Consider the following 55,976-nt stretch of genomic DNA (forward strand, 5'->3'; position numbering starts at 1 on the left):
GATTATGCGAAGGGCGGGTTGACCAACATCGACGACCTCGCTCCGGCGTGTCCGAAACACAATCGGATGGTCGGCGAGAAACTCGGCCAGTACACCACCGGCATCTACCGGGACGGCCCCTTGGCGGGACGTTGTTGGTGGCGGCGTAACGCCGCCCCCGGTGCCCCACCGCACCCGAAACGCGTCAACAAGCTGCCTGATGTCGGGCCCGACTTCACTGCCGGGCTCGCGAGGGTGCGTGCCGAAATCCACCGGCAACCACCAGACCCACCCGATACGGGTAAACCGTTGCCGGACAGCAGTACCGGTACCTTCACCGATCCGATCACCGCGGACCGGAGCTGCCTGGTGGGTTTGGCTCCCGGTGAGAAAATTGTGCGCACCACCGTCGGCACCGCGACCGGCAGCTACGACATCGTCGAGATCATCACCCACGATGATGACGCGCTCGACCCGGCAGATCGGTAGAGCATTGTCGCGCGTCGGTCGCGGGCGGCAGGCCATCATCGGTGCTGCCGACGCGCTGCCGTTCCGGGTGTCGCGAATACTTCCACCCGCCGACCTCGCGTACTGGGTCGACTACACGTGGATCGTGCGCTGGACGGTCACCGAGCCGCATGTGCAGCAGGTGATTCCACAGCCGGTCGTGCACATGGCGGCCGAGGCCGACCGGATGTGGGTACATGGGGTCGGGGAGAACAGCTTTGCGCGCACGCTCGCCGGTGATGGCCAGGTGGTCGGCGTTGCCTTCCGCGCGGGCGGTTTCCGCGGGTTCCTCGACGGACCGGTGAGTGCACTGACCCGCTCGGTGCGCACCGTCGGCGACGCGCTCGGCGTCGACGATCGCCCTCTCGCGTCCCGGCTGCTCGATCCCGATCGCGGTGACGACGATCTGGCCGCGATCGTCACCGGTTGGCTCCGCGACCTCGGTCCGGTTGTCGACCCGGCGATCGACGAAGTCGCGTCGCTGGTCGAGGCTGCTGAACACGACGCGGAGATCACCCGAGCCGAACAACTCGCCCACCGGGGTGGCGTGAGCCTGCGAACCCTGCAACGCCAGTTCGGCGAGTACGTGGGCATCGGACCCAAGTGGGTCATCCAGCGGTTCCGGATGCTCGATGTGGCCGCGGTGGCCAATGCCGGCGGTGACGTCGACTGGGCGGAAACCGCTGTGCGCCTGGGCTTCACCGATCAGTCACACCTGACGCGAGCGTTCACCAGGGTCGTCGGCACACCGCCGGCCGCCTATGTCCGCGGCGGCCGCACCACAGATCGTCGACGCTGAGTCGCCGGGCACGCTATCGTCGGAGCAAGGCAGCGGTGCGCGACACGGGTCGCCCCGCGGTGCACAAGGGAAGGCGTGATGGCGCAGACGATCAGTGAATTCACAAGGGACGGACTGACGTTCGATGTAACCGACTCCGGTGTGACCAGATCGGACGACGCCGCGGCGGCAGACGATGTGCCCATCGTCATGTTGCACGGATTCCCCGAACGCGCATCCTGCTGGGACGCGGTCACCCCGCTCCTGAATGCGCAGGGATATCGGACCGTCGCACCCGATCAGCGCGGGTACTCGCCCAGAGCCCGCCCCAGTGCCGTCCGCGACTATCGAACATCTGAACTGGCCCGCGATGTGATCGCACTCGCAGATGCGCTCGACGCACCGAAAATTCATCTCGTCGGCCATGATTGGGGTTCGGCTGTCGCGTGGTCGGTGGCCGGTGATCATCCGGACCGCGTGGCCACACTCACCGCACTCGCGGTCCCGCACCCCGGCGCATATCTGCGAGCGATGCCTCGCGGTCAACTACTGCGTTCGTGGTACCTGGGCCTGTTCCAGATCCCACGGTTACCGGAGTGGTTGCTGAGCAAGGGAGTCACCAGTCCGCGCGCGCCGCAGATCGGTCCGCCCGGCTTCACCGATCACCTGCGCACCGAGATCGTCGAGTATGGCGCGCTGACCGGCGGCCTCAACTGGTATCGCGCGCTCAAGTACGGTGACCGCGGCCTGATGAACCGCAAGGTGACCGTCCCCACCACCTATATCTGGAGCGACGGCGACATCTTCCTGTCCCGCGCCGGTGCGCGCGGATGCGCGCAGATGGTCGACGCGCCTTACGATTTCATCGTTCTCGAGGGCGTCGACCACTGGATTCCGCAGCGGCGTCCCCGTGAGGTGGCCGACGCCATCCTGGCGCGCATCGGCTGAGGCCGCCCCGGTCGGTTGCCTGGCTCAGGAGCGGCGTCGGCGCAGCACCTCGACGAGTACGAGCAGGGCCGCGAGCAGGCCGGCGCCGACAACGACAGGCACACGCACCGGAAAAGGAAGTTCGGTCGGTGCGCCGGCTCGCAACTGCGCGAAGGTGGCCTGCTGAGCATCGGACTCGGCGACCACGTCGACGATAGCCGGAGCGTCCGGCGTCAGCTGTGTGGAATCAACCGGTGTGGGGTCGACCGGTGTGGAATCAACCGGGGCCGCTGTTGCCGATTCGTCGAAGGGAAGTTCGGGCTCGACGTGCGGCGCGGCCGGCGGTGCGGATTTCGGAGGTGCCTTCTTGGCTGGTGCGGTACCCGCGGGTGGAGCCGGACGCTTGGCAGGCGGCGCCTTCTTCGCGGCGGTCTTCTTGGCCGGTGCCTTTTTCGCGGCTGCCTTTTTCGCGGGGGTCTTCTTGGCCGGCGTCTTCTTCGCAGGGGTCTTCTTGGCGGGCGCCTTCTTCGCGGGCGCCGCCTTCGGCTGCGCCTGTTCTGGCGGGTTCTGCTGTTCTGTCGACTGCTGCTGGTCGGCGGCCCCCGTGCCACCCGTCTCCGCCGCGTTGTCGTCTGCCGGCCGAGAAGCCGACGGTTCAGGCACTTCGCGCGGATTCGGGTCGGTCATATCGAGTCGCTCCCTTGCGTGTCGCTGGCGTGGCGAAGTCAATCCTAGACACGGGTGTCCGATGTGGTTTCACCACGACACCCGCCCGCGGCGAGGCTCAGGCGCGGACCCCGAGCCGGGCCAGCACGTCGGCGTCGATGGCGCCGAGTTCGTCCTCTATCGCCCGATGCGCCGTCCGGCGCTGACCGGCCGACATCGACTCCGCGGCGTCGACGGCGATGGCCAGATTGTCCAGCCGATCGGTCATCGCGTCGACGAACGCTTTCGCGTCGGCCGAGGTGTCCTTCGCGGAAACCTTCTCCACCGAGGTGCGGGCGGTGGCGATCCGCGCCGACAGCGTTGCACCGTGGCCGGAGAACTTCCGCAACACATCGGGCGTGACGCCGGCGCGTTCGGCCTGCATCGTGGTGAGCCGGCCACGCGCGGCGACCGCGGCCCGGTAGACGACCGGCGCGACGATCGGCGCCACGAGCCGGCCGACGGTGAGATAGCGGCGCACGCTGGCCGGGCTCAACGGCTTCGCGTCGGCGTCGGCCTTGGACTTCGCCGCCACCGTCTTGGCCTCGGCCTGCGCCACTTTGACCTGTGCCTTGCCGGTTTTGCGCGCGGCTCTGGCCGCCTTCTTCGCGGCCTTGCTCTGCCTCTTCAGTTCCTTGTCACGCAGCTTGTGCTCGGCCTTGTGGCGGTCCTTGACGGCCTTGCGGCGTTCCTTGGATGCGAACTTCGCCTCGAGCCTCGCCTTGGCCTTGATTGCTTTGGCCTCGACCCGCCGCTCGGCGCGGCTCCTACCGTCAGACGAGAACAAACCCATCGGTGCACCTTTCGCTGGGACTGCCGATCAACGCGCACCTACACGACCGCCACCTGGCGTGCGCGACCGCAAGGGTGCACCTGCTGCCACAAGCATTACATAGGCTCGTGGGCGGGCTGTGACGACGGATACGGCACATCGTCGTCCGATGATGCCCACGCGGGGAGACGAGGAGGTGAGGAGAGAATGGGATCGTCGCTGCTCCATGCACGTGACCTCGCCGGCTGCGAGCATCGTCTCGCACTGGATGCGACGCATCCCGGCGTGATGCGAGACCGTCCGCAGACCCCGGAGGCCGCACGGCGCACCGAGGCCGCCACGCGCCACCGCGACCGGGTCCGCGAGCTGTTGCGTGCGATACACAGCGACCAGCCGCCGAACACCTTCGTCATCGTCGCCCCCGGCCCGGGCGCCGAACGGTCGGCGAGCACTCTGCGTGCCTGCGCCGCCGGTGCCCGATGGATCTGGAATGCGACCCTGCCCGCCGACCGCGAGCGCGGCCGACGCGGACACTCCGAACTCCTGGTCCGTGTCGGTGACGGCTACCTCCCGATCATCGTTGTCAATCACCGTGCGTCCCACCCCGCCAAGCAGCGTCGACGCGCGTCCGTCGAGGGGTCGACGCAGGCGGTCACCAGGCCCGAAGTTCTCACGAGTCCCGAAGTTCTCACCAGGCCCGAAGTTCTCACCAGGCCCGAAGTTCTCACCAGGCCCGAAGTTCTCACAAGTCCCGAAGTTCTCACAAGTCCCGAAGTTCTCACAAGTCCACTGTGGGGCTGGATTCCGGCCCCGGACCCGTACCGGAGCGTGCGTGGTCACCGCCGCGACCAACTCCGGCTGGCCCACCTCACGCAGATGCTGCTCGACGAGGGGCTCGCCCCTTCGGTGCCCGAGAGCGAGCTGCGAGCCGGGGTGATCGGCCTCGACGCCGACTGCATCGTGGTGCACCACATCGGCGCGTCGTTGTCCGACTATCGGACGGTGTTCGAACGTCGGCAGGACATCGCTTCCGGGGCGGTGAGGACCACCCCGCGGCGTGTCTCGGAATGCCGTGGCTGCCCGTGGTGGGAGAAGTGCGGCCCTGAACTCGAGGCCCGCCGCGACGTCAGTCTCGTCGTCTCCGGTGCGCAGGCCGAGGTGTTGACGGAGGCGGGTCTGGGCACCATCGACCGACTCGCGCACCATGAGGGCCCGGCACCGGAGACGTGGGCGCCGAAGGGCACCTTCGACGACGCGGTGACCAATGCGATCGCCTGGCTCGCCGACATCCCGCTGATCCGCCGCCGGCCGCAACCCCGGGTGCAGCGCGCCGATGTGGAAGTCGACGTCGACATGGAGAGTTACGGCGAGGACGGCGCCTACATGTGGGGCACGCTGCTCACCGACCGGGTCGACCGCGACCGGCCCGTGCGCTACCGCCCGTTCGTCACCTGGCACCCGCTGCCGACCGCCGACGAGGCCCACTCCTTCGCGCAGTTCTGGGACTGGCTGGCCACCGAACGCGACGATGCGCACACGGCCGGGAAAACCTTTGCGGCGTACTGCTATTCACAGCAAGCGGAGAATCGGTGGTTATTGTCGTCGGCGGATCGATTCGTCGGCGCCGAGGGCGTCCCGACCCGCGGGGAGGTCCAGGCATTCATCGATTCGCCGGAGTGGGTCGACATCTTCGAGGCGGTTGGTGCAAACTTCGTGTGCCCGCAGGGCAAGGGCCTCAAGAAGGTGGCCCCGGTCGCCGGGTTCACCTGGCGCGACGACGAAGCCGGCGGCGCGGCGTCGATGGACTGGTACAAGGCCGCCGTCGGGCTGGCCGGCACCGAACTCGATCTCTCCCAACGTGATCGGCTGTTGGCATACAACGAGGACGATGTGCGTGCCACCAAGGTGCTGCGGGAATGGATGGACCGCGACTGGTCCGACGACGAGACCGCGCGGCGCATCCCCTATCAGCAGGACCTGCTGGCCTTCCGGCGGGCGGGCGTGGCCGCCCGGTCAGAGGCGGGTGGAGCGCAGCGCGTCGAGGAACGGCCCGGTTCCGACGAGGGCGACCGCACCGAGCAGCAGTAGGAGTCCGGGCGAGATGTCGCCGAGGAAGCCACCGACCGCGGCCAGCGTGAGCCGCGGCTGCGGGGCGGGCTCGGCGGTTCCGGGCGCCGGCACCGCCGGTCGCGGCGCGGCGGGGCCGGATCCCGGTCCGCTCGTTGCCGCACCGCTCGTTGCCGGACCGGGGCTCGCAGCGGGCGGCGCAGGAGCCGCCGGGACCGGCACCACCGGCGGCATGGGCGCGGCGGCCGATGGAGGCGGGTGAGGCGACCGGTCGGGGTCCGGGGTGCCGCGGCTGCTCGACGGTGCCGAGCTCGAGGTCCGTGGAGGTACGACGCCACCGCCGCGGTGCCGGCGGGTCGTGGTGGATTCATCTGTGCTGGATTCGGGCGTGGTCGCGGGTGTGGTCGTGGGCGTCGTCGTCGTGGGGGTGGTCGCGGGCTCGGTTGTGGTCGTCGGGGAGGAAGTCTCACAGTGGTGGTGGTGGTGACAGCAGCCCCCGTGCCAGTGGCATCCCCCCGGGCGTGTCGCCGTGCCGACCGATGAATCGCCCGACGGCGTGCCCGACTCGCCGGATTCGCCGGGCGCGGCGACGGCGACTCCGACCCCGGCACCGAGTGTCAGCATCAGCATGGCGAGGAGCCCGAAGACCAGGAGACCAGGGCGCCGGTTCACACGGCACCACCGAGCCCGCGGTGTCCGGTGGAATCCCATCGCCTGTCTCCTGCGTTCGTGGTTCGTGTTCGCCTCGAATTCACCGATCTGTGACTGTAGGGTCACAGATGGATCACGGCCAATGGACATCTGCAACATTGATTGTGATCAAGGCCACAAAACCTTCTGGTGTGCTGGCCATGCGGGTGAAGTAGAAGTTGTGGGGGGTTCAAGCAATGATTGATGATAGCTGGCCGTTGCGGAACTCTCGGTTTACGGTCTTTAATGTTTGCAGATGCAAGTTTCAGGTTTCGGAGAAGGTATGACGTCACGAGGCGATGAACGGCCCGCAGGAACGACGATGGGGGCTGCCGATAGGCCGGTCGACACCGACCCGGGACTTTTCGCGCGCCGACTAGAAGAACTGTTCCGCACAGTGCCCGGCCCCAACGGCCGGGCCTACAGCGCGAAGGCGATCGCTGCGCGATCGACCGAGCGAGGATTTCGGCTCGGCGAGTCCTACCTGAGCCAGCTGCGCTCGGGTAAGGCGAAGTCGCCGTCGTTCCGGACGGTCGAGGGGATCGCGGCTGCGTTCGGGGTCGATGTGCACTACTTCCTCGAGGACCGCGCAGCTCAGCGCACCCGCGATGAGATCGACTTGATGCGGCTACAGGCCGACACCAACGTGCAGCTCGCGGCCTTTCGGCTGGCCGGTCTGTCGAGCGATTCGGTGACCGTGGTCAACGAACTGATCAAGGTGCTGCGTGATCAGCAGGGGCTGCCCAAGGACCCACCGGATATCGTGGCTGCCGGGTTGACCGAAGAGCAGGCCGACGCGCGCCTGCGCGTGGTCGGCGGCAAGGAGATCGAGGACTGATCCCTGCGTCGCCGCGGCCTGTTCCGCCACGATGAGGAGATCTCCGCGATGCGCAGTTCGCGCGCCATGTGGTCGTTGTGCCGGTCGGTGCTCGGTCCGCTCGGACTCGATCTGCCGCTCGACGTCGACCAGCTCTGCGAGCGGTACGGCGCACAGCGCGGCCGGCCGATCCGATTGCTCGCGCACCCGCTGCCTGCCGGGGTGCCCAACGGCGTGTGGCTTGCCGCCGAGGACGCCGACTACTTCTTTCACCAGGCGAACACCACGCGCTGGCATCGCGACCAGATCGTCATCCACGAGTTCGCCCATCTGATCTGCGAGCACCAGATGCTCGCAGACATGCCTGCGGTGCTCGCCGGCCTCAGCGACGCCGACGCCGACTCCTCGCTACAGCGCACGTGTTATGACGACGAGCGTGAACGGGAGGCCGAGACGGTGGCTTCGATGATCCTGACCTGGGCCGCGCAAGCGCGGGACGGCGTCGGCGCGACCTCGGCGCACCCGGACGTGCGGGGACTGCAACGGCTCCTCGGAGGCCACAAGGGGTGGCTGTGATGTCCGGGCAGGCGTGGATCCCCCGACTCGGCGCAGCCGACCCACACCCGGGCGGCACCCTTGCCGCGCACTGGCTGACGGCCCCGGCCGCGATCAACGTGTTGGCGCTGGTCGCCTTCACCGCGGCGCTGTGCTGGCGGATCGACCAGATCCGACGCCACGGTGGCGGTCTGCAAGCGCTGGCGATGACGGTCGCGGTGGCCGCGCTGACGCTGGCCTTCGTGGTGAGCAACAACTCGGCGTCGCACACGATCGACGACTGGATCGTCGCCGGCGCGTCGCGCTTGTGTTTCTACGGTCTGCTCGCGCTCGGGGTGGCCTCGCTCATCGTGGTGTTCTTCTATCCGGGGGCGAAGGTCAGTCGCGAGCGCCGGGCGGGCGTCGAGGCCGTGCCCCTCGTCGCCGCCCTCGTCGGGCTGCAGGTCAGTCTCACGTTCGTCCCGACGAATATGCGCGAAGCATCGTTGAGTCACTGGACGCTGACCAACTGGGGTTACGCCCTGTTCTATCTCATCGCCTGCGGCTACCTGGCCTACGGCTTCTCCGCCTGTGTGCGCAGCGTCCGGAGGTATCTGGCGCTATCGGGTGGATACCTCCGCACCGCGCTGACCATCCTGATCGCCGGGCTGGCACTGCTCGCGGTCGGTGCCGTCATCCAGATTCTGTACGTGCTGGGCAATGCGACCGGGGTCGCCGACGCCGGGTGGCTGCTGGCCACGAGCCGATGGGTCGAGGCGCTGGGCGTCGTGGGTTTCTTGATCGGCATCAGTTTCCCGATGGTGCACGCCAAATGGCACGGGCTCACCGCGCGCCGGCGCCGCCGTCGCCACGCGCAGGAGTTGCTGCCGCTGTGGGAGTTGGTGACCGGCGCCGTCCCCGAGGTGGTTCTGCCCGACACCGGACGGATCTCGCCGACGGCACTGCTGCATCGCCGGGTGATCGAGATCCGCGACGCGATCACCCAACTCGGCCCCTTCCTGCCCGACGCCTTCGACTACGCCACGACCGAGGTCCGGGCAGCGATGGTGCGCATGGCTGCCGCGCGCCGCACCGACGAGGGGATGCGCTCGGGAGCGGTACGTGACGTGCTGCCGGCCGTCGGCGACGGCCTCGAAGGAGATGCCGCACCGCTGCTGGAGTTGTCGGCGGCACTCGCCGCGCTCCCCGAGATAGGCGAGGAACCCGAAGGCGAGGAACCCGAACGCGATGAACCCGAAGGCGAGGAACCCGAAGGCGAGGAACCCGAAGGCGCGACCGGCTGATCGGCGGCGGGCGCCTCAGCGGGTCGCGTCGTCCGGGTGCCCATGCGCAGGGACCAGGGCCGCCTGCGCACGGCGGTCGCGCTCTCGGCGACGATGCACCCACCGGATGTAGACCGAGCCGACACCGATGAGCGCGACCACCGCGGTGATCGTCCCCACGATGACCGGCGTACCGGCCGACGAGAGCCCCTCGACGAGCAGCCAGCCGGCGAAGACGAAGAACAACACCGCCGCGCCGCGGGCGATGAGGCGTTCGGGCAGGTGCTTGCCCACGGTCATGCCGACCACGATGGCCAGCGCGTCGGCGGCGACCATACCGATCGTCGACCCGATCCAGACGCCGGCCCAGTTGTTGTCGGCGGCCAGGGTGATGGTGGCCAGCATGGTCTTGTCGCCGAGTTCGGCGAGGAAGAACGACGACATGACGGCCAGGAACACCGACGCGCCGACGCGCTCGGCCCGGGCCTTCTCGTTCTCGTCGAGGTCGTCGCCGCGCAGCGTCCAGAGACCGAAGATCAGCATGGCCAGTCCGCCGACGATCGACATCAGGTCCGACGGGATCGACAGGCCCAGGAAGTGGCCGAAGAACACCGAGACCGCATGCACGGCGGTGGTGGCCACGGTGATGGCCGCGAGGACGATCCACCACTTGTAGCGCAAGGCGTACGTCATGGCCATCAGCTGCGACTTGTCACCGAGCTCGGCGACGAAGATCACGCCGAAACTCAAGAGCAGGGCAGCAATCACGTCGGCCAGGTTAGACATGCCTCACTCGCGGCGCAACGTCTCGCCAACCCACATCTGTGCAGGTAGGAGGCCCAAAAATGAAAGTTGGGGATACCTGAAACGGGGTCTCAGGCGGCGAGCAGCATCGCCAATACCGCGGTGTCGGGGTCGGCGTTCGGGTCGATGCCGACCTGATTGCGCAGGTTCACCACGGTTCCGTCGGCCTCCGCCTCGGCCCAGCCCGCGCGGTGTTCGAGCCCGAGTTCGGGCAGACCCGGTAGCAGTACACAGCCCGAGGCGACCTTTGAGCATTCCGGCAGCGAGGGCCGGGTGCGTGACGGCGGGTGCAGCATCAGCAGTGCCGGCGGATTGGTGAGGAAGCGTCCCGCCTCCAGGAAACTGTCGTCGACCACGTTGCCGACGGCCACCATCATGCCCACGGCGTCGTCGTCGGCTTCATCGGGACGGTCCTCGACGACGCCGAAGATCGTGGTCGTGGGCAGAAAACCGGGACGGCACGCGATGCGGACCGAGGCCACCAGCGTCTGGGTCCACTCGAGAGTCGACTCCGGCCAGCGCCCGGAGATGAGGATGCCGTTCAGTTCACCTTCTTGATGGACCGGCGTGAGCCCGATCGGGGTCGACTGCATGGTGTCTCCCTCCTGCGAGGTGCGGTGAACCGGCCGCGGACAACCGGTGAAGAAAATATCCTCCCGATGCGCACCACGGACAACTCGAATCACCGGATGTGACGGTACTTTTACCTATCCGGCACCCCCCTGGTGGTCGCCGCCGCGCCACCGCGGCCGGGCGCAAGCCCGACGCGTCGGATCGGACGTCGGTGGGCCCAGGCACACTGGATGGGTGCGACCAAAGACCGAGACCCTGCCGGCGGGGCAGGCGAGTGTGCCCCGCGGACCGCTGCGCCCGGTCGAAATCGCTTCGATCGCGATCTTCGGGGGCCTGGCCGTGGCGACGGTCGTCATCGCCGCGGTCATCCCACTCGCCAGCGCGGTGCGCGTACTCGCGCCGGTGCCGCTGGCCCTGATCGCGGCCCGCAGCCGGCCGCGGGCCACCGTTGCCGCAGCCATCGCGACGACCGGGGTGGCCTTCGCGATGGCCGGCACCGGGGCGGCGATCTCGGTGTTCGGGTCGGCGGTGCTCGGCGGCATCATCGGCGAGATCAAACGCCGCGGCCGGGGCGCCCCGACGATGCTGCTCGCCGCGCTGCTCACCGCGCCGGTGGTGGCCGCGGTGACCGTGCTGATCCTGCTGATCCTGCGGCCGCTGCGGGAACTGGTGCTCGCCGCGCTCTCCAACTCGATCGAGGGTGCTGCCCGCTGGATCGGCAAGATCCCGTCCATTGGCAGCGGAATCGCCCACGGGCTCAACAGCTTTCGATCCAGTGTCGTCGACTATTGGTGGGCGTGGGTGCTCGTGTCGGGGGCCGTGGGCACCTTCATCACCATCGTGGTGGCCTGGTGGATTCTCGGTTCGGTGATCGAACGGCTGGCCGACGTGAGCAGCGTGGACACCATCGACTCCGGGGAGGCGGCGTCCCCGGCCGCCGACGACGTCACGATCGCACCACTGCCGATGGCGCTACACGACGTCGAATTCGCCTATGAGCCGGGCGGTCGCCGCATCCTGCGCGGTATCGACATGACCATCGAGTCCGGCGAATTCATCGCCGTCGTCGGCGCGAACGGTTCGGGCAAGTCGACGCTGGCGAAGATCCTCGCCGGCCGGCACCCGTCGACGGGCACGGTGAGCCGCCCGGGTGCGGCGGGACTCGGCCGGCTCGGCGGCACCGCGATGGTGCTGCAGCGCCCCGAGACGCAGATGCTCGGCTCGCGGGTCGCCGACGACGTCGTCTGGGGCCTTCCGGCCGAGGCGAACGTCGACGTCGATGCACTGCTCGCCGAGGTGGGTTTGTCGGGACTCGGCGAGCGCGAGACGTCGGATCTGTCCGGTGGCCAGCAACAACGCCTGGCGATCGCCGGCGCACTGGCCCGTGATCCGGCGCTGCTGATCGCCGACGAGGTGACCTCGATGGTCGACCCACAGGGCCGCGAGGAGATCATGGCGCTGCTCACCGAACTGCCCCGGACGCGTGGAGTGGCCGTCGTGCTCATCACCCACCGCGCGTCGGAGGCCGTGGCCGCCGACCGCGTCGTGCACATCGTCGACGGCCGGGTGGCGCCGCAGGCACCGGCCTGGATGCCGGGCGCCGGCGCGGCCGCGGAGTCCGCCCCCGAGACGGTCGGCGCGACCCACGCGATCGGCCATCGGCGCCCGGTGCTGCGCCTGGATCGGGTCGGGCACACCTATCTGGCGGGCTCGCCCTGGGCGGTGACGGCCCTGTATGCGGTGACGTTGACCGTCAATCGTGGTGACGGGCTACTCATCGTCGGCGGAAATGGTTCGGGCAAAACAACTCTCGCGTGGATAATGGCCGGCCTCATCGCGCCGTCTGAGGGTAAGTGTGAACTCGTCGGTGACGGGACAGGACCGGACGGGGAGACCGCCCAGCAGGTGACCAGCTGCGTCGGCGAGGTGGGGCTGGCGTTTCAGCATGCCCGGCTGCAGATCCAGAAGCAGAATGTCGGCGAGGAGATCATGGCCGCCGGCGGCGAAAAGGTCGGCACCAACGAGGTGGCCCGCGTGCTCGAGTCGGTCGGATTGCCGAGGTCGATCGCGGCGGCACGCACCGATTCGCTTTCCGGCGGACAGATGCGCCGAGTCGTCCTGGCCGGACTGCTGGCCCGTAGGCCGGAGGTGCTGGTGCTCGACGAGCCGCTCGCCGGACTCGATCCCGGCGCACGCACCGAGGTCATCGGCGTGCTGGCGGGTCTACGCCGCGCCGGCATGACGATCGTGATCATCTCCCACGACTTCTCCGCACTCGGTGACGTGTGCGATCGTCGCGTCCATCTGGTGCACGGTGTGCTCACCGAGGGCGGCGAGGACGAGGTGGATTCCGGCGCGGAGAGTGCCGGCGACCCCATGGACGGCGATCATCACGACGGGGCCGATACGGCGCGGCCGTCGGTGTTCCGAGGGAAGGGGCACCGCGAATGACGATGCGCACGGTTCCGTTACGTCAGGTACCCGGCGACTCGGTGATCCACCGGCTCTGGGCCGGAACGAAACTCATCGTCGTGTTCCTCCTCAGCGCGATGACCTGGGTGCTGCCCTCCTGGCCCGCGCTCGGTCTGGTCGCCGCGACGTTGCTGATCACCGCGCTGCTCGCGGGCATCCCGCTGGGTGCGATTCCGCGTCCGCCTTGGTGGTTCTGGGCGCTGATCCTCGTCGGGGCGGCGGTGAACGCGGCCGTCAGCCTGTCGGCGGTGGTCATCTTTGCCCGTGCCACCGCACTGGGACTGGTACTGGTGGCCACCTCGATCCTGGTGATCTGGACGACGCCACTGGCCGAGGTGTCGCCGGCCATCGCGACCCTGATGCGCCCGCTGCGCTGGTTGCGTCTGCCCGTCGACGAGTGGGCCGTCTCGATCGCACTGTGTCTGCGTGGCCTGCCGATGCTGATCGAGGAACTGCGACTGTTGCGGGCGGCGCAGCGGTTGCGGCCGAAGGCCCCGGCCGATTCGGGTCATCCGGCTGCGGAGATGGGGATCATCGACATGGTGGTCGCGGCGATGTCCTCGGCGCTGCGCCGCTCCGAGGAGATGGCCGAGGCGATCACCGCGCGCGGCGGTACCGGCCGGCTGACCGCCTATCCGTCCCGGCCGCATCTGACCGATGCGGTGGTGTTGGTCGTGATCGTCGCCGCCTGCGCGGGCGCCATCACGGCGACGGTGCTCCTCTGAGCTTTACCCGCCAACGCCGTTTGGGCCCTGTTTTGCGGCGCGGGGGACCTGGTCACCCCCCCGGGGGCGCCCCCGGGGCTGGGAGGCGCCCGCGGTCGGCGGTGAAGGAGAGAAAGGACTCAGGCGGGAACGATGAGGCCCTTGCCCTGAGCGGTCGCACGACCGAAGCGCTCGGCGGCGTCGGCCCAGTTGACGACGTTCCACCAGGCCTTGACGTAGTCGGGCTTGACGTTCTGGTAGTCGAGGTAGAAGGCGTGCTCCCACATGTCGAGCAACACGATCGGGATGATCGCGGCGGGGATGTTCCCGCTCTGATCGGTCAGCTGCAGGATCACGAGCTTGCCACCGATGGTGTCATAGGCCAGGACCGCCCAGCCCGACCCCTGCAGCGTGGTCGCCGCAGCGGTGAAGTGGGCCTGGAACTGGTCGAAGCCACCGAACTGGTCGTCGATCGCGGCGGCCAGCTCGTCTTCCGGCTTCCCGCCACCGTTGGGCGACAGGTTCTTCCAGAAGATCGAGTGGTTGGTGTGCCCACCCAGGTGGAATCCCAGGGTGGCCGACAGTCCGTAGACCTTTCCGGCGATCGAGCCGTCTGCCCGCGCCTCGGCCAGCTTGTCGAGGGCGTCGTTGGCGCCCTTGACGTAGGTGGCGTGGTGCTTGTCGTGGTGGAGCTCCATGATCCTGCCGGAGATATGCGGCTCCAGTGCCGCGTAGTCATAAGGCAGGTCCGGCAAGGTGTATTCAGCCACGGTAATCCTCTCTTCGCACATACCGTTCGGGTATTGCTTTCACTATCGACACGCGCGTGATCGCCCGGGTGGACGCCGCCTCGCGGATGGTTCCACCCTTCCCCAGTACATGGGGGAATGCAACAAACGCGCGCCAATATACTTCAACCCGAGTTGAAGTATCCCGACGAGGAATACGCCCGAATCTGCTCGCGCACAACGCTTTACGCGATCACTCGGGCGTCGAATCCCGATCATCGAATTCGTGGAGACCCCGGCGATCCTCAGAGCAGTGCGAGGGCGAGCAGCAGAACGGCGAGCGCCAGGATGCTGACCCCGATGCCGATGCAGGACGATCGGACGTCGTAGGCGACCCGGCCGACCGGCCGGCCTGCCGACCGCGATGGCCGAAGATTGCGAGTCGCGTCAGTGGCCATCATCTGTCCTCCGGGTACGGGCTGCGTCAAGTGACGGTCGTCACATCCGCCGTCGCCATCATAGACGCGGTTGATCTGCGGGCTCAAGTTCGCGTGAAGTTCGCCGCGTAGGATCGGACCATGTCGTGGCTTGCCGAGCTCCTGTCCTCCCATTCCGCCAAACAGCAATTGATCAGCGCCGACGCGGCGTTGCCGGGCCGCACGACGCCGGTGCCGCAGGCAGCGGAGAATATCATCACCCATCACCCGATGCGCGGCGATTCCCCTGAGCAGGGCACCGGGATCGGCACGTTCCCCGACGGTCTCGACGCGGTGGTACTGGCCGGTGGCTGCTTCTGGGGCGTCGAGGAGATCTTCTGGCAGGTGCCGGGAGTGTGGACGACCGCCGTCGGCTATGCCGGGGGCTTCACGCCCAATCCGACCTATGAGGAGACCTGCACCGCGCGCACCGGTCACACGGAGTCGGCGCTGGTGGTATTCGACCCGGCACGGATCGACCTCGACGGCATACTGCGGATCTTCTGGGAGAACCACGACCCGACCCAGGAGATGCGGCAGGGCAACGACATCGGCTCTCAGTACCGCTCGGCGATATTCACGAGCTCGGCGGCCGACGCCCAGATCGCCCGTGCGAGCGCGGAAACGTTCCAGAAGGCGCTCGACGCCGCCGGACTCGGGCCGATCACCACCGAGATCGCGCCGCTCGAGCAGGCCGGCGACGGCCACTTCTACTACGCCGAGGACTACCACCAGCAGTACCTGGCGAAGAATCCACACGGGTACCGTTGCCACGCCGCCACCGGCGTCGGCTTCGGGGGCTGACCGCTCCGAGGTGGCCCAACCCATCACCGCGGGGCAGTGGAACCGTACGCTGCTGCAACGCCAGCATCTACTCGCGCGCGTCGACGAGGACGCCATCGAGGTCATCGATCGTCTCGTCGGTATGCAATCGCAGGATCCCGCATCGGCGTTCTTCGGATTGCATTGCCGCATCGACGGATTCGAGCCGCCTGAGCTCGACGCCTTGCTCATCGACCGTGAGATCGTGCGGATCGCGTTGCTGCGCAGCACCATCTTTCTCGTCGACGGCCAGGATGCCCGCTGGATTCGCCCGCTCGCCCAGCCGGTGATCGACGGTGAGCTGCGTGCGGCGTACGAGCCGAAGCTCGTCTCGACCACGTCCCCGCCGGTGATCGCCGACGCCGTCGAGTTGCTGCGGGGCGCGCCGATGACCGGTGACGAACTCGGCCGCGAGCTGGCGCAACGGCATCCCGGGGAGAACCCGTCGACGCTGACCGGGATCGCGCGCTGCGCACTGCCACTGGTGCAGATCCCGCCGCGCGGACTCTGGCAGGGCAGTGGGCGGCCGACCTATCGGCTCCTCGACGACTGGATCGGTCCCGGCGAGCCGGCGCTCGACGGGGATGAGGCGCGTCGTGAACTGATCCGGCTCTACCTGCGCGGATTCGGCCCGGCGTCGATCGGCGCCATCCAGAAATGGTCGGGACTACGCCAATTGCGCGGTCTCGTCGAACAGATGGAACGCGATTGGGAGCTCGCCGTCTACACCGGTCCGCACGGGCAGATGCTCTACGACCTCGAGGGGCTCGACCTCGCCGATGCTGACCAACCTGCGCCGGTACGGCTGATCGCGCCTTTCGACCACATCCTCGTCGCCCAGGACGATCGGGTGCGCATCGCCGATGACGATCTGTTCGGTCGCACCGTCACTCCCAACGGACGCTCACCGGGCTTCATCCTCGTCGACGGCCGGCTGGCCGGGGTGTGGCGGATCCCGCCGGGCTCGACGGTGGTGCAGACCGAGTTGTTCGCCGGCGGATCGCCGGAGGTGCGGGCCGAACTCGACGACGAGGTGTCGCGGCTCGGAGAGTGGTTGTCGGAGTGGCTGTCCCGGGAACGGTGAGTGGGTGGGTCACTGTCCGGTGCGGGGATTGCGGTCGGTGATGCAGTAGCGACGGCCGACCGGATCGGCCATCACCGTCCAGTGCGCAAAGCGCGTCACCACTGTCGCGCCCCAGCCCTCGTGGCGGCCCACCTCGTCGACCACCGATGTGGTGGCGAGGTCCAGATGCGCCGACGCGCGCACCGGGAAGCCGTCGTCGCCGGTGCCGGAATCCAAGCGTTGCAGCAGGATTCCGAGGCCGAGTGTCCGATCGCGGCGCAATCCGATGAGTTCGGGACGAGAGCCGGGACGGGTCGGCCGGCCGGTGAGCAGCGACCAGAAGGTGACCTCACGGTCGAACATCGTCGGCGGCACGTCGATGCAGATCTGATCGATGATGGAGATCGTGTCCTCGGGCCAGCGGATCGGGCCGGAGCGCCGCGGCGTGCCATGAACCGGGACGAGACAGAACCGCATGCCGGCCGGCGACTCGTAGACGAGGTGGGTGGGATGGTCGGCGACGAGGCTGCCGCCGAGTTCGGTCACCTCGACGGCCGCGCGACGCGGGTCGTCGAGGTGGATGTCGAGGTGGACGCCGCCGGGGCCCTCCTCGACGCGCTGTACCCGCAGGTGGGAGTCGCCCGTGAACGGTTCGAGCGTCGCGAATTCGCGGTGGGGCCCGCGCGGCGGCGACACGGTCGACCCGGTGATGGCGCGCCAGTAGGTGACCTCGGTCCCGAACTGCGCCGCGGCGAAGTCGAGGTATGCCGTGAGCCACCGGATCTGCACGTCAGCAGTGTAGGGGCGGACCGGCCGCGCCGGTGGGACACGCCGCTGCGCGACGCCCTAGACTCGGCGGGATGAGTCGTGGACCGATCGGGCGAATCGCGAAGAAGCTGGCCCACAAACGGGCCGACAAGGTTGCGGTGGTGCGCTTGGACGGGGCGATCGGGCAGGGTGGTCCCGGCCGATCCGGATTGTCGACCACCAGCGTCGAGCCGGTTCTCCGACGAGCTTTCGATACCGAGCACCTGCGTGCGGTGGTGATCGTGATCAACTCGCCGGGCGGCTCGCCGACCCAGTCGGAGTACATCGCCGAACGCATCCGTCAGCTCGCGTCGGAGAAGGACGTGCGGGTGCTGGCGTTCTGCGAGGACGTCGTCGCCTCCGGTGGCTACTGGATCGCCTGCGCGGCCGACGAGATCTATGCCGCGCACACCTCCCTGATCGGATCGATCGGCGTGGTGTCGTCGGGATTCGGGTTCGTCGACGTCCTGAGTCGCCTCGGTGTGGAGCGACGCCTGTACTCGGCCGGCGAGAACAAGACCCGTCTCGATTCCTTCTCCCCGGAGAAGGCCGACGACGTCGAGTGGTTACAGGGGCTGCAACGCCAGCTGCACGAGTCGTTCATCGGGTGGGTGCGTCAGCGTCGCGGTAAGCGGCTCGACGCCGCCGATGAGGTCTTGTTCAACGGCGACGTGTGGATCGGCGAGCGCGCCGCCCGACTCGGGCTCGTCGACGGCATCGGTGTCATGCGGTCGGTGGTGGCCGAGCACTATCCCGACGCGGAGATCACCGTCATCGAAACGCCCAAGCCGTTGCTGGCCCGCGTCGTCGGTGATCAGGTCCGGGCGTCGGTGGTGGCCGAGTCGCTCATCGGCGGTGCGGTGAACGCCCTCGAACGCGCCAGTGCAGTGCGTCTGCACTGACCTGTTGGCGCCGGTCTGACAAATATGCGTTGTTGTCCCCAAGTTATCCACAGGCACTGGGGATGGCTGTGAATGATGCGCGACATCCGCGGAGTGCACTGACGTGAACACTTTGACGCGTTACTGTTGCGAACCCGTGATCGCCATCACACTTGATCAAGTGACCACGATCATTTCTCCACAGATTCCACAGTCTCATCCACAACTTGACACTCGCGCTGTGCTGCACATCACAGTCGATACCGAACCCCATGTGGATAGCGTTATGCAGGGGTGCATAGTCGGCTGTGGCCGGGGTTGACGTTGTCAAATCGAGCGTCGCGCGGCTGGTTCGGAGTCTTTACCCGCCAGATCGCGCAGTAACTCCTCGACAGGCCGACGCCGGTACCGGCGGCGCTGTGCGACCATGGATTCGTGAGCATCGGCGAGATTCCGCAGGTCCCCGTAACCGAGCTGCCGGACGACTTCAGCGCCCACACCGACAAGCTGCTGCTCGATGTCCGAGAAGACGACGAATGGGCGGACGGGCACGTCCGCGGTGCCATGCACATCCCGTTGGGGGAGGTTCCCGCGCGACTCGGCGAGATCGATTCCGACGCCGACCTCTATGTCATCTGCCTGTCCAGCGGCCGCTCATTGCGGGTCCTGCAGTACTTGCAGCAGGTCGGCTACGACGGAACCTGTGTGCGGGGCGGCATGATGGCGTGGCGTGAGGGCGGCAAGCCGGTCGAGACCGGAACGGGGCCGGCCTGAGCATGCAGGATCTCTGTCCGCGTTGCCGCATCCAGGCACCGCACCGTGACGGCCGTACCCGGTGCCCACGGTGTGGTGGTCCGCTCACCGTGGTGGCCTCCGACGCCCAGGCCGCGGCCGTCATCGCAGCCTTTCGGTCGCCGGCCCCGGTGCCACCCCCGCCGCCGCGGCCGGGCGGGGGAGGTCCCCACCGTGGCGGCGGCGCGCCGCGGATGTACGGCAGCAGGCAGGTTCGCTGGGTGGCACGCCGCCCGGCCGGTACGCTGCCGCCGCCGCGCCCACCGCGTCGTGTCGGGCCGCGGCCGATCCCGCGCTACGCCTACCTCCCCCGATGGGGCCTGCTCGATTCCCCGGACGCCGCCGACCAGACGCCGAATGTACGCGCGCGTCTGGGCGCGGCGCTGACCACCGCACTGCAGATCGCCGGCGCCGCATTCGTCGCGTCGACGTGTGCCCATCTGCTGCAGTACCTGTTGCTGGTGGTCAATCGTTCGACGACGCTGCCCGGCTGGCTCATCGCACTCAGTACCGTCCTGGTGTTGGCCTCCGGTGCGCTCGCAATTGCCGGATACGTCTATGCGACAGTCATTTTCGTTCGTTGGCTACTTGCGGTCCGGTCTGGGGTGTTCGCCGACCGCGGCTTCTTCGATCCCCGTCCGCGCTGGCAGATCATCCCGCTGGCGGCGATCCCCCTCGTCAACGTGGCCGGTGCGGCCCTGTTGCTCCACGAACCCGCCGCCACCCTCGACGACGTCGCGCGCGGCGCGGCGCTCGCGCACCTGCGAAAGCTGTGGGTGGGGTGGGCGGTGGTCAACGCGGTCGCCGTCGCCACCGTCATCACCTGGTGGGTGGGGGCAGCGTCCGGCTCGATCCAGACGGGCGCGAACGCATTGTTCATGGTCGTGCTCTGTGCGGCCGTCTCGGCGGCATTCGCCTACTGGGCCGCGTCCCGGCTGCCGTCGGTGTTCTCACCGACCGCCGCGCCGGAAAAGGTTCCGGCACATCGATGGGTGGTCGTCGGATGAACGTCGCCGAGCAGGTCTCACGGTCGGGTAAACCCGCGGTCGTCGCGCATCGCGGGGCGTCGGCCGATCTGCCGGAGCACACCCTCCAGGCGTATGAACTCGCGCTCGAGCAGGGTGCCGACGGGCTCGAGTGCGACGTCCGCCTGACGGCCGACCACGAGCTGGTGTGCGTACACGACCGCACCATCGAGCGCACGTCCGACGGCACGGGCATCGTCAGCGAGATGACCCTCGCCGAGCTGCGCGAATTCGACTTCGGCAGCTGGCATCCGTCGGGCAAGCCGGCCACGGTGCTGACCCTCGCGGAATTGCTGACCCTGACCCTCGATTGGCGCCGGCCGGTGCGGCTGTTCATCGAGACCAAACATCCGGTGCGGTTCGGGAGCCTCGTCGAACAACAGTTGCTGGCCCAACTGCACAACTTCGGGGTCGCCGCACCCCCGTCGGCCGATCACAGTCGCGCCGTGGTCATCTCGTTCTCCTCGGCCGGAGTCTGGCGCATCCGCCGCCACGCGCCCATCCTGCCGACGATCCTCCTCGGCGAGACCGCTCGGGTGCTCGGCGGCAGTGCGGCGACCGCGGTCGGGGCGACCGGCATCGGCCCCTCGATCCAGACGTTGCGGTTGCATCCCGAGATCGTCGACAAGGCGGCCGCGGCCGGCCGCGTCACCTACTGCTGGACCGTCGACGACGTCGCCGACGTACAGCTGTGCGCCGATCTCGGCGTGCGCTGGATCGCCACCGATCACCCGCAGAAAGTGCGGGACTGGCTCGTCACCGTCGACTGATTCGGGTCGATGCCGCCGGGCAGCGCGCCCGTGAGAAGGTGGAGCCATGGGCAAGAGCAAGCGGGGCAGTGGTCCGCGTCCGGGCAGTAATCGCGCCGAGCGGGTTGCCGCACGCAAGGAGCGCCAGGCCGCAGCCCTCGCGCCGCCCCCGCGCCCGTTCGCCGGTCTCGCCGCCGAATGCGATCTGGTGGCGCTGCACACCTTCGTCCCGTCGGCGACCGCGGTGCTCGACCTCGTCGAACCGGGACCGCCGCGACCCGAGTTGACCTCGGTACTCCCCGACGACACCGCGATCGCACCGCCTGCCCCCGAAGGGGCGCGCAACGAGGTCGTGCTCGCCACCATCCTGCCCGGTGCGGTCACCGGCATCACCCGCGAGATAAGCGGTGCCACCGAGGCATTGGTGGCGCTGCAAACCGATCCCGACCCAGATGACCTGAGTGGTGCGCTGGCCGCGGCCATCGCGTGGGCCGCCCATGCCGGCCCGGGTGGCGAATATCGGCACGGCGGTGAGACCACACCCGACGGGGCCGCGCGGCCGGCGCTGACCGACGTGCTCAAGGCCGACGCGGAGTTGGAGATCGTCGTGCACGGCGACTTCGCGTGGTGGTTCCCGCCCGGCAACGAGGTGCCGCCGGAGATCGCGGCGATGCTCGAACGGGCCAATGACACCGTGCTGCCGACCGCGCGCATGCATGTCAGCAGCGGCAACGGTGCACCGTGGTGGGTCGACGCGGGCGAACGCGCACATCTGCGCTGGGTGCGTCCCGAACCCGAGGACGAAGTGATGACCGCGCTGGCACGACTGCATGCGGCCGGGCAGCTGAGCCTCGGCGAGGGCTCGCGGTTTGCCGGTTCGTTCCGGACCCACGGCCTGCTGGTCCCGGTCTTCGATCTCGACAACGAACGTCATCACGAAGAGTGGTACGACGAGCTCGACCGGTTCGACGGCCGACTCACCGAGGCGCTCGCCGCGACGACGGAACTGACTCTGGACGAGCGCAGTTCCCGCGACGGTATCCGGGGCCGGCAGGTCACCCTGCGCTGAGCCGAGCCCTCGCGGGGACCGGAAGTCTACGGGCGCGGCAGCCGGGCCCGGGCGTGCGATCGGCGCCGCCGGGACGCGGCCACCCCGAAACTGACGAGGATGATGGCCACGATGGCCGCCGCGAGACTCGCCGACGGCCACCAGTGGGCGAAGCCGTCGCCGATGGCACTGGCGCTGGCGGTGGCGGTGTGCGACCAGGTGCTCGCGCCCAGGATGAAAGCGGCCGCCAGAAAAGTCAGCGCCGTGCCGTAGACGGTTGCCAATGCGGCAAACCATCGGGGCACCGTGGTGAAACGGTCGGGTCGAGGGTTCATGCGCGATGAAGCCATGGGCCCACCCTGCACCACCCTGCTGAAGAATGGCTGAATTTTCGCCGAGTTTCGAAAAATCGGTGAGCAAATGCGGCCAATCGGACTGATCCCACACCGCGGTGGCCGGTCGTCAGCCCGCCTGTCCGTCGACGAATTCCTGCGGGATCTGCCGGCCCTGACGGATGGCGTCGAAGAACTGCTTGGTGGAGTCGTCGACCTCCAGCGAGCTGCCGTCGTCGGTGTCGACGGGTCCACCGTTGGGCGTGGTGATCGTCTGCGGCGAGCTGCGCAACCACCACGCCAGCATCGCGAGATTCCAGATGTGGGTGCCCTTGTCGACGGTCAAGGTGTCCACGGTGCCGCTGACGAACGGGAACAACCGGAACGGATTGAGCAGAACCGACGGACTGGTCGCCTTGGACATCAACGCCGCGAGGAACTTTCGCTGATTTGTCACGCGCATGAGGTCGGCGTTGGCAAAGGCGCGGGTACGGACGAAGCCCAGTGCCTCGCGGCCGTTGAGGGTCTGGCACCCCGGTTTGAGGTTCAGCCCGGCCTTCGGATCGTGGAGCGGGGCGTCGATGCACATGTTCACGCCGCCGACGGCATCGACAAGGGTGTCGAAACCGCCGAAGCCGATCTCGGCGTAATGGTCGATGTGCACCCCCGAGAGCTGCTCGACCGTGCGCACGAGCAGCGTCGGTCCACCGAAGTTGAAGGCGGCGTTGACCTTGTGGCTGCCCTGACCGGGGATCGGCACATAGAGGTCGCGCGGGATGCTGATGATCGAGGTCTTTCCCGACGGTGGTTTGTACACCAGCATGATCGTGTCGGTACGGGCGCCGTCGCTGTCACCGGTGGACAGGTCGCGGCGCTGCTCCGCGGAGAGATCGGCGCGCGAATCGGTCCCCACGATCAGCCAGGTGGTGCCCGGGGTGCTCGCCGGCCGACCGGCGTACGGGGCCAGTGCGTCGACCCGATGCAGTTTGGAGTCGTAGTAGAACATCAGGGCCACCGGCACGATCACCAGGACCAACAAGATGACGAGCACGATCGCCCCGACCCGACGTTTGGTGAGCCGGCGGCCGGTGCGTGGCCGGCGCAGCGACGGTCTGCGCCGGCGACCGGGCCCCTTCGGGGTGGGCTCCCTCGGCGGCGCCGCGCGCGGGTCGTCGGTGCGCGGGCGGCGCGGAGGTGCGCCCGATGACGAATGCCGCTCGCGGGGAGCGGGTTCGGCCGGGCGGGCGCGGCCCGGAATCGCTTCGGGCTGTTGCGGTGGCGCGTACCCGGGAACCCCGGAGTATGCGCGGGGCGGCTCATAGACGTCGTTGCGCGGGCGATTCGGGGGCGCCACCCGCCGGGTCGGTGCGGCGGGGTCCGGGGGCACCGGATGGCGTGGAGTGCCGCCGGGACGCGCGCCCGGCACAAATGGCTGCCGGTCGTCGTACCGGCCATGCGGGCGGGGCGGGCTCTGACGGGGTGAGTTCTGAGGGGGAGGGTTCTGACGGGGTGGGGGTATCGGCGCCGGATTCCGTCGATTCGGGGCGGGCGATGGACCACCGCGTCGTCCCGCATTCGGCGGATCGGGCTGGTTCACCTCATCGAATGTACCGACGTACCCGCCGTGCCCGTGTCATTCACTGCGGTGGCGGGTTTCACCCGACCCAGCCCAGGTGATCGTGCAGCAGCGCATATCCGACGAACGCGATGACGTCGATGACCGCATGGGCGATGACCAGTGGCCACACCCGGTTGGTGAGCTGGTAGTACCGGCCGAAGATCAGGCCCATCACCAGATTGCCCAGCCCGGCACCGACGCCCTGGTAGAGGTGATAGCCCCCGCGTAGCACCGCGCTGGCGGCCAGCGACGCGTTCTCCGACGCCCCGAGCTGGCGTAACCGGGTGATGAAGTAGGCGACGACGACGATCTCCTCGGCCGCCGCGTTGCCGATGGCGAGAAGGATGTAGAGCGGCCAGTGCCACCAGGTGCCGCCGGTCTCGCTGGGTACGAGGTGAGCATTCATCCCCAGGGCCCGCGCCGCGGCGACCAGCCCGAGCCCGGGCAGCCCGATGACCGCGGCCAGCGTCAGGCCGGGCGGGATGTCGGGAGTGCGCACCCGGCCCAGACCGAGACGACCCAGCACGAGTCCGCTGCGCCAGAGCAGATAGGCACCGAGGGCGGCGATGGCGTACAGGCGGGCCGCGCCCATCAGCTGCCGGAGCAGATCGATCGCGGCTACCGACGACTGGCTGGGGTTGAGGGCCACCGTGGCGTTGCCGACCCCGCTCGTCACCTGGATCTCGACCAGCGACAGAATCGCCGACAGTGCCGAGAAGCCGAAGGTGAGCACGCCGACGATGACGAGCTCGATGATCAGTCCGCGTCGTTCCCGTGGGTCGGTGACCACCGCCACCTGCGCCTGGACCGGGGGACGCACCAACGACGAGACCCGCATGGGTGGTCAGACTACGGTGCGGCGCCGACTCCGGACCGCTCAGCCGGGCAGGCTGTTGAGGAACGGGCAGCCGGCCAGCGAGCGCAGCGCACGGGAGAGCTCGCCGACGTCGTCGACGGGACGCGGGAAGGGCAGTCGCACGTCGGCGTCGCCGTCGGCTCCCTCGACGCGGAACCGGATGCCGAAGCGGTCGAGTCCGAGCGGCCGGACGCGCCCCTTGCGGAGATCGCCCGGAAGCTTGCGGGCGAGTCGGCCGACCACGTCGGCGTGGTCGGCGTCGAGGTGCACGAGCCACTCGCTCTCGTAGGACCAGAACGGGTCGGGTACGGCGGCCGCGAGTTCGGTGGCCGAGACGGCTGCCGCACCGGAACTGCCGGCCACCACCGCACTGCCCACCTGCAGCCGGATCATCGAGCGTCCGTGTCCGATGTCGAGGAGGCTGCCTTCGGGATGTTCGGCGGCGATCTCGACGGCCAGATCCCGTTCGAGTTCACACGGCACCGCGTGTGCGGTGCCGCTGAGCCAGATCAGCGACCGCACGCGTTCGCGCAGGTCGATGGGGGCGCAGTCGGTGATCTCGACCATCGCGGGCACGCCGTCGACGGTATGGGTCGCAAGGTCGAGTACGGCGCAGTCGCTGGGCACCAGCAGGAAGGCCTGTGACTCGAACAGGTGGATCAGATCGACCGGGGCCGGTTCGCTGCCGGCGGGCCGGCCCGGATCCTCCACCGCGAGGATCGCGGTGGAGGCGCGGCGGCAGGCGGTCGCGATCGCCTCGGCGTCCGACGGACGGTCGGTGATGGCACGTGTCATGGTGGTCCTCACTGATCTGGGGAGAATCCGGCGTCCGGCCTTGGCGGGACCGGCAACGCGACGGCTCTACCAAGGTGACCCTAACCTAAATCCAGAGACGTCTGTCGTCAATGGTGAGAATCGCGCTGCTCGAATGTTTACCGGGCTCTTCACGTGACCCTGTTTCCTTGGCTTTTCACGTGACCCTGTTTCCTGGGCTTTTCACGTGACACAGTCCACTAGGCTTTTGACGTGACCCAGTTCGCGTACTTCGGCCCGCCCGGAACGTTCACCGAGATGGCCCTCGACCGGTTCCTCGCGGACGCCCCGCTGCTGGGCGAGCTGGTCGGCCGGACCGGTGCCATGGCCATCTCAAACATCAGCAAAGTGGCGGCGAGCAGTCCGGTGGCCACCATCGAATCCGTGCGTTCGGGGCATGCGGAGTTCGCCTGCGTGCCCATCGAGAGCTCGCTCGAGGGATCGGTGCCCGCCACCATGGACGCGTTGGTCCCTGACCCCGGCGCCCTCGTGCCCCGGGTGCAGGTGTTCGCGGAGGTGAATCTGGACATCGCCTTCACCATCGCCGCGCGGCCGGATACCACCGCCGCAGACGTTCGTTCGATCGCGGCGTATCCCGTCGCCTCGGCGCAGGTTCGTGCGAGCGTCGAGAAGCTTTTTCCCGGAGCCGAATTCGTCACCGCATCGTCCAATGCGGCGGCGGCGATCGACGTCGCGGCCCGACGCGCCGACGCGGCGGTGTCGACGCGGCTGGCCGCCGACGGAGCCGGGCTGACGGTTTTGGCCGACGGTGTGAGTGACGCGACCGACGCCGTCACCCGCTTCCTGCTGATCGGCCGCCCGGGCGCGCCGCCGGCGCCCACCGGCGCCGACCGGACGTCGGTGATCCTCGAACTCTCCAACGAGCCGGGCAGCCTGATGGCGGCGATGAACGAATTCGCCTCACGCGGAATCGATCTCACACGAATCCAGTCCCGGCCGCGGCGCGACGTGGAACGTGGCACCACGATGCCCGGCCACTATCACTTCTTTCTCGATGCGGTCGGGCACATCGAGGACGCCGCCATCGCCGAGGCGCTGCAGGCGCTATATCGGCGCTCGGAGCGGATAACGTTTCTCGGGTCGTGGTCAGCCGACGCGGGTGGCGGCACTCCGCCGCCCGACCATCGTGCCGGCGCGCAATGGCTGGCCCGGATACGTCGGGGCGCAGACTGATGGCCCGGTTGCATCTGGTTCGCCACGGCGAGACCACCGCCAACGTGATGCGCCGCCTCGACACCGCACTGCCCGGCGCGGCGTTGACGGATTTCGGTGTGCGTCAAGGTGTTCGGTACGGTCTGGAGAACCGTCTGCAAGTGACCGGCGAGTCGGCCGGGCGGCCGGCGGTGCTGGTCAGTTCGCTGGCCCGCCGGGCGCAGCAGACCGCCGAGCTGATCGGCTCGGTGTGGGAGGTCGACCCCGAGGCCGTCGAGGGGATCCACGAGGTGCAGGCCGGTGAGCTCGAGGACCGCAGCGACGATGAGGCGCACGGGGTCTTCCGTGAGGTCCTCGACGCCTGGTACGGCGGCGCACCGCAGACCCGCATCCCCGGTGGCGAATCCCTCCAGATGGTCTACGACCGCTATCTACCGGCCATCGACGAACTCGCGAAGCGGCACCTGAGCGGGCCCGACGCCACCGACGTGGTGGTCGTCAGCCATGGGGCAGCCATTCGGCTGGTTGCGGCCCGGCTGGCCGGGATCGATGGAAAGTTCGCCGCCGCAACACATCTGCCCAATGCGGGCAGCGTCGAACTCGAATACCGCGACGGGCTGTGGGTGTGTCACCGCTGGGGCGCCATCCGGGCGCCGTTCGGGCAGGCCGTCGACGAACCACTGGTCGTCGACGGGAATCCGATGGGCTGAGCGGTAGCACACGCCTCCGACAGAATCGCGCGCCCATCTGAACTGCGGAAAATGTTGTCCACAAACAGTATTCGTTGCACAGCTCCAGGCAAGAGCGTGGGATCTTGTCGGTGGGTTCGCGTAGGATGGAGTCACCGCAAGAGCATCCAGGGGGATTCCATGATCGACGACACCGCGCTTTCGGCTTCACTGTCCGCGGAGCTTTCGGCTGACCTGTTCGCGGGCCTCATCACCCAACTCGACGACCGCACCTTCCGCGCGGACATCACCTCACGAGAAGCGTTCGCGGCAATGCAGCAACTGATCACCTTGCGCAACATGCTCGATCACCTCGCAGCCACCATGACCGGTGAGTTCGACCGCCTCAAAATGACCGCGCCCCAAGGCCGGTCGGTACGACAACTGTTGATCACCATGGGAATCGCCCCGGCTGTTGCCAGCCGACTCGTCCGCGTCGGCACCACCACGGAGCTCGACGGCCTGCGTATCCACACCGTCGACGGTGCGATATCCCTCGACCACGCCGACGCGGTCGTCCTCGGACTCACCCACATCGAATCCCGCGCCGGAGAACCCATCACCCCCGAGCAACGCCGCGACCACACCGTCTCCACCACGTCGCGCTACGACATCCTTTTGACGCTCAACGCCCACCAGCCCGACCGGTCTGCCCTGCAACACATGGGGCCGGTCACCGACCAACTCGCCACCACATTGACGTGTGACGCCCAACTGACTGTCGCCATCCTCGACGACGAACAAGCGCCCCTACAACTCGGACGCCGTAAACGCCTGTTCACCAATGCCCAACGCAAAGCGTTCATCCTGCGCGACGAATGCTGCGTGAAGTGTGGTGCACCCGCGTCGCGGACCCAGTCGCACCATTTGCGGCATTGGGCCGACGGTGGCCCCACCGACCTCGACAACGGCTGCCTGCTCTGCACCAGCTGCCACCACGACGTTCACGATCGCGCCGGCGCCGGGAGCGAAGCGAGCGGGCCGAATGATTACTGGGATGTGGTGATGGGGTTCGACCGGCATCCGTGGCTGATCCCACCGGCCACGGTCGACCCGAAACGACGACCACTACCGGCCTACAACCGGCGAACGCTACGCCTCGACAACGCTGCCTGACCACACTGGCCGCCTGAAACAGGCTTGCCCGCAACAACTTTCTGACCCCGCACCCGGCCCGCCGGGGCTGCAATTGTTGTTTGAGAACTTCATAGGGCGCCGGCCCGGCACCCAGGCTTCCGCTGCTCAGCCCCACCCGTGGGTGTGTAGCCAGTCATCGTCGATGCCGAAGTGGTGGCCGATCTCGTGGACGACGGTGATTGCCACCTCGTGCACCACCTGCTCGCGGCTGTGGCACATCGCGAGGATCGGATCCCGGTAGATATGGATCGTGTCGGGAAGGAACCCGCCGTAGTCGTGTGTCCGTCTGGTCAGTGCCACACCGGAATACAGGCCCAAAATGTGCGGAGCCTCCGGGTTGTGTGGCTCGATCAGGATCACCACGTTGCTCATCGCGTCGGTGAGTTCGCCCGGAATCGAGTCGAGGGCGTCGCCCACCAACTCCTCGAACTCGTCGTCACGCATCCGTACCGGCATGCCCGGGCCTATCCGGCCGGGGCCGGTGTCTCGAACGGATTGGGAACGACGCCGGGCGGCAGCGGTACCGGCGTGGGCAAGGCCCGTCCGGGCGGCCCCTGCTCCGGCGGCTGGGGGATCTTGCCGTTGATCAGCACGGCGCCGCGGGCATCACCGACGAGGGTCGCGAAGCCACCCTGGTCCGGAAGACCCATGAAGCACACGATCTTACGGCTTCCCGAGAGCCAGCGCGGTTCACTGATCACCGACCACTGGGTATTGAGGCCGGTGGCATCGAGCTTCTGCTTGCCGCCGACGAATCGCTCGGCCTGGCCCGGACATATCGTTGCCAGGTACTCGTTCTGCGCCTTCTCGCCCGGCCACGGCTTACCCGAGGTCGCATCGCCGAACTGCTGCCCGAGGTCGACGATCCCGGTGGTCTGAAATGCATGGGGCTCAGAGCATCCCACCACCGTAGGCGGCGACGCGACGCGTCGTGTCTGCGTGTCGATGCCGATACAGGTGCCCGCCGGCCACTGGAAGGACTGATCCTGATCGGCGACCTTGCCTGCGAACAATTGGGGGGTGCCATCGGCGCCGGTCACCTGCAGTCCGCACCGCAATTCGCGGGCGCCCTTGTCCCACTGTTGTTCCGAGGGATACATCAGGCCAACCGAGAATCGCCCGTCCGGGTCGAGACGGCCGGCGAGGTAGCGGTTGACGATGACCGGGCACTGTTCGTCGCGGATCTGGCCGAACCGCTCCGGCCCGGGCCACCGCGCGGAATCACCGAACTCCGACCCCGGCAGCAGCGCGGTGTCCAGGGCGCCGGCCACCTCGAAGCGGTGCTCGTCGGTGCACACCACCTTCGATGGTTCGCCCGGCCTGTTCTCCGGCCACGTCAGACAGTCCCCGGGATTCGACTGGGTGAATGCGTTCTCGGCGAGCCGGTCGTGCTGGCCGATGTCGGTGGTCCCGACACTGCCGCGATCGTTGAACGCGCCCATCGCGAACGCGACGCCCGCGGCGACGAGGGCGCCGATCACGATCGCGGCCAGCCCGATCCGCACGGCGTTGCGCTGCACTCGGCTGCGGGGTGGCGGGGACTCGGCCGGCGTGAACTGCGTGGTCGGCTGGTCGTCGTACTTCGTCAAATCGACGGCTCGGCTGTCCGGCTCGTCGCGGGCGACGTCGTCGTCGTGCTCGTCGCGGTGGGCTTCGTCACTCATCGCCCTCCATGATGCCTGGTCGGTCCACAGACTCCGAGCGCGCCACGTCCTACACTCGGCGAGGTGACTTCCGATCCCGGCGAGATCGATCCCGAGGTCATCGCCCTGGCCACCCGCCTGTTCGGGCTGGCACGGGCCGGCACGACGGCCGAGCTGGCCGCGTACCTCGACGCCGGCGTGCCCGCCGACCTGCGCAATCAAGCCGGCGACTCGCTTCTGATGCTGGCCGCCTACCACGGCCACGCCGACACCGTCGCAGCCCTTCTCGCACGCGGCGCCGACGCGGATCTGGCCAACGACCGTGGGCAGAGTCCGCTGGCGGGCGCGGTGTTCAAGGGCCACGACGACGTGGTCACGGTGTTACTCGGGGCGGGCGCCGACCCGCACCACGGCGCGCCCACCGCCCACGACACCGCCCTCATGTTCGGGCGTGCGGACTACCTCGCACGATGGGGCGATCCCGCCGACGAGCACTGACGAATCCGGCGACGCGATCTGCACATCCGGCACTCCTGGCCGGGGGTTGCACGGCAGCTCAAGTAGGGTTTGAAGTCGTGATCGACCTCAAGATTGTGCGCGAAGATCCCGACCGTGTCCGCGCCTCGCAGCGGGCCCGCGGTGAGGACCCCGGTCTGGTGGACCAACTACTCGATGCCGATGTCACGCGGCGCTCGGCGATCGTCGAGGCCGACTCGTTGCGTTCCGAGCAGAAGGCGCTGGGCAAACAGGTCGGCAAGGCCGCGCCCGAGGAGAAGACGCAGCTGCTGGCCAAGGGCAAAGAACTCGCCGATCAGGTCAAGGCTGCCGTCGCCCGGCAGACCGAGGCCGACGCGAAGTCGCAAGTCGCCCACGCCGCGATCGCCAATATCGTCGAGGGAGCGCCGTCCGGGGGTGAGGACGACTACGTCGTACTCGAGCACGTCGGTGAGCCGACGGTCATCGACAACCAGAAGGATCATGTCGAGCTCGGCGAATCCCTCGGTCTGTTCGACATGGAACGCGGGGCCAAGGTGTCGGGGTCGCGGTTCTACTTCCTCACCGGGCAGGGTGCGCTGCTTCAACTGGGCTTGCTCACGATGGCCGCCCAGAAGGCCACCGCCAACGGCTTCACCCTGATGATCCCGCCGGTGCTGGTACGTCCGGAGGTCATGGGCGGCACCGGCTTCCTCGGCGCGCACGCCGACGAGGTGTATCACCTCGACAAGGACGACGACCTGTACCTCGTGGGTACCTCCGAGGTGCCGCTGGCCGGCTATCACATGAACGAGATCCTCGATCTGTCGGACGGACCGAAGCGTTACGCCGGCTGGTCGACCTGCTTTCGCCGGGAGGCCGGCTCGTACGGCAAGGACACCCGCGGCATCATCCGCGTCCACCAGTTCGACAAGGTCGAGGGCTTCATCTACTGCCGACCCGACGAGGCCGAGGCCGAGCACCAGAAACTGCTGCACTGGCAACGCGAGATGCTCGCCGCGATCGACGTGCCCTATCGCGTCATCGACGTGGCCGGCGGCGACCTCGGGTCGTCGGCGGCCCGCAAATTCGACTGCGAGGCGTGGGTGCCGACGCAGAACACGTACCGCGAGCTGACATCGACGTCGAATTGCACGACGTTCCAGGCGCGCCGGCTCTCGACCCGCTACCGCGACGAGAACGGTCGGCCGCAGATCGCCGCGACCCTGAACGGCACCCTCGCGACCACGCGCTGGATTGTGGCGATCCTGGAAAACCATCAGCAGCCCGACGGTTCGGTGCGGCTACCTGCCGAGCTGGCGCGATTCGTCGGCACCGATCTGCTGACCCCGGCATGATGGCGAGATCGGTTCCGCAGGGATAGGCACGACATGATGATGGGCGTCATTGCCGCGGTCATCGGTTCGATCGCGTTCGCACTCGCGGCGGTCCTGCAATCGATGGCCGCCGAATGGACTGCGCGGCGGGAGGCCGACGACCCCACCGCCACCCCCGGCTCGGTGGCCACCCAGGCGCCGCCGAGTCTGCGGTCCACCGTCCGCACCATCATCAGATGGCCGTTCCTGCTCGGCCTGCTCTTCGACGTCGTCGGCTTCGGTGCCACCATCCTGTCGGCGCGTCTGATCCCACTGTTCTTGTCGCAGTCCATCATCGCCGCACGACTCGTGGTCACCGCAGTACTGGCGATGCTGATCCTGCACGTGGCCCTGCGCCGGCGGGATTGGATCGCCGGCTCGGTGGTCATCGCCGCACTGGTGCTGCTCGCGGTGGGCGCGGGCCCGGAGGGAACGCGCAACGACTATTGGATGCACTGGGCGACGCTGGCGGCGACGTTCGTGCTGTTCGGTCTCGGACTGGTGTTGATGCGGGTGCTGCACAAGCACATCGCGTCGGCCACCGGTCTGGTCGCCGGCGCGATGTTCGGTGTGATGGCGGTGGCATCGCGTGTGCTCTACGGTGTCTCACCGTTCTCGGTCAGTCAGTTGCTCACCGATCCGGCGCTCTACGGACTCGTGCTCAGCGGCATCCTCGGCTTCTATCTGTTCACCGTCGCGTTGCAGACCGGGTCGGTCAACGGTGCCGCCGCCGCCCTCGTCGTCGGCGAGACGGTGATCCCCGGTGCGATCGGGATCCTGCTGCTCGGCGACACCATCAACAACGGCTGGGAGATTCCGACCATCGTCGCGTTCGTCGCCGCCGTCATCGGCGGGGTGATCGTGTCGTCGTCGAGCGCGGTGCAGGCCGTCGAGCATGCCGAGGCCGCGGCCTATCACCACGAGCACCGGCCGCGCCAACTCGGGCCCGCACCCGTCGACAAGGCCTGAGACATGCTGATCGGGCTGATCGCGGCCGTCATCGCGGCTCTCGCCTACGGAACCGCGTCGGTGCTGCAGGCGCGCGGCGCGGCGCAGGTCGACGACGGCGCCGCCGCGCACGGACAGGTGCCGAGCGCGTCGTCGACCTTCGCCGCGATGATCACCGTCTCGTTCCTGGGCGGCCTGGCCCTCGACACCCTCGGCTTCGCCGGCAACATGGTGGCCGCGCGAACGATGCCGCTGTTCGTCGCCCAACCGATCATCGCCGCGAATCTGGTGGTCACTGCCTTGCTGGCCACCGTGATGCTGCATGCGCGGCTGTCGGCGCGCGACTGGACGGGCATCGTCGTCGTCGTCGCATCGCTGGCGGTCCTGGGCGTCGCGGCCGGGCAGGAGGGACACCGGGATGCCGGTGACCTCCTGCATTGGGGCGTGCTCGTCGTCGGCGCCGTGCTCGTCGCGGCCGGGCTGGTGCTGATGCGGTTCTCCGGCGCCCGGGTTGCCGTGGGTGCCGGGCTGCTCGGTGGTGTGCTGTTCGGCTGCCTGGCCGTCGCCGTGCGCATCGTCGACGGGATCTCGCCGTTCGACCTTGCCCGGCTGCTCACCGACCCGGCCGCCTACACGATCATCGTCTGCGGCGTGGGCGGCTTCTATCTGTTCACCGTCGCACTGCAGACCGGGTCGGTCAGCGCCGCCTCTGCCGCACTCGTCGTCGGGGAGACCGTGGTGCCCGGCGTGGCGGGCATCGTGTTGCTGGGTGACACCGTGCGCGCCGGCTGGGCCGTCGTCGCGGTGATCGCCTTCTGCGCCGCGGTTGCCGGTGCCGTGATCGTCGCGATGTCGTCGGCGGTGGCGAGCACCGAGGGTTGAGGGCGCCGCGCCGAGCGCACCGAGGTAGCACCGCGCGGAAACCGTGCTCCGGACAACGTGTAGGGATCTGACCAATCGGGTACGCGCTACTGATTACCGGTAGCGCACCCCGAGGAGGTTCCGTGAGTAAGACACTCGCCGACGTCGTTTTGTCCCGATTGCGTGAATGGGGCGTGAGTCAGGTGTTCGGTTATCCCGGTGACGGGATCAACGGACTGCTGGCCGCGTGGGCGCGCGCCGACGACAAACCGCAGTTCGTGCAGTCACGCCACGAGGAGATGAGCGCCTTCGAGGCCGTCGGTTTCGCGAAATTCTCCGGCCACGTGGGGGTGTGCGCGGCGACGAGCGGCCCGGGCGGGGTGCATCTGCTCAACGGACTCTACGACGCCAAGCTCGACCATGTGCCGGTCGTGGCGCTGGTCGGGCAGACGGAGCGGTCGGCGATGGGTGGGTCGTATCAGCAAGAAATCGACATGCTCTCGCTGTACAAGGACGTGTGCAGTGAATACATCCAGATGTGTACCGTGCCCGAGCAGATCCCGAATCTGCTCGATCGGGCCATTCGAACCGCGTTGAGCGAGCGCGCGCCGACCGCGATCATCTTCCCGTCCGACGTCTTCGAACTCGAGTACACGCCGCCGCAGCACGCGTTCAAACAGGTGCCCTCCAGCATGGGTATCGAGCCCGCCTCCGCGGCCCCCGACAAGGAGTCCGTGGCACGAGCGGCGTCGGTGCTCAACGAGGGCAAGAAGGTCGCGATGCTCATCGGGCAGGGTGCGCGTGGTTGCGTCGAGGAGGTCACCCAGGTCGCCGAGGCGTTGGGCGCGGGCTGCACCAAGGCGCTGCTGGGCCGCGACGTCCTCCCGGACACCCTGCCATGGGTCACCGGCTCGATCGGCCTGCTCGGTACCACCGCCAGCTACCACCTGATGCGTGACTGCGACACCCTGCTGACCGTCGGATCGAACTTTCCCTACAGCCAGTTCCTCCCGGAATTCGGGCAGGCCCGTGGCGTCCAGATCGACCGGTCGGGCAAGTGGATCGGCATGCGCTACCCCAACGAGGTCAATCTCGTCGGCGACGCCAAAGCGACACTGCAGCAGTTGCTTCCGCATCTGGAGTACAAGCAGGACCGGTCCTGGCGGGAGTCGGTCGAAAAACATGTGCAGCGATGGGACAAGACCGCGCAACGGCAGGCGATGACCGACGCCGATCCGATCAATCCGATGCGGATCTTCCACGAGTTCTCCCGGCGGGCGCCGTCGGACGCGATCGTGACCGCCGACTCCGGCTCCGCCGCGAACTGGTATGCCCGCCACATCGTCTTTCGCGATCAGATGCGCGGGTCGTTGTCGGGCACGCTGGCCACGATGGGGCCGGCGGTGCCGTATGTGATCGGCGCGAAGTGGGCGCACCCGGAACGGCCCGCGATCGCCTTCGAGGGCGATGGGGCGATGCAGATGAACGGCATGGCCGAGCTGCTGACGATCGCGCACTACTGGCAGCAGTGGAGCGATCCGCGGCTGGTGGTCGCCGTGCTGCACAACAACGACCTCAACCAGGTGACCTGGGAACAGCGTGCGATGACCAAGTCGCCGAAATTCAAAGCATCCCAGGATCTTCCGGAGATGGACTACGCCGGCTTCGCGCGCAGCATCGGACTGGGCGGCATCAACGTCGACGACGTCGGCCGGCTCGGGGATGCCTGGGACAAGGCACTGGCCGCCGAGGAGCCCACGGTGCTCGACGTCCGCTGTGATCCGAGTGTTCCGCCGATCCCGCCGCATGCCACACGTGAGCAGGCGATGTCGCTCAGTGCCGCGTTGGTCAAGGGCGACGAGGATGCCTGGGGCATCATCAAGGAGGGCGCGAAACAGAAGGTGCAGCAATACCTTCCCGGCACCAAAGCAGAAGACGGTGAGTAGCGTCGAGGCCGCCGAATCCACTGGGCCACAATCACGCTGGGCCGAACTTTCCGGCCGTCTCGCTCGGGAGCTCGACGGTGAGGTCCGATTCGACAGTGGCACGCGCGGTGCGTATTCCACCGATGCCTCCGACTTCCGGGAGGTTCCGATCGGGGTGGTGGTACCGAGAACGATCGAGGACGGCGTCCGGGCCATCCATGCCTGCCGCGACGCCGGCGCGCCGATCGTATCCCGGGGCGGGGGCACCAGTTTGGCGGGACAGTGCACCAACCACGCCGTGATGATCGACTGGTCCAAATACTGCAACCAGATCGTGTCGGTCGACGCGCAACGGCGCCGGGCCGTGGTCGAACCCGGCGTGGTGCTCGATGATCTCAACCGCGCACTCGCCGGGCACGGGCTGGAATACGGGCCGCGTCCCTCGACCCACCCGAATTGCACACTCGGCGGCATGATCGGCAACAACTCGTGTGGTGCGACGGCACAGCGGACCGGCAAGGTCGTCGACAACATCGCGCGCCTCGAGGTGATGCTGTACGACGGCACCCGATTCTGGTGTGGGGCAACCGGTGACGACGAATACGATGCCATCGAACGGCATGGCGATCCGGTGTCGGCGATCTACCGGCAACTGCGGCGGCTGCGCGACGAGTATGCCGACGACATCCGCCGCGGATATCCGGACATTCCGCGCCGCGTCTCCGGCTACAATCTCGATTCATTGTTGCCGGAGCACAACTTCGACGTCGCCGGACTACTCGTCGGCAGCGAGGCCACCCTGGTGACCGTGCTCCACGCCGAAATCGAGCTCGTGCCGGTGCTTCCCGAGCGCGCTGTCGTCGTGCTCGGCTACGACAGCGTTGCCGACGCGGCCGACCACGTCCCCGTCGTCATCCGATCGGACCCCATCGCACTCGAAGGGCTCGACCATCGGCTGATCGTCGACGAGCAACGCAATCACATCGATCCGGATGCGTTGCACGACCTTCCGGCGGGCAAGGCCTTCCTCATGGTCCAATTCGGTGGCCAGACGCGAGCGGAGGTCGCCGATGCCGTCGCGCGGCTGCGGTCGGATCTCGGTATCGGCAAGGACGACCCGCACGTCTCGGTACTCAAGGACCCGGCCGTCGAGGACAAACTCTGGCAGGTACGAGAGGCCGGACTCGGCGCCACGGCCCACGTCCCCGGTCAGCCCGACACCTGGCCGGGCTGGGAGGATTCCGCGGTCGCGCCCGACCGGCTCGGCGACTACATCCGGGATCTGCAGGGACTCTACGAGAAGTACGGATACCTGGGCGAGACCGCGCCGAGTATCTACGGTCACTTCGGGCAAGGATGCGTGCACACGCGAATCCCGTTCGACCTGACCAGTGCCCAAGGAGTGGCGACCTACCGGGCGTTCATGTCCGACGCGGCACGGCTGGTCGCGGATTACGGTGGCTCGCTGTCGGGTGAGCACGGCGATGGGCAGGGGCGGGGCGAGTTGCTGCCCATCATGTTCGGTGACCGCCTGGTGTCGGCGTTCGGGGAGTTGAAGCGGATCTTCGACCCGCACAACCGGATGAATCCGGGCAAGGTCGTCGATCCCGATCCGCTCGACAGCGACCTCCGGCTGGGCGCCGCATGGCAACCGACGAATCCGACCGATCTGCATTTCACCTATCCCGACGACGACGGCTCATTCGTCCGGGCCGCCAATCGCTGTGTCGGCGTGGGCAGATGCCGGCAGCACAGCCACTCCGGCGGATCGGTCATGTGCCCCTCGTATCAGGTGACCGGGGAGGAGGAGGATGCCACCCGCGGGCGCGCGCGGCTGCTCTTCGAGATGATCGGCGGACATCCCGACAGCACCATCACCGACGGCTGGCAATCGACCGAGGTGCGTGATGCGCTGGACCTCTGTCTCTCGTGCAAGGGATGCAAAGCCGATTGCCCGGTGAACGTCGACATGGCGACCTACAAGGCCGAGTTCCTCGCCCACCACTACGCGGGCCGGCTGCGCCCGCGCGCCCACTACACGATGGGTTGGTTACCGGTGGCCGCTGCCGCCATCGGACATATCCGCGCAGGCAGACTCGTCAATGCGTTGGCCGCACAACGGCCGCTGGCCCGCATCGGCACCCGGATCGCCGGCCTCGAGGACCGTGCGATCCCACGGTTTGCTTCAACAACGTTGCAGCAGTGGTGGTCTCGTCGGCCCACTGGGTATCCGGTGGCCAAGCCGTCTCGTGGAACGGTGATGCTGTGGCCGGACACCTTCACCAACCATTTCCATCCACATATCGGCCAGGCCGCGGTCCGGGTTCTCGAGGACGCCGGGTGGCAGGTCCGGATTCCCCACGGCGACTTGTGTTGTGGGCTGACGTGGATCTCGACTGGGCAACTCGACGTCGCCGAGAAGGTGCTGCGCCGCACGCTCGACGCGCTGGCCGATCATCTGCGTGCCGGTGGACTCGTCGTCGGTCTGGAGCCCAGTTGTACTGCGGTGTTCCGCGCCGATGCCATCGAATTGCTCGGCGACGAGGAACTCCTGCGGCGGCTGCGCGATCAGACGGTGACGCTCGCGGAGCTCCTCGACGCGCACACCCCCGGATGGCAGCTACCGAGCCGTGGTGGCACCGATGGTACGGGCCCGGCGGCCGCGCTCGTGCAAACCCATTGCCACCAGCATGCGGTGATGGGCACCGACGCCGATCGGTCGGTGCTCGAGACCGCAGGCATCGACGCGACCTTCATGGAATCGGGATGCTGCGGGCTGGCAGGCAATTTCGGCTTCGAGCCCGGTCATCTCGACGTCAGCGTCGCCTGTGCCGAGCAGTCGATGCTGCCCTCGATCCGCGACGCGCCCGCGCAGACCGAAGTGCTGGCCGACGGATTCAGCTGCCGCACCCAGATCGCCGAACTCGACAGCGGTGGCCGGGTCGGACGTCATCTGGCCGAACTCCTCGCCGACCGGATCGACGGCAACCGATGACGTTCGAGCTACGCACCGAGAGCCGCCGATTTCCGACTCCCCACCCGGAGGAGGACGGCACCTTGCGCTGGGACGCCACCACGGCGGTGGTGGTGACCATCGCGGCCGGTGACCACACCGGGCTCGGCTGGACCTACGGTCACCGCGCGGCCACCGAGGTGATCGACACGGTGTTGCGGTCGGCGTTGCACGACGACGACCTCGCCGACCCACCCCGATGCTGGCAGGCGATGGTACGGGCGTGCCGGAATGTCGGCAGCACCGGACTGGTGATGCAGGCGATCAGCGCCGTCGACATCGCCCTGTGGGATCTGCGGGCCCGCACGCTCGACGTCGGCCTCACCACGCTGTGGGGCGAGATGCATTCGCGCGTAGAGGTCTACGGATCGGGTGGGTTCGTCAACGAGGATGCCGAGCAGCTCCGCGGATACGTCGACGAGTGGTCACGCCTAGGGTGCCGCGGCATGAAGATCAAGATCGGGGAGGCCGGCGGTACGGCAATCGAGCGCGATCTGTCGCGCGCGACCGCATTGGTCGACCAGGCACCCACGGGCGCCGACTGCATGGTCGATGCCAATGGTGCCTATACCCGCGGCCAGGCGGTCCGGGTCGGCCACGAGCTGGATCGGATGGGCATCACCTGGTTCGAGGAACCGGTGACCAGCGACGACCTGGTGGGCCTGGCGTCGCTGCGCGAGCGACTCGACTGCGATGTCACCGCGGGCGAGTACGTGTGGAACATCACCGACGCCGAACGCACGGCACCGGCGGTCGACTGCCTGCAACTCGATGTGACGCGTTGCGGCGGATACACCGCCTGGTTCCGCTGCGCGGGTATCGCCGCCGCGCATCACCTCGACGTCTCGGCGCACTGCGCTCCGGCGCTCCACACCCCGGTGGCTGCGGCCACGCCGAATATCCGGCACATCGAATACTTCGCCGACCACGCCCGCCTCGAGCCCCACCTGGCCGACGGCGTCCCCGAGGTCATCGACGGAGCACTGAAGCCGTCGGCATCCGCAGGCCACGGCATGACGCTCGCCGCCGCACACTGACCCGCGCGGAATTCTCATCAGGAGGTCGACCCCGTGTCCACCGTCGAAAAGCCACGGACGGCCCCCGTTGCCGCGGCGCCGTACCCCGCACGGGGGCTCCACGGCAGCTTCATCTACCGGATGATCACCACCACCGACCACAAGCTGATCGGGCAGATGTACATCGTGGCGTGTATCGCCTTCTTCTTGATGGGCGGCCTGATGGCGCTGTTGATGCGCACCGAACTCGCGCAACCCGGGCTGCAGTTCCTCTCCAATGAGCAGTACAACCAGATGTTCACCATGCACGGCACCGTGATGCTGTTGCTGTACGCGACCCCCATCGTCATCGGCTTCGCGAATGTGGTGTTGCCCTTGCAGATCGGCGCCCCCGACGTCGCCTTCCCGCGTCTCAACGCCCTCAGTTTCTGGCTGTTCGTGTTCGGTGGCGCCGTGGTTCTGGCCGGCTTCCTCACCCCGGGTGGCGCCGCCGATTTCGGGTGGACCGCCTACACGCCGCTCAGCGACGCCATGAACTCACCGGGCGTCGGCGGCAATCTGTGGGCGATGGGTCTGGCCGTCTCCGGTGTCGGCACCATTCTCGGCGCGGTCAACATGATCACCACCGTGGTGTGCTTGCGCGCACCGGGTATGACCATGTTCCGGATGCCGATCTTCACCTGGAACATCCTGGCCACGAGCATCATGATCCTGATCGCGTTCCCACTGCTCACCGCGGCGCTGATGGGATTGATGGCCGACCGCATCTTCGGTGCCCACGTCTTCGATCCCGCAATCGGCGGCGCGGTCCTGTGGCAGCATCTGTTCTGGTTCTTCGGACACCCGGAGGTCTACATCGTGGCGTTGCCGTTCTTCGGCATCGTCACCGAGATCTTCCCGGTGTTCTCCCGTAAGCCGGTCTTCGGCTACACGGGGCTGGTCTATGCGACCTTTGCCATCGCCTTGTTGTCGATGTCGGTGTGGGCCCATCACATGTTCGTGACCGGTGCCGTGCTGCTGCCGTTCTTCTCCGCGATGTCGATGCTGATCGCGATACCCACCGGGATCAAGTTCTTCAACTGGATAGGAACGATGTGGAAGGGACAGTTGACCTTTGAGACACCTATGCTGTTCTCGGTGGGATTCCTGGTGACATTCCTCTTCGGTGGGCTCTCCGGAATCATCCTGGCCTCCCCGCCGCTGGATTTCCACGTCCACGACACCTACTTCGTCGTCGCCCACTTCCATTACGTGCTCTTCGGCACCATCGTGTTCGCCACCTTCGCCGGCATCTACTTCTGGTTCCCCAAGATGACCGGGCGGATGCTGAACGAGAAACTCGGGAAGGTCCACTTCTGGTTGACCTTCATCGGTTTTCACACCACCTTCCTGGTGCAGCACTGGCTCGGCAACGAGGGCATGCCCCGCCGTTATGCCGATTACCTTCCGTCCGACGGATTCACGACGCTGAACGTCGTCTCCACCGTCGGTGCCTTCATCCTCGGGGTGTCCACGATTCCGTTCCTGTGGAACGCCTTCCGCAGCTACCGCTACGGCGAGGTGGTCACCGCCGACGACCCGTGGGGCTTCGGCAATTCACTTGAATGGGCCACCAGTTGCCCGCCGCCCCGGCACAACTTCACCGAACTGCCGCGCATCCGGTCCGAGCGGCCGGCCTACGAGCTGCACTATCCCCATATGCGGCAACGAATACGCGACGAGGCCCACGTACACGGCCGCAAGGCCGCGAGCCGATGACCGTGGATCGAAGATTCGCGGAGCCGGAATAGTCGGGTATGTTGACCTGCGGTCGTGGCGTTCGCCATGACGGACGAATCGATGCCCGTTCGACGACGACCGGGCACGGGGCCAGGGGGTTCGATGACGACGCCGACGACGCCACCGCGGGAGCCGATGCCGGCCGAACCGGGCCCGGTCCCACCGCCACCGGGGCAGCCTCAGCAGCGATCGGCAGGGTTCGGCATTCTGCCGTCGCAGGTCACAGGTATCGCCAACGGTTGGCGGAGCCAGGGGACCACCGTCAACGGGCTGGACTTCTCCGCTTTTGGTTCGGTGACCGGCAATGGTGGCCGAACCTTTGCCGCCGCGCGTTCGGTGGCGTCACCGGCCGCGGCCGCCACGAACTCCATCGGTGGACGACTGACCGCACTGGCTGACAAACTCAAGGTGTTCAACTCTCGTGTGGTCGAGACGGACAGTCGCGCCGGTGCCGGCATTCGTGAACTCTCCGAGCGCTGATGCGGCCGACGATCGATCAGCTCGAGAGCTGGGATATCGCTGGGCTGCAGACATTGTCGGCCCTCGCCGAGGGCAACGCCGCCAAACTGGACGATGCCGTCGATTCGGCCGTACGTGGCATCGACAACGCGGGATCCTGGTTCGGACAGACCCGCGATGCCGCGCATACCCGCATCACGCAGGAACAAGATCACGCGCGAGAGGTGCGCAACGTCCTCAATCGGACTGCCGACGAGGCCGGCGACGCCAGCCGTGATCTCGGGTATGCGAAGGAGTACACGTTGCGCGTCGTCCGCAACGCTATCGGAGCCCAACTCGACGTCGACAATTTCGGTGTCGTCTCGCACCCCGATCCAGACAAGGCGGAAGACGTCGAGACGCAGCAGGCGATCATCACCGCCGCGTTGAACACCGTCGACGAACTCGACGAAACCTACGGGTCACGCCTCGAAGGACTGTCATCGGATCTGGCGTCGATGGTGAAGGGACAGCCAGACCTCGTCGTGTCGGGGATCGGGGCGATCGATCCGGACGCGCTGGTCTCCCGGCTGAAAGGTATGACGCCTGATGAGCGTGCCGCGCTGCTGGGTCGTCTGACACCCGAGCAACTGCGCAGACTCGCCCAGGCCGACCCCGATGTGATCGGGAACATGGACGGTGTCCCGTTCCCGGTGCGTATCGACGCGAACGAGGTCAACATCCGGAACACACTTGCCGACGAACTCCAGAAGCAGCCACCAGACAATTCCCGGATCGACCAATTGAAGGCGATGCTCACCCGATCGAAGATCCGCTGACGCGTCAGGAGGGCGCGGACGACGGCCGGATCGAGCGGACCTTCCTCGCCTTCGAGAACACGCGACACGGCAACATGATCGAAATCGTCGGCGCGATCAACCCGACGACACGAAATGTCGCGGTCTACGTGCCGGGAACGAACAGCAACCTCAACGGCAGCCAGTCCAACCACAACGCGGCACTGAACCTGGCGCGTGCATCGGGCGGGCCGGTCATCCTTTACATGGACGGTGAATTCCCGGCAGGCAACGGGGTTTCGGCATTCGTCAATCCCTTCGGGGACAACGACGCCATGGACACGACGCTCGCCAGGCGGATGGCACCCGATCTGGTGTCCTTCGGTCATGAACTGGACCGGACGCTCGACGAGACTTCACCTGACGCGAAGACCACCTTCATCGGACACTCCTACGGCGGATCGATCGTCGGGACCGCTGAGCAGTTGGGCCTCAACGCCGACAACGTGATCTATGCATCATCGGCAGGTACCGGGGTCATCGATGATCAGCCCTGGCACAACCCGAATGACGACGTGCGGCGATACTCGCTCACCGCGCCGGGGGATCCGATCCAGTATTTCCAGGGATTGGAAACTCAGCACGGCGGGGACCCCGACACCACGCCGGGCGTGACACGCCTCGAACTGGCTACTACGGGCAGAAGGACGACGGTTCGCGCGAACTCGTGTGGGGTGCGCACAGTCACGGCGGTTACTGGGACGACCCGGAATCGACTGCCTTCCAGAACATGGCGAAGGTGATCAGGGGTGAGGAACCCACCGAGTACGTGTGGCGCGCACCGGACACCCGGCTCGAGAACACCACCCCGCCACCGGTGATCCTGGCCCCAGGACCCTTGACCGTCGAGGTGACGCCCCCATGATCGCGCGCGGTGGTGTCCGGGCATGCCTGATGGTGGTCGTACCGATCGTCGTGGTGAGTGCATCAGCGGGTTGTGGTCTGCTCCCCGACGACGGGGAGGACGACCATGCGATCTCGATGACGGCGGCCGAGGCTTCGCAGACGGTCATGGACAACCTGAATGCAGTGGACCCACCAGCCGATGACGTGGTCCGGTACGACACACCTACCGGTGGCGTCACGCGCGTCGGCTGCGCAGACAGTTTCCCGTCGGCGATGCCGACCGGTCCACCATGGCGCTACGTCGTCCGACGCGACCACGACAATCCGGATGTGGCTCGGATCGATCAATGGCGGGCCGGCGCACGAGGTCTCGTCGCGAAAGGGTTCGACGTCGATCCACTGGTCGATACGGATGATCCGAGAAATGTCACGGTCTCGGATTCTCGCGGGTTCACGGTGGGAGTATTCATCCACAACTATCCCGCCAGTCAGCTGTTGAGAGTGTCGATCAGTTCATCCTCACCGTGCGTTCGGGACCCGTCCGGCGGCGACCGGTGACTCGCGGGACTTGTCGCGGGGCTTGTCGGATTGTTGATTTGCGATGACGCTGCGTGGTGGTGTCCGCGCATGCCTGATGGTGGTCGTACCGGCCATCGTGGTGAGTGTGTCAGCGGGTTGTGGTCTGCTCCCCGACGACGGTGACGACGTCGAAGCGATCTCGATGTCGGCGGCCGAGGCTTCGCGGACGGTCATCGACAACTTGAATGCAGTGGACCCACCAGCCGATGACGTGGTCCGGTACGACACTCCTACCGGTGACGTCACGCGCGTCGGCTGCGTAGACAGTTTCCCGTCGGCGCTGCCGACGGGGCCACCGTGGCGGTACGTCGCCCGACGCGACCACGACAATCCGGATGCGGCTCGGATCGATCAATGGCGAGCCAGCGCGCAAGGCCTGGTCTCGAAGGGGTTCGTCGTCAGGCCTCAGCCCGATACGCGTGATCCGCGAAATGTCACGGTCTCGGATTCTCGCAAGTTCACGGTGGGAGTGCTCATCTACAACTACCCCGTCAGTCAGCTGTTGAGGTTGGAGATCAGTTCGTCATCGCCATGCGTTCGGGATCCGTCCGGCGGCGACCGGTGACTCGGCTTGGTAGGCATCCAGTCGCGGTTTCCGAGAGAGATGTCTACCGATTCGTGGAGCCGGGCTCAGATGCCACCGAGATCGCGCACCAGGATCGCCGCCTGCACGCGGGATTCGAGTCCGAGTTTCATCAGCACCCGGGATACGTGGGTCTTGACGGTGGCCTCGGTGACGAACAGGGTGGCGGCGATGTCCGCATTCGCCAAACCCTCTCCAAGGCAACGTAGTACGTCGCGCTCACGGGCGGTCAGTTCCGCCAGTGCCGCCGGCGGTGTGGCGGGGGCCGCGCGTCGGCGCTCCGGTGCGGAACGAAAGGTGTCGACGACGCGCCGGGTCACCTCCGGCGAGAGGGTCGCGTCGCCGCGCTGCGCCGCGCGGACGGCGTCGATGATCGCCTCGGCCGATGCGGTCTTCAGCAGAAAGCCGCTGGCACCGGCGCGCAGCGCGCCGAACACGTACTCGTCGTGGTCGAAGGTGGTGAGGACGATGACCGGGCAGAGACCCTCGCCGACAATGACTTCGGTGGCGCGAATACCGTCGGTGCCGGGCATCCGGACGTCCATCACCACCACGTCGGGCCGCAGTTCGCGGGCGGCGGCGATCGCCTGGTCGCCGTCGGCCGCCTCCCCGACGACCACGATTCCGTCGGCCGGTTCGAGCATCATCCGGACCCCGGCGCGGATGGCGGCGTGGTCGTCGGCGATCAGGACGGCGGTCATCACACTTCCTTCGGCGTAGTGGTGCCGACGGAGGTGCCGCCGGTAGCGGGAAGCGTTGCCTCCACGACGAATTCGTCGCCGTCCGGTTCGGCGTGCAGGATGCCGCCGACGGTGTGAGCGCGGGTGTGCATGTTGCCCAGTCCGCGGCCGGTGTGTCCCGTGTCGCCGCCGGTGCGGCCGCGGTGCGGGCTGAGCCGATTGCGCACGCACAGGCGCAATTTCTCGGTGTCGTAGGTGATGGCGACCCAGATCGGTTGTCCCGGTGCATGAGTGACCGCGTTCGAGAGTGCTTCGGCGACGATCCGATAGGCCGCGATGTCGACGACCGGCGCCAGCTCATCGGTGCCGGCGGCTGCGGTGAGCGAGTCGGGCACGTCGACGTCGATGTCGGTGCCGGACTCGGCGATCGGCTCGATGAGACGGTCGATCCGACGCAGGCCCGCGGTGACCCGACCGTCGGGCGCGCTGTGATCGGTGCCGTCGGAGAGCAGATCGATGAGTCCGCGCATCTCGCTCAATGCCTCGACGCTGCTCGAGCGCACAGACTGCAGTGCCTTGCCGGCGAGTGCGGTGTCCTCCGGATATTGCAGCGCCGCCGCCGATTGCACGGTGATCGCCGAGAGCCGGCCGGCGATCACATCGTGGAGCTCGCGGGCCAGTCGCCGATGTTCATCGGCGACGGCCTCGATCTGCTCGCGTTCGGCCAGATCGGCGAGGGTGCGCGAATGGGCGCGTTCGAGGACGAGCGCATTGCGGTGTTCCCGCACGGCCAGCCCGTAGGCCAGCGGCGAGCCGACCAAGGCCATCAGCCACAGCAGGCAGATGAAGATCAGCCGCCAATCGGAGCCGGCGAACGTGGTCACGAGCAGGAACGTGGCCACCGAGACGATTCCGGCGACCGCGTAGAGGCCACGGACCAGCCGCGGACCACCGTAGACGCAGGTGGCGTACACGATGTCGGAGAACACCAGCCATACCGCGATGGACGGAACGGTCGCGGCATCGACGATCAGGGCGAGCGTCACCCCGGCGAGTGCCACGCCGGGGTGACTCGACCGGAACAGCTGGAAACACGCCGCGACGGCGAGCGTGATGAGGCAGGTCCAGGCGGGTAGGTCAGCGGCGAGGTCCTGCCCGATCAGGCCGAGTCCGGTCGCATACAGCGCGAGGCCGAGGGCGAAGAACAGCAGGGTCAATGCGTAGTCGTTGAGCCGTGCGCGAGACACCGGGACACGCCACATGTCGCCATCGTCGCACGCACGCACGGCGCCGGTCATCCGACAAAAGGATGACGACCCAGGGGCGACACCGGGTCGATGGGATGGCCGACGACCCGCCCGGCATTGCGCCGGATCGTGAAGGCATGTCACACAACGTCCTGCACTCGCCGGTCCTCTGGGTGATCCTCGGATGCGAGATCGGCTTCTGGGCGCTGGTGATCGGCGGTCTGTCCGTGCGCTACATGCTGCGGCGCCGACGTCCCTCGACGGTGATCCTCGCGCTGGTGCCCGTCGTCGATGTGGTCCTGCTGATCGCTGTCGCCGTTGATCTTTCGCACGGCGCCGAGGTGACGATCGTGCATCGGCTGGCCGGGATCTACCTGGGCGAGACCGCCGCCTTCGGGCACAGCATCGTCGCGTGGACGGATGCGCGCTTCGCCCACTGGTTCGCCGGGGCGAAAGCACCACCGCGACCACCGCGATCCGGACCGGCCGCATTTCGGCACGAGTTGCTCGCGTTCGGGCAGTGGCTGATCGCCGCCGCGATCGCCACGGGCGCGATCCTGGTTCTCTCGGTCACCGTTGCCTCGGCACAGCAGGCCGATGATCTCCGCGGCATCTTCCCGATGCTCGGGGTGGTCACCGTGATCTGGTTGCTCACCGGGCCGGTGTGGACGCTCTTCGATGCGCGCGACGACGCCGACGCCCGGCACCGCTGACCGACTTCGCCGACCCTCAGGGCCGCACCGGCGGATTGCCCAGCTGCGCCTGGAACAGGGCGGCGATGTTGTTGCCGACCAGGTTGACGAAGGGCCGCCAGTTCTGCGGATCGAGTGTCATCGACCCCTGATCGCTGGTGGAGCATCCACGCGCGGCGGGTTTGCCGTCGAGTCGCTGCTGCATCCAGACCATCGCCGGGGCGAAGCCCACCACCGCCAGCGAGATGTGCTCGCTGAAGTGGTCGCGCACGTAGCGCACACGTGCGTTCGGGTCGGCGCAATAGGTCGACACGAGCTTGTTGACCGGTCCGACCGGGGCGATCCAGTCCGGGTTCGACTGGTAGACGAACATCGGGAAGTCCGGAACCGTCTTGCCCATCTTCAACTGGTCCAGCACTTTTCGCGGTCCCGGCGCGTCGAGTGGATCACCGGGCCCGGGGAACAGGCCCTTGATGTTGACGAACGGGGCGAGCGCCGCCTGATAGGACAGGCAGAGCGGATTCTTCCCCGCGATCAGGGCCCGGCCCAAGGGGTTGATGTGCTGATCGAGGAAGTGGGCCAGCTCTGGGTACTCGCGACTGACGCCGATGATGCCGGCCATGATCAGACCCGAGGCCGCATTGTTGTTCGCCAGGTCGACCAGTGCGCGGATGTTGGCCGGCACCCCGCCCTCGGCGGCGCCGACGATCGGCAATTCGGGTGCATACGACTTGTGCAGTTCCGACGCCCATCCGGTCGCGATGGCGCCGCCGGAGTAGCCCATCAGCCCGACGCGCAGATCGGGCTTGAGCCCGAGCGGGGCGAAGTTACGCGCGCCACGGATGCCGTCGAGGGTGATGCGGCCGGCCAGTGGACCGGCGGCGAACGCCGAATCCGGGCCCTCATGATCCGGGATGACCACCGACCATCCGGCGGCGACGAGCGAGGTGATCTGGAGCAGTTCATAGGTCGAATCCGCCGACCCGGTCAGCTGGCCGGGGATCGACGCCTGCTGCATCGCATACGACGGTGCGCAGTACTGCGCGGTGGAGTCCTCGGCCGACTGCCACGACACGAGCTTCGACGGGCCCGGGTGAACGGGTCCGCGCGGCTTGATCAGGGTGGCCACCGCCGCGATCGGCTGGTTGCGCGTGTTGGTCGAGCGATACGAGATCTGCCAGGCGTCGACGTTGATCGGGGCCACCGACAATGCGGCCAGATTGACGCGCCGCGCCGAGATCAGCTCACCCGGCGCCTTGGACGCGACCACCGATGCGGGTGGCTGGTAGAAGCCCTTGTCGAACTCCGGGATGGCCGGCGGGACCGGAAAGGGCAGCGCCGGTGCGACCCGGACGCCGCTCGTCGCGGGTGCTGTCGGGGCGGCGGCTGCGGTGCCGGCGACGAACGCGGTGGCCACCGGGGTGGCGATCAGTGTGCCCGCCAGCAACGCGAATATTCGATACCGAAGTCTGCCCATGGATCCCCGACGCATCTACTGTCACCTTTCCCATATGTGAGACGCAGGTGTCTCACACCGTGGGTGAAGGTACACGGTTGTGGCACGGGACACAACCGGCGGACTCGGGTGACGCGTATCCCGTACTGCTCAGATGTCTCCTACTGCTCAGATGTCGATGAAGGCGACGAGGATGTCGGCGAGCACGTCGACGACGGTCTCGATGTGGTGCGGTTCGGGGGTCAGGCTCCACCGGTGGATCACCGCGGTGAGTGCGCCGACGAAGCCCGTCGCCAGCTCGGCGTCGCGCGGCCCGGGTTCGCGGCCGGCGAACTCGCTCATCCCGGCGACGAAGAAATCCATCCATTCCGCACGCGAGTCGAGTCGATGCTGCTCGACGGCCGGACTCACACCGACGATCTGGACGAAGGACACCTCCGCCCGACGGAAATCCGATCCCACCGACTCGACGTAGGCGCGCATCGCCACCGTGGCCAGATGTTTTCGATCACCAGAAGCGCTGTCGCCCAACGCTTGTGCCACGGCAGTGCGGGCGTCGCCCTGGATCTCGTCATACAGTGCGATCAGCAGCGACTCGCGGTCGTCGAACAGCTCGTAGAACTGCCGGCGCGACAGGCCCGCCGCCTTGCAGATCGAGGTCACCGACGACGATGTGTAGCCGGCGGTCGCGAATTCGGCGAGCGCGGCGTCGAGGAAGCGTCGACGCCGTTCGGCCAGCCGGTCGGCGACACTGCGGCCACCGTAGCGGCGCGCCGGTCCTGTCATCTCCTTCGAGGTTCCCACGTCACGCGAGACCGGCATGTCACTCGAGATGTTTCGACCGCAACTCGTGGCCCTTGGACGTCAGGCAGCGCCCGGTCGGCAGATCCCATTGCCAGCCATGCAGATTGCAGGTCAGCTTCTCGCCCTCGATCACGCCGAACTTCGACAGGTCGGCCTTCAGGTGCGGGCAGCGGCGTTGGATCTCCCAGCCGTCCTTGGTGATCGACGACGAGTCGTCGTGCGCTTCGGCAAACCAGCCGTCGGCGTAGGCGATCCGCTCGTCGGTGAGGCATTTGAAGAACGTGTAGAGGAATTCGTTGTAACCGCCGATCCGCCAGGTGGTGAACCGGGTGGACAGGAAGATGGTGTTGACCCAGTCGGGCTCCTGATCGCGCAGCACCGTCCGCACCAATTCGGTGGCGATGCGGAAACCGTAGCGGTACTTGCCTTCTCCTTCTTTCGGTTCCCGCACGATGCGGTTCGGGAAGTCGAGGACGACGGTCTCGGTGGCCGACTCGGGGGTGTTCTTGCCGGCGCCACCGGGAGCCATCACCAGGCCGACCGGGTAGCCGATGCCGTCGCAGATGAGATCCGACGCGCCCATGATCGGTTCGAAGAGTTCCTTGAGTGCCGGCAGCAGCGGATCCCCCTCGGCCGGGGCCCAGGTCGCCTTGTCGGCGGCGATGACCGGGGTGAACTTCTCCTTCATGCGCTCCAGGTACGCCTGCTTGTTCTCGCCGAAGACCTCGTGGGGCGCATAGGGGTGGGTGATCTCGTCGAGCGCCGAACCGGTGAAGCCCGCGACCGACCCCGACACCATCAGCAGACCGCGATGCTTCTCGCCGTCGTCGGTGCCGTGGATGCGCATCTGCTCCAGGAAGGTCTCCTGGTCGGGGAAGATCGACGTCACATCGCCCGGGCGGGGATTCTCCGGCGAGTCGATCCCGGAACCGAAGTCGTTGAGCGCGAACAGGTCGTCGTCGAGGAACATCGGCGGCCCGGCCGACGGCACCACCCAGGTGGCATCGACCTGCTCGATGTAGGAGCGGGCCCGGTCCATGCCGCGCTGACGCTTCTGCGCGGCGAAATTGGCCTTGGACTTGCGGGGGATGTCGTAGACCATCGGGTACCAGATCGCCCCCGAGTACTGCAGCAGATGTACGTCGACGCGGCCGAACTGCTCGGCGATGACGTCGAGATCGATCGGCCGGGCGTCGTTCATGTTGAACACCACGGTCTCGCCGTCGTCGACGACGAGACCAGAATCGCCGATCGGTCCGTCGGCCGGGGCGCGCAACGCGATGATCATCACGTCGAGGGAACCCTTGGGGCCCTCGACGGTGATCTTCTCCGAGTCGGTGGTCTCGACGAACTTGGTGAAGCCCAGCTTCTCCAGCTCCCGCTTGAGATCGGGCACCGGGTAATCCGGCAGCAGCACCGTGGCGTCCTTGCTGACGTTGTCACGCAGGTTCGCCTCGTCGAAGTGATCACGATGCAGATGCGAGACGTACAGGTAGTCGCACTGGCCCAGACTCTTCCAGTCCAGCTCCGCATTGTCGGGAAACGGCACCCAGGAGGCAAAGTACGCGGGGTTGGTCCATGGGTCGCAGAGGATCGACCCGGCCGTGGTCTGGATGTGGAATCCGGCGTGACCGATGCTGGTGATCTGCACGTTAGGCCTTTCCTGACAGGTGCGCGCGCGGCGCGCGCGGGCGGAGCATTCGACACACCAATCTATCGGCCCGGCGCACCGGGCGTCGTGGGCCGTCGGTCCCGACCGCGCGAATCCGGCCAGTGGCGCGGTGTCGGCGCCGGCCCCCGCATCAGACGTGTCGGGACCCCAACCGCGCGGGCGTGGCAATAGTCGGCGAGGAATGCCGGGTCGACGGGGGTTCGGAACCGAGATCGAACGGTCCGCTGACTGAATCTGGGGACGTTCGGGCCCCGAGCAGGTGTGGAATCCGCGGGCTGCGGGTAGTTCGGACACGATCGAGAACGCTCAGCGAGTGGAGGACGCCATGGCGCCGATAGATGTCGGGACCGGCCCGCATTCTGGTACTGCGGGGTGCGGCGATCCGCGCGTCCTGCTGACCAGTTGGGCGGCCTTCCGGCACGGCGAGGCGACCGCCGGGGATGTGCTGGCGGTGTCGCGCATCGACGCGGCGCTGACCGCGCAGGGCGTCCCGCACGATGTCTGCTGGAGTCCGGGGTTCCGTCCGGGCGCGCTGTCCTTCGACGACGTCGACCCGGGGCGCTACACGCACGTGGTCTTCATCTGTGGTCCGGTCGCGGGCCGCCAACTCGAGTGGCTGCACCGGCGTTTTGCCCACTGCCGCCGCATCGCGGTCGGGGTCTCGGTGCCCGACCCGCACGATCCGGCCGTCACCGGATTCGATTCGGTCCTGCCCCGCGACGTCACCATGACCGCGGCCGATCGACCGCCGCGGGTGGACCTCGCGTTCTCCGCGAGCACGGCCGAGGTGCCCGTCGTCGCCTGGATCCGGGCGCCCGGGCAGGCCGAGTACGGCAAGCGCGGCCGGCACGAGGAGGTACATGAGGCCATCGAGGGCGCGCTCCGGGAGCGAACCTGCGCGGTACTCGAATTCGACACGCGGCTCGGGCCGGACGCCCAATTCCGCGACCCCGACCAGTTCTGTTCGGCCATCCGCCGGGTGGACGCGGTGGTCACCACCCGGCTGCACGGACTGGTCCTGGGGTTGCGGGCGGGCGTGCCGGTGGTGGCGGTCGACCCGGTATGTCACGGCGCCGGGAGCGAAGCGAGCGGGCCGAGATGTCACGGCGCCAAGGTGACTGCGCAGGCGCGGGCGCTGCATTGGCCTGCACTCATCTCGGCCGAGACCAGGCAGCAACAGGGGAGTGAGTTCGACCGGTGGTTCGCCTGGTGTCTGTCGGCGGAAGGTCGCGCCGCGGCGCGTGCCGTCGCCGCCCGGGCGCCGACCGATCAGGCCGATGAGCTCGTCGGCGAGGTGCTGCGGACGGGCGCTAGGGTCTAACCATGGAACCCGTGTACGGCACCGTGATCACCGCAGCCCGGCTGCTGTGGCTGGCCGAAGGTCTGAAGTTCAAGGTCTCCGGAGTGGGTAACGTCCCGAAGAGCGGGCCGGGAGTCGTCGCCATCAACCACACCGGCTACCTCGATTTCACCTATGCCGGTATCCCCGCGTTCTTGCAGGGTCATCGCTATGTGCGTTTCATGGCGAAGAAAGAGGTCTTCGACAACAAGTACTCGGGCCCGATCATGCGGGCGCTCAAGCACATTCCTGTCGACCGGGCCGACGGCGCGCAGAGCTACCACGACGCCGTCGACTACCTCAAGCAAGGTGAGCTGGTAGGCGTCTATCCGGAGGCGACGATCAGCCGCAGCTTCGAGCTCAAGGAATTCAAATCCGGTGCGGCCCGGATGGCCTTGGAGGCGCACGCCCCGCTCATCCCGACCGTCATCTGGGGTGCGCAGCGGGTGTGGACCAAAGGTCACCCGAAACGTCTGGGACGGACCGGTTACCAGATCATGATCGGGGTCGGTGAGCCGATCGAACCGGTCGGTGACGCCGACACCCTCACCGCGCAGCTGCACAAGGCGATGAGCGAGAAGCTCCTGGAGTTGCAGGACGCCTATGGCGAACATCCCCAAGGGGAGTTCTGGGTGCCGGCGCGCCTCGGTGGGTCGGCACCGACGCTCGAGGAGGCCAACCGGCTCGACGCCGAGGAGCAGGCCGCCCGGGCCGCCCGCCGCGCCGCGCGGCCGCGGCCCGCCGGCGCCCCGGACGAGCAGTAGTTCACCAGGTTTCGCACCGGCTATCTGTGTACCGGCTATCTGGGTGCCGCGATACCGAACGCGTCCCGGGCGAACGCCACAAAGGCCGTCACCGCGGACCAGACCGGCGATCGCATCCGGCGACGTCGCCTCGATGCCGATGCGTAATTCACCGCATGCCCGGTCGACGACGGTCCGGATGGGCGACGGCGGCGAAATACTCGAGCTGACGCCGTCCTGGCGTATCCGCCGGGACAGGTGACCACCGGCCGCGACGCGATCCGCGAACTGTGGGCGCAGGTGCCGGCCCATCGGCCGACCTTCATTCCCGAAGAACCATTCCATCAGCCCGAGTTCGTGCCGCCCACCGGATAGGGCCGGACGCGGCGGCCCCGATACTCTTGCCGGATGACCAACGCGGATTCCGAACCGGTGTTCCGGGCCCTCGAGATCGTCGCGAACACGCTCGTCCGGGCCCAGAAGGTCGGCATCGGGGTCGCACCCGACGCCGACGTCGACAAGCAGGCAGCGGCGCGCGGCCGGAGGGCACGCCGGTGACCGCGTCCGGTGGTGTGCATCCGGAATCCCTTGCCGCCCCGACGCTGATCGCCAGTGACGTCGACGGCACCTTGATCGACGACGAGAACCGCGTGTCGGCCTACACCCAGTCGATCCTGGCCAATGCACGCGATGCCGGCGCGGAGTTCGTGCTGGCGACCGGCCGCCCGCCGCGCTGGATCGCCGAGATCACCGACCAGTTCGACCCGTCGCGGGTACGTATCCGACATGCGGTGTGCGCCAATGGCGCCATCGTCTACGACGTCGAACATGATCGGGTGCTGTCGGCGGCGACCCTGGCCCCCGAGGTCCTCGCCGAACTCGGGGCCATCGCGACGGCGCAGATCCCCGGGTGCGGGATCGCCGCCGAGCGGGTGGGCCGCTCCGCGCACGATGCGGCCACCCCGCCGTTCGTCGCGACCTCCGGCTATCAGCATGCGTGGCTCAATCCCGATCACGTCGAGGTCGGCGACGACGAGATCTACACCGAACCCGCCGTCAAGCTGTTGATCCGAGCCCCCGGAATGCCGAGTTCGGAGATGGCGCAGCGTATTTCGGCTCCGATCGGCGATCTGGCCGAGGTGACCTTCTCCACCGAGAACGGTCTCGTCGAACTCTCGCTGCCCGACACCCACAAGGCATCGGGGATACGAAAGCTGTTGGAGCACACCGGGGGCGACGGGTCATCGACAATCGCATTCGGTGATATGCCCAATGATGTCGAGATGCTCACCTGGGCGAGTCACGGTGTCGCCATGGGGCATGCGCATCCCGCCGCGCTCGCCGCCGCCGACGAGGTCACCGTCGGCAACAACGAGGACGGTGTGGCGCGGGTGTTGGCACGCTGGTTCGGGTAAGCGCCGACGCCGGGTCAGCCGAGGCCGTGGTCAGACGAGGCCGGGCGCCGACAGCAGGGGCGCAACCTCGCGAACGAAATCGACTGCGGCTCCGGGGTTGTTGTGCGCGAACTTGACGAAGAATCCGTCGCAGGCCCGATCGCCGACCCACGCGTTCATCACCGCCGCGACGTCGGCGCCGGTACCGCTCACCGACAGATGTCCGTCGCTGCGGGCGGGGGTGGGCGCCTCGCCGCCGGTGTCGTGCACCGTGGTGAAAATGGTTGGGATGAAGCAGATGTCGTCCGGGTCGCGGCCGGCTGCGGTGGCCCGTCGGCGCAGTTCTCGGCGACACGCCTTGGCGGCCTGCTTGGTCGGCGCCGCTCCGAGCGCCACATCGGCATATCGGGCGGCAAAGCTGCGCCCGGCCGGTGTCGTCGCGGCGTGCACCAACAGCGGGCGATCATCTCCCCAGCGGTCGAGGAGATCGTCGACGACGGGTTCGGCCGGATCGGCCGCGGTGACGATCTCCCACCCGATCCTGCCGTTCGAGAGCGACTGCAGCGTGGTGAACTGGTCGTGAAGTTGCGCGCCGGACGCGTCGACCGTCGAGGCGGCGACCACGACGGTCAGATCCGGCAACTCGGCCACGATGGCCGCGGCAAGGGTGGATGGCTCGGCAGCACCGATCTCGTCGGTGAGGCAGGCGGCGAAGAAGCCACCGCACGGCAGGTGGGAGGCGAACTCCAGGTAGGAGTCCGGGTGGCCGTCGAAGACGGGAATATCGGCCAGCAGCAACGGTATTGGCGTCACCAGAGGTCCTCCACGCGACATCGGTCCGGACGGTCGGCGCCGACGAAGACCGGCACCGCGCCCTGGGGTCCGGCGGGCACGGAATCGGGCGCCCGCGAGGTCAGCAGCGACGTGACCACGCCGATCGCCTCGATGCGA

Annotated in this window: 58 protein-coding genes and 2 pseudogenes (1 of these 60 running past the window's edge); 39 read left to right on the forward strand and 21 right to left on the reverse strand. The window is 67.7% G+C overall.

All coding sequences use genetic code 11. The features are described from left to right. The 3 genes and pseudogenes from ACPXB3_RS18220 to ACPXB3_RS18230 form a co-directional block, all read left to right on the forward strand. Positions 1–468 (forward strand): annotated as a pseudogene (locus tag ACPXB3_RS18220) (HNH endonuclease); the annotation flags it as partial. Continuing rightward, positions 437–1,285 (forward strand): helix-turn-helix domain-containing protein, encoded by an 849-nt coding sequence (locus ACPXB3_RS18225; protein WP_425704042.1) that lies wholly within the window; start codon positions 437–439, stop codon positions 1,283–1,285. The pseudogene ACPXB3_RS18220 and the gene ACPXB3_RS18225, both read left to right, overlap by 32 nt. 78 nt (positions 1,286–1,363) lie before the next feature. After that, positions 1,364–2,212, forward strand: coding sequence for an alpha/beta fold hydrolase (locus ACPXB3_RS18230; RefSeq protein WP_425728937.1), 849 nt, complete (start codon positions 1,364–1,366; stop codon positions 2,210–2,212). A 24-nt stretch (positions 2,213–2,236) separates the two neighbouring features. Here the strand turns inward: ACPXB3_RS18230 and ACPXB3_RS18235 are convergent, their stop codons facing one another. Beyond that, positions 2,237–2,878 carry a hypothetical protein gene (locus ACPXB3_RS18235; protein WP_425704040.1) on the reverse strand — a complete coding sequence of 214 codons (642 nt, stop codon included), beginning with the start codon at positions 2,876–2,878 and terminating at the stop codon, positions 2,237–2,239. Between the two features lie 97 nt (positions 2,879–2,975). After that, entirely contained in the window at positions 2,976–3,689 is a 714-nt protein-coding gene (locus ACPXB3_RS18240; protein WP_425728939.1) for a DUF6474 family protein, read from the reverse strand. 186 nt (positions 3,690–3,875) lie between these two features. Between ACPXB3_RS18240 and ACPXB3_RS18245 the strand changes: the two genes are divergently transcribed. Beyond that, the gene (locus ACPXB3_RS18245; RefSeq protein WP_425728941.1) at positions 3,876–5,756 is read left to right on the forward strand and encodes a TM0106 family RecB-like putative nuclease; all 1,881 of its coding nucleotides are present in this window, start codon (positions 3,876–3,878) and stop codon (positions 5,754–5,756) included. Here the strand turns inward: ACPXB3_RS18245 and ACPXB3_RS18250 are convergent. Then, a complete protein-coding gene (locus ACPXB3_RS18250; protein ID WP_425728943.1) occupies positions 5,682–6,407 on the reverse strand; it encodes a hypothetical protein in 726 nt (241 codons plus the stop codon). The two genes, ACPXB3_RS18245 and ACPXB3_RS18250, sit on opposite strands and share 75 nt — an antisense overlap. 301 nt (positions 6,408–6,708) lie before the next feature. Between ACPXB3_RS18250 and ACPXB3_RS18255 the strand changes: the two genes are divergently transcribed. From ACPXB3_RS18255 to ACPXB3_RS18265, 3 genes are read left to right on the forward strand one after another with little or no spacing between them, the layout of a single operon-like run. Beyond that, positions 6,709–7,263 (forward strand): XRE family transcriptional regulator, encoded by a 555-nt coding sequence (locus ACPXB3_RS18255; protein ID WP_425728945.1) that lies wholly within the window; start codon positions 6,709–6,711, stop codon positions 7,261–7,263. Positions 7,264–7,311: 48 nt separating this feature from the next. Next, the gene (locus tag ACPXB3_RS18260) at positions 7,312–7,818 is read left to right on the forward strand and encodes a hypothetical protein (RefSeq protein ID WP_425728947.1); all 507 of its coding nucleotides are present in this window, start codon (positions 7,312–7,314) and stop codon (positions 7,816–7,818) included. After that, on the forward strand, positions 7,818–9,080 hold the full coding sequence (locus tag ACPXB3_RS18265) for an MAB_1171c family putative transporter (protein WP_425728974.1): 1,263 nt from the start codon (positions 7,818–7,820) through the stop codon (positions 9,078–9,080). The genes ACPXB3_RS18260 and ACPXB3_RS18265 overlap by 1 nt, the downstream gene beginning before the upstream one ends. Before the next feature lie 15 nt (positions 9,081–9,095). On the opposite strand, the gene ACPXB3_RS18270 is transcribed toward ACPXB3_RS18265, so the two are convergent. Continuing rightward, positions 9,096–9,827 carry a TMEM165/GDT1 family protein gene (locus ACPXB3_RS18270; RefSeq protein ID WP_425704244.1) on the reverse strand — a complete coding sequence of 244 codons (732 nt, stop codon included), beginning with the start codon at positions 9,825–9,827 and terminating at the stop codon, positions 9,096–9,098. 107 nt (positions 9,828–9,934) lie between these two features. Continuing rightward, positions 9,935–10,456: a peptidase gene (locus ACPXB3_RS18275; RefSeq protein ID WP_425704034.1), complete on the reverse strand. Its 522-nt coding sequence runs from the start codon at positions 10,454–10,456 to the stop codon at positions 9,935–9,937. A 214-nt stretch (positions 10,457–10,670) separates the two neighbouring features. Here ACPXB3_RS18275 and ACPXB3_RS18280 point away from each other — a divergent pair, with 214 nt between their 5' ends. After that, a complete protein-coding gene (locus tag ACPXB3_RS18280) occupies positions 10,671–12,887 on the forward strand; it encodes an ABC transporter ATP-binding protein (protein ID WP_425728948.1) in 2,217 nt (738 codons plus the stop codon). Then, on the forward strand, positions 12,884–13,633 hold the full coding sequence (locus ACPXB3_RS18285; protein WP_425704032.1) for an energy-coupling factor transporter transmembrane component T family protein: 750 nt from the start codon (positions 12,884–12,886) through the stop codon (positions 13,631–13,633). The genes ACPXB3_RS18280 and ACPXB3_RS18285 overlap by 4 nt, the downstream gene beginning before the upstream one ends. Positions 13,634–13,752: 119 nt before the next feature. Here the strand turns inward: ACPXB3_RS18285 and ACPXB3_RS18290 are convergent, their stop codons facing one another. Further along, complete coding sequence (locus tag ACPXB3_RS18290) at positions 13,753–14,382, reverse strand: superoxide dismutase (RefSeq protein WP_425728950.1); 630 nt, start codon at positions 14,380–14,382, stop codon at positions 13,753–13,755. A gap of 263 nt (positions 14,383–14,645) precedes the next feature. Beyond that, entirely contained in the window at positions 14,646–14,798 is a 153-nt protein-coding gene (locus ACPXB3_RS18295; protein WP_425704030.1) for a hypothetical protein, read from the reverse strand. 120 nt (positions 14,799–14,918) lie between these two features. Here ACPXB3_RS18295 and msrA point away from each other — a divergent pair, with 120 nt between their 5' ends. Further along, positions 14,919–15,620, forward strand: coding sequence for a peptide-methionine (S)-S-oxide reductase MsrA (gene msrA, locus ACPXB3_RS18300; RefSeq protein WP_425728952.1), 702 nt, complete (start codon positions 14,919–14,921; stop codon positions 15,618–15,620). 10 nt (positions 15,621–15,630) lie between these two features. After that, positions 15,631–16,722 carry a winged helix DNA-binding domain-containing protein gene (locus ACPXB3_RS18305; RefSeq protein WP_425728954.1) on the forward strand — a complete coding sequence of 364 codons (1,092 nt, stop codon included), beginning with the start codon at positions 15,631–15,633 and terminating at the stop codon, positions 16,720–16,722. A gap of 9 nt (positions 16,723–16,731) precedes the next feature. On the opposite strand, the gene ACPXB3_RS18310 is transcribed toward ACPXB3_RS18305, so the two are convergent. Beyond that, positions 16,732–17,490, reverse strand: a complete 759-nt coding sequence (locus ACPXB3_RS18310; protein ID WP_425728956.1) for a VOC family protein — start codon at positions 17,488–17,490, stop codon at positions 16,732–16,734. Between the two features lie 71 nt (positions 17,491–17,561). Between ACPXB3_RS18310 and ACPXB3_RS18315 the strand changes: the two genes are divergently transcribed. From ACPXB3_RS18315 to ACPXB3_RS18335, 5 genes are all read left to right on the forward strand, one after another. Further along, the gene (locus ACPXB3_RS18315) at positions 17,562–18,410 is read left to right on the forward strand and encodes a S49 family peptidase (RefSeq protein WP_425704026.1); all 849 of its coding nucleotides are present in this window, start codon (positions 17,562–17,564) and stop codon (positions 18,408–18,410) included. Between the two features lie 420 nt (positions 18,411–18,830). Beyond that, positions 18,831–19,163: a rhodanese-like domain-containing protein gene (locus ACPXB3_RS18320; RefSeq protein ID WP_425704243.1), complete on the forward strand. Its 333-nt coding sequence runs from the start codon at positions 18,831–18,833 to the stop codon at positions 19,161–19,163. 92 nt (positions 19,164–19,255) lie between these two features. Next, positions 19,256–20,188, forward strand: a complete 933-nt coding sequence (locus ACPXB3_RS18325) for a DUF4328 domain-containing protein (protein WP_425704025.1) — start codon at positions 19,256–19,258, stop codon at positions 20,186–20,188. Then, on the forward strand, positions 20,185–20,976 hold the full coding sequence (locus tag ACPXB3_RS18330) for a glycerophosphodiester phosphodiesterase (protein WP_425704242.1): 792 nt from the start codon (positions 20,185–20,187) through the stop codon (positions 20,974–20,976). The genes ACPXB3_RS18325 and ACPXB3_RS18330 overlap by 4 nt, the downstream gene beginning before the upstream one ends. A gap of 46 nt (positions 20,977–21,022) precedes the next feature. Next, positions 21,023–22,024, forward strand: coding sequence for a DUF5926 family protein (locus ACPXB3_RS18335; protein ID WP_425728958.1), 1,002 nt, complete (start codon positions 21,023–21,025; stop codon positions 22,022–22,024). Positions 22,025–22,050: 26 nt separating this feature from the next. Here ACPXB3_RS18335 and ACPXB3_RS18340 read toward each other — a convergent pair whose 3' ends face one another. The 4 genes from ACPXB3_RS18340 to ACPXB3_RS18355 form a co-directional block, all read right to left on the reverse strand. After that, a complete protein-coding gene (locus tag ACPXB3_RS18340; protein WP_425704023.1) occupies positions 22,051–22,353 on the reverse strand; it encodes a hypothetical protein in 303 nt (100 codons plus the stop codon). Positions 22,354–22,465: 112 nt separating this feature from the next. Next, entirely contained in the window at positions 22,466–23,722 is a 1,257-nt protein-coding gene (locus ACPXB3_RS18345) for an LCP family protein (RefSeq protein ID WP_425704022.1), read from the reverse strand. A gap of 268 nt (positions 23,723–23,990) precedes the next feature. Then, positions 23,991–24,791: a CPBP family intramembrane glutamic endopeptidase gene (locus ACPXB3_RS18350; RefSeq protein WP_425704021.1), complete on the reverse strand. Its 801-nt coding sequence runs from the start codon at positions 24,789–24,791 to the stop codon at positions 23,991–23,993. Positions 24,792–24,830: 39 nt separating this feature from the next. After that, positions 24,831–25,604, reverse strand: coding sequence for a DUF2470 domain-containing protein (locus ACPXB3_RS18355; protein ID WP_425704020.1), 774 nt, complete (start codon positions 25,602–25,604; stop codon positions 24,831–24,833). A 231-nt stretch (positions 25,605–25,835) separates the two neighbouring features. Between ACPXB3_RS18355 and pheA the strand changes: the two genes are divergently transcribed. The 3 genes from pheA (at position 25,836) to ACPXB3_RS18370 (ending at position 28,639) form a co-directional block, all read left to right on the forward strand. Beyond that, a complete protein-coding gene (gene pheA / locus ACPXB3_RS18360; protein WP_425704019.1) occupies positions 25,836–26,816 on the forward strand; it encodes a prephenate dehydratase in 981 nt (326 codons plus the stop codon). Then, positions 26,816–27,505 (forward strand): histidine phosphatase family protein, encoded by a 690-nt coding sequence (locus ACPXB3_RS18365; RefSeq protein WP_425704018.1) that lies wholly within the window; start codon positions 26,816–26,818, stop codon positions 27,503–27,505. The genes pheA and ACPXB3_RS18365 overlap by 1 nt, the downstream gene beginning before the upstream one ends. Positions 27,506–27,664: 159 nt before the next feature. Next, positions 27,665–28,639 carry an HNH endonuclease signature motif containing protein gene (locus ACPXB3_RS18370; RefSeq protein ID WP_425728960.1) on the forward strand — a complete coding sequence of 325 codons (975 nt, stop codon included), beginning with the start codon at positions 27,665–27,667 and terminating at the stop codon, positions 28,637–28,639. A gap of 126 nt (positions 28,640–28,765) precedes the next feature. Here ACPXB3_RS18370 and ACPXB3_RS18375 read toward each other — a convergent pair whose 3' ends face one another. Together ACPXB3_RS18375 and ACPXB3_RS18380 are read right to left on the reverse strand one after the other, a co-directional pair. Next, on the reverse strand, positions 28,766–29,116 hold the full coding sequence (locus ACPXB3_RS18375) for a metallopeptidase family protein (protein ID WP_425704016.1): 351 nt from the start codon (positions 29,114–29,116) through the stop codon (positions 28,766–28,768). A gap of 8 nt (positions 29,117–29,124) precedes the next feature. Beyond that, positions 29,125–30,324, reverse strand: a complete 1,200-nt coding sequence (locus tag ACPXB3_RS18380) for a septum formation family protein (protein ID WP_425728961.1) — start codon at positions 30,322–30,324, stop codon at positions 29,125–29,127. 63 nt (positions 30,325–30,387) lie between these two features. On the opposite strand from ACPXB3_RS18380, the gene ACPXB3_RS18385 reads away from it, so the two are divergent. The 14 genes from ACPXB3_RS18385 (at position 30,388) to ACPXB3_RS18450 (ending at position 44,980) form a co-directional block, all read left to right on the forward strand. After that, on the forward strand, positions 30,388–30,801 hold the full coding sequence (locus ACPXB3_RS18385) for an ankyrin repeat domain-containing protein (protein WP_425704014.1): 414 nt from the start codon (positions 30,388–30,390) through the stop codon (positions 30,799–30,801). Positions 30,802–30,878: 77 nt separating this feature from the next. Beyond that, positions 30,879–32,135: a serine--tRNA ligase gene (serS, locus tag ACPXB3_RS18390; protein WP_425704013.1), complete on the forward strand. Its 1,257-nt coding sequence runs from the start codon at positions 30,879–30,881 to the stop codon at positions 32,133–32,135. A 33-nt stretch (positions 32,136–32,168) separates the two neighbouring features. Further along, positions 32,169–33,122: an EamA/RhaT family transporter gene (locus tag ACPXB3_RS18395; RefSeq protein WP_425704012.1), complete on the forward strand. Its 954-nt coding sequence runs from the start codon at positions 32,169–32,171 to the stop codon at positions 33,120–33,122. Between the two features lie 3 nt (positions 33,123–33,125). Further along, positions 33,126–33,983, forward strand: coding sequence for a hypothetical protein (locus ACPXB3_RS18400; protein WP_425704011.1), 858 nt, complete (start codon positions 33,126–33,128; stop codon positions 33,981–33,983). A gap of 122 nt (positions 33,984–34,105) precedes the next feature. Beyond that, positions 34,106–35,908 carry a thiamine pyrophosphate-requiring protein gene (locus tag ACPXB3_RS18405; RefSeq protein WP_425728963.1) on the forward strand — a complete coding sequence of 601 codons (1,803 nt, stop codon included), beginning with the start codon at positions 34,106–34,108 and terminating at the stop codon, positions 35,906–35,908. Then, complete coding sequence (locus tag ACPXB3_RS18410; protein ID WP_425704009.1) at positions 35,901–38,882, forward strand: FAD-binding and (Fe-S)-binding domain-containing protein; 2,982 nt, start codon at positions 35,901–35,903, stop codon at positions 38,880–38,882. The genes ACPXB3_RS18405 and ACPXB3_RS18410 overlap by 8 nt, the downstream gene beginning before the upstream one ends. After that, a complete protein-coding gene (locus ACPXB3_RS18415) occupies positions 38,879–39,937 on the forward strand; it encodes an enolase C-terminal domain-like protein (RefSeq protein WP_425704008.1) in 1,059 nt (352 codons plus the stop codon). Before ACPXB3_RS18410 ends, ACPXB3_RS18415 begins: the two co-directional genes overlap by 4 nt. A 120-nt stretch (positions 39,938–40,057) precedes the next feature. Next, entirely contained in the window at positions 40,058–41,674 is a 1,617-nt protein-coding gene (gene ctaD / locus ACPXB3_RS18420) for a cytochrome c oxidase subunit I (RefSeq protein ID WP_425704241.1), read from the forward strand. A 123-nt stretch (positions 41,675–41,797) separates the two neighbouring features. Beyond that, on the forward strand, positions 41,798–42,175 hold the full coding sequence (locus ACPXB3_RS18425; RefSeq protein WP_425704007.1) for a hypothetical protein: 378 nt from the start codon (positions 41,798–41,800) through the stop codon (positions 42,173–42,175). After that, entirely contained in the window at positions 42,175–42,972 is a 798-nt protein-coding gene (locus tag ACPXB3_RS18430) for a hypothetical protein (protein ID WP_425704006.1), read from the forward strand. The genes ACPXB3_RS18425 and ACPXB3_RS18430 overlap by 1 nt, the downstream gene beginning before the upstream one ends. Positions 42,973–43,046: 74 nt before the next feature. Next, positions 43,047–43,733 (forward strand): alpha/beta hydrolase, encoded by a 687-nt coding sequence (locus tag ACPXB3_RS18435; protein ID WP_425704005.1) that lies wholly within the window; start codon positions 43,047–43,049, stop codon positions 43,731–43,733. Beyond that, the gene (locus ACPXB3_RS18440; RefSeq protein ID WP_425704004.1) at positions 43,730–43,855 is read left to right on the forward strand and encodes a hypothetical protein; all 126 of its coding nucleotides are present in this window, start codon (positions 43,730–43,732) and stop codon (positions 43,853–43,855) included. The genes ACPXB3_RS18435 and ACPXB3_RS18440 overlap by 4 nt, the downstream gene beginning before the upstream one ends. Next, positions 43,852–44,394: a hypothetical protein gene (locus ACPXB3_RS18445; protein ID WP_425704003.1), complete on the forward strand. Its 543-nt coding sequence runs from the start codon at positions 43,852–43,854 to the stop codon at positions 44,392–44,394. Before ACPXB3_RS18440 ends, ACPXB3_RS18445 begins: the two co-directional genes overlap by 4 nt. A gap of 43 nt (positions 44,395–44,437) precedes the next feature. Beyond that, positions 44,438–44,980, forward strand: a complete 543-nt coding sequence (locus tag ACPXB3_RS18450; protein ID WP_425728964.1) for a hypothetical protein — start codon at positions 44,438–44,440, stop codon at positions 44,978–44,980. A 65-nt stretch (positions 44,981–45,045) separates the two neighbouring features. On the opposite strand, the gene ACPXB3_RS18455 is transcribed toward ACPXB3_RS18450, so the two are convergent. Continuing rightward, the gene (locus ACPXB3_RS18455) at positions 45,046–45,699 is read right to left on the reverse strand and encodes a response regulator (RefSeq protein WP_425704001.1); all 654 of its coding nucleotides are present in this window, start codon (positions 45,697–45,699) and stop codon (positions 45,046–45,048) included. Then, entirely contained in the window at positions 45,699–46,976 is a 1,278-nt protein-coding gene (locus ACPXB3_RS18460) for a sensor histidine kinase (RefSeq protein ID WP_425728966.1), read from the reverse strand. The genes ACPXB3_RS18455 and ACPXB3_RS18460 overlap by 1 nt, the downstream gene beginning before the upstream one ends. Positions 46,977–47,062: 86 nt before the next feature. Between ACPXB3_RS18460 and ACPXB3_RS18465 the strand changes: the two genes are divergently transcribed. Continuing rightward, complete coding sequence (locus tag ACPXB3_RS18465; RefSeq protein WP_425703999.1) at positions 47,063–47,638, forward strand: hypothetical protein; 576 nt, start codon at positions 47,063–47,065, stop codon at positions 47,636–47,638. 16 nt (positions 47,639–47,654) lie between these two features. Here the strand turns inward: ACPXB3_RS18465 and ACPXB3_RS18470 are convergent, their stop codons facing one another. The 3 genes from ACPXB3_RS18470 to ACPXB3_RS18480 all read right to left on the reverse strand — a co-directional run bounded on the left by ACPXB3_RS18470 (position 47,655) and on the right by ACPXB3_RS18480 (position 51,528). Further along, positions 47,655–49,109: a lipase family protein gene (locus tag ACPXB3_RS18470; RefSeq protein WP_425703998.1), complete on the reverse strand. Its 1,455-nt coding sequence runs from the start codon at positions 49,107–49,109 to the stop codon at positions 47,655–47,657. Between the two features lie 132 nt (positions 49,110–49,241). Continuing rightward, positions 49,242–49,859: a TetR/AcrR family transcriptional regulator gene (locus ACPXB3_RS18475; RefSeq protein WP_425703997.1), complete on the reverse strand. Its 618-nt coding sequence runs from the start codon at positions 49,857–49,859 to the stop codon at positions 49,242–49,244. A gap of 37 nt (positions 49,860–49,896) precedes the next feature. Continuing rightward, positions 49,897–51,528 (reverse strand): Rieske 2Fe-2S domain-containing protein, encoded by a 1,632-nt coding sequence (locus ACPXB3_RS18480; RefSeq protein ID WP_425703996.1) that lies wholly within the window; start codon positions 51,526–51,528, stop codon positions 49,897–49,899. A 346-nt stretch (positions 51,529–51,874) separates the two neighbouring features. On the opposite strand from ACPXB3_RS18480, the gene ACPXB3_RS18485 reads away from it, so the two are divergent. From ACPXB3_RS18485 to ACPXB3_RS18505, 5 genes and pseudogenes are all read left to right on the forward strand, one after another. Continuing rightward, a complete protein-coding gene (locus ACPXB3_RS18485; RefSeq protein ID WP_425703995.1) occupies positions 51,875–52,870 on the forward strand; it encodes a polysaccharide pyruvyl transferase family protein in 996 nt (331 codons plus the stop codon). A 2-nt stretch (positions 52,871–52,872) separates the two neighbouring features. Then, positions 52,873–53,652 carry a lysophospholipid acyltransferase family protein gene (locus ACPXB3_RS18490; RefSeq protein ID WP_425703994.1) on the forward strand — a complete coding sequence of 260 codons (780 nt, stop codon included), beginning with the start codon at positions 52,873–52,875 and terminating at the stop codon, positions 53,650–53,652. A 207-nt stretch (positions 53,653–53,859) separates the two neighbouring features. Further along, positions 53,860–53,970: pseudogene (locus ACPXB3_RS18495) on the forward strand (DUF4440 domain-containing protein); the annotation flags it as partial. A gap of 69 nt (positions 53,971–54,039) precedes the next feature. Continuing rightward, positions 54,040–54,189, forward strand: coding sequence for a hypothetical protein (locus tag ACPXB3_RS18500; RefSeq protein ID WP_425703993.1), 150 nt, complete (start codon positions 54,040–54,042; stop codon positions 54,187–54,189). Beyond that, positions 54,186–55,046: an HAD family hydrolase gene (locus tag ACPXB3_RS18505; RefSeq protein WP_425703992.1), complete on the forward strand. Its 861-nt coding sequence runs from the start codon at positions 54,186–54,188 to the stop codon at positions 55,044–55,046. The genes ACPXB3_RS18500 and ACPXB3_RS18505 overlap by 4 nt, the downstream gene beginning before the upstream one ends. A 30-nt stretch (positions 55,047–55,076) precedes the next feature. Here ACPXB3_RS18505 and ACPXB3_RS18510 read toward each other — a convergent pair whose 3' ends face one another. Together ACPXB3_RS18510 and ACPXB3_RS18515 are read right to left on the reverse strand one after the other, a co-directional pair. Beyond that, on the reverse strand, positions 55,077–55,838 hold the full coding sequence (locus tag ACPXB3_RS18510) for an LLM class flavin-dependent oxidoreductase (protein ID WP_425728968.1): 762 nt from the start codon (positions 55,836–55,838) through the stop codon (positions 55,077–55,079). Further along, positions 55,835–55,976, reverse strand: the 3' end of a protein-coding gene (locus ACPXB3_RS18515; RefSeq protein ID WP_425703990.1) for an LLM class flavin-dependent oxidoreductase. The gene runs 335 nt beyond the window's last position; the window shows 142 of its 477 coding nt (coding positions 336–477); the start codon falls outside the window, past its right edge; the stop codon is at positions 55,835–55,837. The genes ACPXB3_RS18510 and ACPXB3_RS18515 overlap by 4 nt, the downstream gene beginning before the upstream one ends.

The organism is Gordonia sp. DT219 (assembly GCF_049847065.1).
Lineage (GTDB): Bacteria > Actinomycetota > Actinomycetes > Mycobacteriales > Mycobacteriaceae > Gordonia.

Bases quoted from the DNA above. Each gene is read 5' to 3' on its own strand.
- ACPXB3_RS18375 (WP_425704016.1), bottom strand. From the start codon at position 29,116: ATGCCGGTACGGATGCGTGACGACGAGTTCGAGGAGTTGGTGGGCGAC.
- ACPXB3_RS18255 (WP_425728945.1), top strand. From the start codon at position 6,709: ATGACGTCACGAGGCGATGAACGGCCCGCAGGAACGACGATGGGGGCT.
- ACPXB3_RS18395 (WP_425704012.1), top strand. From the start codon at position 32,169: ATGATGATGGGCGTCATTGCCGCGGTCATCGGTTCGATCGCGTTCGCA.
- ACPXB3_RS18295 (WP_425704030.1), bottom strand. From the start codon at position 14,798: ATGGCCACTGACGCGACTCGCAATCTTCGGCCATCGCGGTCGGCAGGC.
- ACPXB3_RS18265 (WP_425728974.1), top strand. From the start codon at position 7,818: ATGTCCGGGCAGGCGTGGATCCCCCGACTCGGCGCAGCCGACCCACAC.
- ACPXB3_RS18285 (WP_425704032.1), top strand. From the start codon at position 12,884: ATGACGATGCGCACGGTTCCGTTACGTCAGGTACCCGGCGACTCGGTG.
- ACPXB3_RS18465 (WP_425703999.1), top strand. From the start codon at position 47,063: ATGTCACACAACGTCCTGCACTCGCCGGTCCTCTGGGTGATCCTCGGA.
- ACPXB3_RS18240 (WP_425728939.1), bottom strand. From the start codon at position 3,689: ATGGGTTTGTTCTCGTCTGACGGTAGGAGCCGCGCCGAGCGGCGGGTC.
- ACPXB3_RS18460 (WP_425728966.1), bottom strand. From the start codon at position 46,976: ATGACCGGCGCCGTGCGTGCGTGCGACGATGGCGACATGTGGCGTGTC.
- ACPXB3_RS18235 (WP_425704040.1), bottom strand. From the start codon at position 2,878: ATGACCGACCCGAATCCGCGCGAAGTGCCTGAACCGTCGGCTTCTCGG.
- ACPXB3_RS18365 (WP_425704018.1), top strand. From the start codon at position 26,816: ATGGCCCGGTTGCATCTGGTTCGCCACGGCGAGACCACCGCCAACGTG.
- ACPXB3_RS18445 (WP_425704003.1), top strand. From the start codon at position 43,852: ATGATCGCGCGCGGTGGTGTCCGGGCATGCCTGATGGTGGTCGTACCG.
- ACPXB3_RS18335 (WP_425728958.1), top strand. From the start codon at position 21,023: ATGGGCAAGAGCAAGCGGGGCAGTGGTCCGCGTCCGGGCAGTAATCGC.
- ACPXB3_RS18470 (WP_425703998.1), bottom strand. From the start codon at position 49,109: ATGCGTCGGGGATCCATGGGCAGACTTCGGTATCGAATATTCGCGTTG.
- ACPXB3_RS18225 (WP_425704042.1), top strand. From the start codon at position 437: ATGATGACGCGCTCGACCCGGCAGATCGGTAGAGCATTGTCGCGCGTC.
- ACPXB3_RS18455 (WP_425704001.1), bottom strand. From the start codon at position 45,699: ATGACCGCCGTCCTGATCGCCGACGACCACGCCGCCATCCGCGCCGGG.
- ACPXB3_RS18380 (WP_425728961.1), bottom strand. From the start codon at position 30,324: ATGAGTGACGAAGCCCACCGCGACGAGCACGACGACGACGTCGCCCGC.
- ACPXB3_RS18340 (WP_425704023.1), bottom strand. From the start codon at position 22,353: ATGGCTTCATCGCGCATGAACCCTCGACCCGACCGTTTCACCACGGTG.
- ACPXB3_RS18260 (WP_425728947.1), top strand. From the start codon at position 7,312: ATGCGCAGTTCGCGCGCCATGTGGTCGTTGTGCCGGTCGGTGCTCGGT.
- ACPXB3_RS18415 (WP_425704008.1), top strand. From the start codon at position 38,879: ATGACGTTCGAGCTACGCACCGAGAGCCGCCGATTTCCGACTCCCCAC.
- ACPXB3_RS18485 (WP_425703995.1), top strand. From the start codon at position 51,875: ATGGCGCCGATAGATGTCGGGACCGGCCCGCATTCTGGTACTGCGGGG.
- ACPXB3_RS18435 (WP_425704005.1), top strand. From the start codon at position 43,047: ATGATCGAAATCGTCGGCGCGATCAACCCGACGACACGAAATGTCGCG.
- ACPXB3_RS18430 (WP_425704006.1), top strand. From the start codon at position 42,175: ATGCGGCCGACGATCGATCAGCTCGAGAGCTGGGATATCGCTGGGCTG.
- msrA (WP_425728952.1), top strand. From the start codon at position 14,919: ATGTCGTGGCTTGCCGAGCTCCTGTCCTCCCATTCCGCCAAACAGCAA.
- ACPXB3_RS18425 (WP_425704007.1), top strand. From the start codon at position 41,798: ATGACGACGCCGACGACGCCACCGCGGGAGCCGATGCCGGCCGAACCG.
- ACPXB3_RS18245 (WP_425728941.1), top strand. From the start codon at position 3,876: ATGGGATCGTCGCTGCTCCATGCACGTGACCTCGCCGGCTGCGAGCAT.
- ACPXB3_RS18230 (WP_425728937.1), top strand. From the start codon at position 1,364: ATGGCGCAGACGATCAGTGAATTCACAAGGGACGGACTGACGTTCGAT.
- ACPXB3_RS18500 (WP_425703993.1), top strand. From the start codon at position 54,040: ATGACCAACGCGGATTCCGAACCGGTGTTCCGGGCCCTCGAGATCGTC.
- ACPXB3_RS18475 (WP_425703997.1), bottom strand. From the start codon at position 49,859: ATGACAGGACCGGCGCGCCGCTACGGTGGCCGCAGTGTCGCCGACCGG.
- ACPXB3_RS18400 (WP_425704011.1), top strand. From the start codon at position 33,126: ATGCTGATCGGGCTGATCGCGGCCGTCATCGCGGCTCTCGCCTACGGA.
- ACPXB3_RS18275 (WP_425704034.1), bottom strand. From the start codon at position 10,456: ATGCAGTCGACCCCGATCGGGCTCACGCCGGTCCATCAAGAAGGTGAA.
- ACPXB3_RS18370 (WP_425728960.1), top strand. From the start codon at position 27,665: ATGATCGACGACACCGCGCTTTCGGCTTCACTGTCCGCGGAGCTTTCG.
- ACPXB3_RS18315 (WP_425704026.1), top strand. From the start codon at position 17,562: ATGAGTCGTGGACCGATCGGGCGAATCGCGAAGAAGCTGGCCCACAAA.
- ACPXB3_RS18490 (WP_425703994.1), top strand. From the start codon at position 52,873: ATGGAACCCGTGTACGGCACCGTGATCACCGCAGCCCGGCTGCTGTGG.
- ctaD (WP_425704241.1), top strand. From the start codon at position 40,058: ATGATCACCACCACCGACCACAAGCTGATCGGGCAGATGTACATCGTG.
- ACPXB3_RS18450 (WP_425728964.1), top strand. From the start codon at position 44,438: ATGACGCTGCGTGGTGGTGTCCGCGCATGCCTGATGGTGGTCGTACCG.
- ACPXB3_RS18350 (WP_425704021.1), bottom strand. From the start codon at position 24,791: ATGCGGGTCTCGTCGTTGGTGCGTCCCCCGGTCCAGGCGCAGGTGGCG.
- ACPXB3_RS18355 (WP_425704020.1), bottom strand. From the start codon at position 25,604: ATGACACGTGCCATCACCGACCGTCCGTCGGACGCCGAGGCGATCGCG.
- ACPXB3_RS18330 (WP_425704242.1), top strand. From the start codon at position 20,185: ATGAACGTCGCCGAGCAGGTCTCACGGTCGGGTAAACCCGCGGTCGTC.